The 55,602-nt window shown below is 37.7% G+C and carries 55 protein-coding genes (1 of these 55 running past the window's edge); 28 read left to right on the top strand and 27 right to left on the bottom strand.

The genetic code is table 11. From position 1 onward, the window contains the following. Positions 1-12: 12 nt before the first annotated feature. Positions 13-1,377, bottom strand: a complete 1,365-nt coding sequence (ffh, locus tag LUD75_RS10570; RefSeq protein ID WP_232705630.1) for a signal recognition particle protein — start codon at positions 1,375-1,377, stop codon at positions 13-15. 902 nt (positions 1,378-2,279) lie between these two features. On the opposite strand from ffh, the gene LUD75_RS10565 reads away from it, so the two are divergent. From LUD75_RS10565 to LUD75_RS10520, 10 genes are all read left to right on the top strand, one after another. Next, positions 2,280-2,531: an AtpZ/AtpI family protein gene (locus tag LUD75_RS10565; protein ID WP_232705629.1), complete on the top strand. Its 252-nt coding sequence runs from the start codon at positions 2,280-2,282 to the stop codon at positions 2,529-2,531. Continuing rightward, on the top strand, positions 2,515-2,886 hold the full coding sequence (locus LUD75_RS10560; RefSeq protein ID WP_232705628.1) for a hypothetical protein: 372 nt from the start codon (positions 2,515-2,517) through the stop codon (positions 2,884-2,886). The genes LUD75_RS10565 and LUD75_RS10560 overlap by 17 nt, the downstream gene beginning before the upstream one ends. Positions 2,887-2,946: 60 nt before the next feature. Beyond that, entirely contained in the window at positions 2,947-4,062 is a 1,116-nt protein-coding gene (atpB, locus tag LUD75_RS10555) for a F0F1 ATP synthase subunit A (RefSeq protein WP_232705627.1), read from the top strand. Between the two features lie 38 nt (positions 4,063-4,100). Further along, the gene (atpE, locus tag LUD75_RS10550; RefSeq protein WP_027384648.1) at positions 4,101-4,292 is read left to right on the top strand and encodes an ATP synthase F0 subunit C; all 192 of its coding nucleotides are present in this window, start codon (positions 4,101-4,103) and stop codon (positions 4,290-4,292) included. An 83-nt stretch (positions 4,293-4,375) separates the two neighbouring features. Then, entirely contained in the window at positions 4,376-4,876 is a 501-nt protein-coding gene (locus LUD75_RS10545; RefSeq protein WP_185094383.1) for a F0F1 ATP synthase subunit B, read from the top strand. Positions 4,877-4,881: 5 nt separating this feature from the next. Beyond that, on the top strand, positions 4,882-5,418 hold the full coding sequence (gene atpH, locus LUD75_RS10540; protein ID WP_034975837.1) for an ATP synthase F1 subunit delta: 537 nt from the start codon (positions 4,882-4,884) through the stop codon (positions 5,416-5,418). 17 nt (positions 5,419-5,435) lie between these two features. After that, a complete protein-coding gene (gene atpA / locus LUD75_RS10535) occupies positions 5,436-7,013 on the top strand; it encodes a F0F1 ATP synthase subunit alpha (protein WP_034965218.1) in 1,578 nt (525 codons plus the stop codon). An 88-nt stretch (positions 7,014-7,101) separates the two neighbouring features. Next, positions 7,102-7,974, top strand: a complete 873-nt coding sequence (atpG, locus tag LUD75_RS10530) for an ATP synthase F1 subunit gamma (RefSeq protein ID WP_232705626.1) — start codon at positions 7,102-7,104, stop codon at positions 7,972-7,974. 417 nt (positions 7,975-8,391) lie between these two features. Next, positions 8,392-9,747 (top strand): hemolysin family protein, encoded by a 1,356-nt coding sequence (locus tag LUD75_RS10525; protein ID WP_232705625.1) that lies wholly within the window; start codon positions 8,392-8,394, stop codon positions 9,745-9,747. A gap of 15 nt (positions 9,748-9,762) precedes the next feature. Further along, entirely contained in the window at positions 9,763-10,065 is a 303-nt protein-coding gene (locus LUD75_RS10520; RefSeq protein WP_232705624.1) for an ATP-dependent Clp protease adaptor ClpS, read from the top strand. 3 nt (positions 10,066-10,068) lie between these two features. On the opposite strand, the gene LUD75_RS10515 is transcribed toward LUD75_RS10520, so the two are convergent. Genes LUD75_RS10515 through dinB form a run of 3 tightly spaced genes read right to left on the bottom strand, consistent with a single transcriptional unit; the run spans position 10,069 to position 14,871 of the window. Then, on the bottom strand, positions 10,069-10,593 hold the full coding sequence (locus LUD75_RS10515; RefSeq protein ID WP_232705623.1) for a hypothetical protein: 525 nt from the start codon (positions 10,591-10,593) through the stop codon (positions 10,069-10,071). Between the two features lie 39 nt (positions 10,594-10,632). Continuing rightward, the gene (gene dnaE / locus LUD75_RS10510; protein WP_232705622.1) at positions 10,633-13,701 is read right to left on the bottom strand and encodes a DNA polymerase III subunit alpha; all 3,069 of its coding nucleotides are present in this window, start codon (positions 13,699-13,701) and stop codon (positions 10,633-10,635) included. Positions 13,702-13,722: 21 nt separating this feature from the next. Beyond that, a complete protein-coding gene (gene dinB, locus LUD75_RS10505) occupies positions 13,723-14,871 on the bottom strand; it encodes a DNA polymerase IV (RefSeq protein WP_232705621.1) in 1,149 nt (382 codons plus the stop codon). 61 nt (positions 14,872-14,932) lie between these two features. On the opposite strand from dinB, the gene LUD75_RS10500 reads away from it, so the two are divergent. The 3 genes from LUD75_RS10500 (at position 14,933) to LUD75_RS10490 (ending at position 18,314) form a co-directional block, all read left to right on the top strand. After that, the gene (locus LUD75_RS10500; protein ID WP_034965205.1) at positions 14,933-15,709 is read left to right on the top strand and encodes a helix-turn-helix domain-containing protein; all 777 of its coding nucleotides are present in this window, start codon (positions 14,933-14,935) and stop codon (positions 15,707-15,709) included. Between the two features lie 9 nt (positions 15,710-15,718). After that, a complete protein-coding gene (locus LUD75_RS10495) occupies positions 15,719-16,342 on the top strand; it encodes an alpha-ketoglutarate-dependent dioxygenase AlkB (RefSeq protein ID WP_232705620.1) in 624 nt (207 codons plus the stop codon). A 130-nt stretch (positions 16,343-16,472) separates the two neighbouring features. Beyond that, positions 16,473-18,314 carry a T9SS type A sorting domain-containing protein gene (locus LUD75_RS10490; RefSeq protein WP_232705619.1) on the top strand — a complete coding sequence of 614 codons (1,842 nt, stop codon included), beginning with the start codon at positions 16,473-16,475 and terminating at the stop codon, positions 18,312-18,314. Between the two features lie 116 nt (positions 18,315-18,430). On the opposite strand, the gene LUD75_RS10485 is transcribed toward LUD75_RS10490, so the two are convergent. From LUD75_RS10485 to LUD75_RS10450, 8 genes are all read right to left on the bottom strand, one after another. Then, positions 18,431-19,708 carry a M20/M25/M40 family metallo-hydrolase gene (locus LUD75_RS10485; RefSeq protein WP_232705618.1) on the bottom strand — a complete coding sequence of 426 codons (1,278 nt, stop codon included), beginning with the start codon at positions 19,706-19,708 and terminating at the stop codon, positions 18,431-18,433. Positions 19,709-19,799: 91 nt separating this feature from the next. Further along, positions 19,800-20,984: a M28 family peptidase gene (locus tag LUD75_RS10480; RefSeq protein ID WP_232705617.1), complete on the bottom strand. Its 1,185-nt coding sequence runs from the start codon at positions 20,982-20,984 to the stop codon at positions 19,800-19,802. 78 nt (positions 20,985-21,062) lie between these two features. Continuing rightward, entirely contained in the window at positions 21,063-21,407 is a 345-nt protein-coding gene (gene rplT / locus LUD75_RS10475) for a 50S ribosomal protein L20 (RefSeq protein WP_232705616.1), read from the bottom strand. Positions 21,408-21,525: 118 nt separating this feature from the next. Then, entirely contained in the window at positions 21,526-21,723 is a 198-nt protein-coding gene (gene rpmI, locus LUD75_RS10470; RefSeq protein ID WP_028122444.1) for a 50S ribosomal protein L35, read from the bottom strand. A 197-nt stretch (positions 21,724-21,920) separates the two neighbouring features. Next, positions 21,921-22,451, bottom strand: a complete 531-nt coding sequence (gene infC / locus LUD75_RS10465; protein ID WP_051259629.1) for a translation initiation factor IF-3 — start codon at positions 22,449-22,451, stop codon at positions 21,921-21,923. A 69-nt stretch (positions 22,452-22,520) separates the two neighbouring features. Then, a complete protein-coding gene (thrS, locus tag LUD75_RS10460; RefSeq protein WP_232705615.1) occupies positions 22,521-24,464 on the bottom strand; it encodes a threonine--tRNA ligase in 1,944 nt (647 codons plus the stop codon). A gap of 165 nt (positions 24,465-24,629) precedes the next feature. Beyond that, positions 24,630-25,631 carry a DUF2268 domain-containing putative Zn-dependent protease gene (locus LUD75_RS10455; protein WP_232705614.1) on the bottom strand — a complete coding sequence of 334 codons (1,002 nt, stop codon included), beginning with the start codon at positions 25,629-25,631 and terminating at the stop codon, positions 24,630-24,632. A gap of 16 nt (positions 25,632-25,647) precedes the next feature. After that, complete coding sequence (locus tag LUD75_RS10450; RefSeq protein ID WP_232705613.1) at positions 25,648-27,183, bottom strand: hypothetical protein; 1,536 nt, start codon at positions 27,181-27,183, stop codon at positions 25,648-25,650. 149 nt (positions 27,184-27,332) lie between these two features. Between LUD75_RS10450 and LUD75_RS10445 the strand changes: the two genes are divergently transcribed. From LUD75_RS10445 to leuB, 4 genes are all read left to right on the top strand, one after another. Beyond that, a complete protein-coding gene (locus LUD75_RS10445; protein ID WP_232705612.1) occupies positions 27,333-28,496 on the top strand; it encodes a 2-isopropylmalate synthase in 1,164 nt (387 codons plus the stop codon). A gap of 3 nt (positions 28,497-28,499) precedes the next feature. Further along, positions 28,500-29,885, top strand: coding sequence for a 3-isopropylmalate dehydratase large subunit (leuC, locus tag LUD75_RS10440; RefSeq protein ID WP_232705611.1), 1,386 nt, complete (start codon positions 28,500-28,502; stop codon positions 29,883-29,885). A gap of 191 nt (positions 29,886-30,076) precedes the next feature. After that, positions 30,077-30,682 (top strand): 3-isopropylmalate dehydratase small subunit, encoded by a 606-nt coding sequence (gene leuD / locus LUD75_RS10435; RefSeq protein ID WP_232705610.1) that lies wholly within the window; start codon positions 30,077-30,079, stop codon positions 30,680-30,682. Next, positions 30,666-31,787, top strand: coding sequence for a 3-isopropylmalate dehydrogenase (gene leuB, locus LUD75_RS10430; protein WP_232705609.1), 1,122 nt, complete (start codon positions 30,666-30,668; stop codon positions 31,785-31,787). Before leuD ends, leuB begins: the two co-directional genes overlap by 17 nt. A 66-nt stretch (positions 31,788-31,853) precedes the next feature. On the opposite strand, the gene LUD75_RS10425 is transcribed toward leuB, so the two are convergent. The 9 genes from LUD75_RS10425 to LUD75_RS10385 form a co-directional block, all read right to left on the bottom strand. Next, positions 31,854-32,360 (bottom strand): hypothetical protein, encoded by a 507-nt coding sequence (locus LUD75_RS10425; RefSeq protein WP_232705608.1) that lies wholly within the window; start codon positions 32,358-32,360, stop codon positions 31,854-31,856. A gap of 398 nt (positions 32,361-32,758) precedes the next feature. Beyond that, a complete protein-coding gene (locus LUD75_RS10420) occupies positions 32,759-33,256 on the bottom strand; it encodes a hypothetical protein (protein ID WP_034975797.1) in 498 nt (165 codons plus the stop codon). Between the two features lie 155 nt (positions 33,257-33,411). Further along, a complete protein-coding gene (locus LUD75_RS10415; RefSeq protein ID WP_232705607.1) occupies positions 33,412-33,591 on the bottom strand; it encodes a hypothetical protein in 180 nt (59 codons plus the stop codon). Between the two features lie 11 nt (positions 33,592-33,602). Further along, positions 33,603-34,214: a DUF4230 domain-containing protein gene (locus LUD75_RS10410; RefSeq protein ID WP_232705606.1), complete on the bottom strand. Its 612-nt coding sequence runs from the start codon at positions 34,212-34,214 to the stop codon at positions 33,603-33,605. Positions 34,215-34,370: 156 nt separating this feature from the next. Next, complete coding sequence (locus LUD75_RS10405) at positions 34,371-34,913, bottom strand: thioredoxin family protein (RefSeq protein WP_232705605.1); 543 nt, start codon at positions 34,911-34,913, stop codon at positions 34,371-34,373. A 10-nt stretch (positions 34,914-34,923) separates the two neighbouring features. Beyond that, entirely contained in the window at positions 34,924-35,388 is a 465-nt protein-coding gene (locus tag LUD75_RS10400) for a nucleoside triphosphate pyrophosphohydrolase family protein (RefSeq protein ID WP_232705604.1), read from the bottom strand. A gap of 215 nt (positions 35,389-35,603) precedes the next feature. Further along, complete coding sequence (locus LUD75_RS10395) at positions 35,604-35,996, bottom strand: DUF1801 domain-containing protein (RefSeq protein WP_232705603.1); 393 nt, start codon at positions 35,994-35,996, stop codon at positions 35,604-35,606. A gap of 12 nt (positions 35,997-36,008) precedes the next feature. Continuing rightward, the gene (locus LUD75_RS10390) at positions 36,009-36,506 is read right to left on the bottom strand and encodes a DinB family protein (protein ID WP_232705602.1); all 498 of its coding nucleotides are present in this window, start codon (positions 36,504-36,506) and stop codon (positions 36,009-36,011) included. Between the two features lie 77 nt (positions 36,507-36,583). Next, positions 36,584-37,708 carry an acyl-CoA dehydrogenase family protein gene (locus tag LUD75_RS10385; protein ID WP_317207316.1) on the bottom strand — a complete coding sequence of 375 codons (1,125 nt, stop codon included), beginning with the start codon at positions 37,706-37,708 and terminating at the stop codon, positions 36,584-36,586. A gap of 134 nt (positions 37,709-37,842) precedes the next feature. Here LUD75_RS10385 and LUD75_RS10380 point away from each other — a divergent pair, with 134 nt between their 5' ends. From LUD75_RS10380 to LUD75_RS10360, 5 genes are all read left to right on the top strand, one after another. Continuing rightward, on the top strand, positions 37,843-38,355 hold the full coding sequence (locus tag LUD75_RS10380; RefSeq protein ID WP_232705600.1) for a ribonuclease domain-containing protein: 513 nt from the start codon (positions 37,843-37,845) through the stop codon (positions 38,353-38,355). A 9-nt stretch (positions 38,356-38,364) separates the two neighbouring features. Further along, positions 38,365-38,976 carry a Zn-dependent protease gene (locus LUD75_RS10375; RefSeq protein WP_232705599.1) on the top strand — a complete coding sequence of 204 codons (612 nt, stop codon included), beginning with the start codon at positions 38,365-38,367 and terminating at the stop codon, positions 38,974-38,976. A 2-nt stretch (positions 38,977-38,978) separates the two neighbouring features. Beyond that, a complete protein-coding gene (locus LUD75_RS10370; protein ID WP_232705598.1) occupies positions 38,979-39,290 on the top strand; it encodes a barstar family protein in 312 nt (103 codons plus the stop codon). Beyond that, positions 39,280-39,732 (top strand): GNAT family N-acetyltransferase, encoded by a 453-nt coding sequence (locus tag LUD75_RS10365; RefSeq protein ID WP_232705597.1) that lies wholly within the window; start codon positions 39,280-39,282, stop codon positions 39,730-39,732. The genes LUD75_RS10370 and LUD75_RS10365 overlap by 11 nt, the downstream gene beginning before the upstream one ends. Positions 39,733-39,818: 86 nt before the next feature. After that, positions 39,819-40,322, top strand: coding sequence for a DinB family protein (locus LUD75_RS10360; RefSeq protein WP_232705596.1), 504 nt, complete (start codon positions 39,819-39,821; stop codon positions 40,320-40,322). A gap of 80 nt (positions 40,323-40,402) precedes the next feature. Here LUD75_RS10360 and lnt read toward each other — a convergent pair whose 3' ends face one another. The 5 genes from lnt to LUD75_RS10335 form a co-directional block, all read right to left on the bottom strand. After that, positions 40,403-42,076, bottom strand: coding sequence for an apolipoprotein N-acyltransferase (gene lnt, locus LUD75_RS10355; protein WP_232705595.1), 1,674 nt, complete (start codon positions 42,074-42,076; stop codon positions 40,403-40,405). A 4-nt stretch (positions 42,077-42,080) separates the two neighbouring features. Next, entirely contained in the window at positions 42,081-42,671 is a 591-nt protein-coding gene (locus LUD75_RS10350) for a hypothetical protein (RefSeq protein WP_232705594.1), read from the bottom strand. Between the two features lie 9 nt (positions 42,672-42,680). Next, positions 42,681-44,339, bottom strand: a complete 1,659-nt coding sequence (gldG, locus tag LUD75_RS10345) for a gliding motility-associated ABC transporter substrate-binding protein GldG (protein ID WP_232705593.1) — start codon at positions 44,337-44,339, stop codon at positions 42,681-42,683. A 180-nt stretch (positions 44,340-44,519) separates the two neighbouring features. After that, positions 44,520-45,248 carry an ABC transporter permease gene (locus LUD75_RS10340; RefSeq protein WP_232705592.1) on the bottom strand — a complete coding sequence of 243 codons (729 nt, stop codon included), beginning with the start codon at positions 45,246-45,248 and terminating at the stop codon, positions 44,520-44,522. 33 nt (positions 45,249-45,281) lie between these two features. Further along, the gene (locus LUD75_RS10335) at positions 45,282-45,836 is read right to left on the bottom strand and encodes a CopD family protein (RefSeq protein ID WP_232705591.1); all 555 of its coding nucleotides are present in this window, start codon (positions 45,834-45,836) and stop codon (positions 45,282-45,284) included. Between the two features lie 148 nt (positions 45,837-45,984). Between LUD75_RS10335 and LUD75_RS10330 the strand changes: the two genes are divergently transcribed. The 3 genes from LUD75_RS10330 (at position 45,985) to LUD75_RS10320 (ending at position 52,898) form a co-directional block, all read left to right on the top strand. After that, positions 45,985-48,171 carry a M12 family metallo-peptidase gene (locus tag LUD75_RS10330; RefSeq protein WP_232705590.1) on the top strand — a complete coding sequence of 729 codons (2,187 nt, stop codon included), beginning with the start codon at positions 45,985-45,987 and terminating at the stop codon, positions 48,169-48,171. A gap of 201 nt (positions 48,172-48,372) precedes the next feature. Continuing rightward, entirely contained in the window at positions 48,373-50,526 is a 2,154-nt protein-coding gene (locus LUD75_RS10325) for a M12 family metallo-peptidase (RefSeq protein ID WP_232705589.1), read from the top strand. Between the two features lie 224 nt (positions 50,527-50,750). Next, positions 50,751-52,898: a M12 family metallo-peptidase gene (locus LUD75_RS10320; RefSeq protein WP_232705588.1), complete on the top strand. Its 2,148-nt coding sequence runs from the start codon at positions 50,751-50,753 to the stop codon at positions 52,896-52,898. A gap of 48 nt (positions 52,899-52,946) precedes the next feature. Here the strand turns inward: LUD75_RS10320 and LUD75_RS10315 are convergent, their stop codons facing one another. Then, positions 52,947-53,774: an SAM-dependent chlorinase/fluorinase gene (locus LUD75_RS10315; protein ID WP_232705587.1), complete on the bottom strand. Its 828-nt coding sequence runs from the start codon at positions 53,772-53,774 to the stop codon at positions 52,947-52,949. Positions 53,775-53,875: 101 nt separating this feature from the next. On the opposite strand from LUD75_RS10315, the gene LUD75_RS10310 reads away from it, so the two are divergent. The 3 genes from LUD75_RS10310 to LUD75_RS10300 form a co-directional block, all read left to right on the top strand. After that, positions 53,876-54,823, top strand: coding sequence for a PhoH family protein (locus LUD75_RS10310; protein WP_034975753.1), 948 nt, complete (start codon positions 53,876-53,878; stop codon positions 54,821-54,823). Between the two features lie 53 nt (positions 54,824-54,876). Then, entirely contained in the window at positions 54,877-55,401 is a 525-nt protein-coding gene (locus LUD75_RS10305) for a hypothetical protein (protein ID WP_232705586.1), read from the top strand. Between the two features lie 172 nt (positions 55,402-55,573). Continuing rightward, positions 55,574-55,602, top strand: partial view of a transketolase gene (locus tag LUD75_RS10300; RefSeq protein WP_232705585.1) — the 5' end (the start) only. It continues 823 nt past the right edge of the window; 29 of the gene's 852 nt are visible here — the first part of the coding sequence; the start codon lies at positions 55,574-55,576; the stop codon falls past the right edge of the window.

Raw genomic sequence — 55,602 nt, 5'->3', positions numbered from 1 at the left:
AGTTTATAAAATTTATTTCCCAAACAACCCACCGCCCATTCCTGGCATATTCGGCATTTTGCTCATCATCTGCATCATTTGTTTACCTTGAGGGCCTTGCATCATTTTCATCATTTTTCCCATTTGGTCAAACTGTTTCATTAATGCGTTTACGTCTTCGATTTTTCTTCCGGCACCTTTAGCAATTCTCTGTTTTCTGGATACATTAATAATAGAAGGTCTTCTTCTCTCGTCTGGCGTCATAGAATGGATAATGGCTTCGATATGTTTGAAAGCGTCGTCATTAATGTCCACATCTTTGATTGCTTTCCCAACACCTGGAATCATTCCCATCAGGTCCTTCATATTACCCATCTTTTTGATCTGATTGATCTGCTTCAAGAAATCATCAAAACCAAATTCATTCTTAGCAATCTTCTTATGAAGTTTTTTCGCTTCCTCTTCATCAAATTGCTCCTGAGCTCTTTCCACCAAGGAAACAACATCTCCCATTCCAAGGATTCTGTCCGCCATTCTTTCCGGGTAGAAAAGATCCAAAGCTTCCATTTTTTCTCCCGTCGAGATGAATTTGATTGGCTTCTCCACAACAGAACGGATTGTCAAAGCTGCTCCACCTCGCGTATCACCATCCAATTTCGTAAGGACAACACCGTCAAAGTTTAGCGTATCGTTAAAAGCTTTCGCCGTATTCACCGCATCCTGACCTGTCATAGAATCTACAACAAACAAGGTTTCATTCGGCTGGATTGTGCTATGAACAGACTTGATCTCGATCATCATCTGCTCGTCAATTGCCAAACGTCCCGCCGTATCCACGATCACCGTATCAAAACCATTTGATTTTGCATAGTTGATGGCGTTGGATGCGATAGAAGTTGGATTTTTATTTTCAAGTTCTGTGTAAACTTCAACATTGATCTGTCCACCAAGAACTTTCAACTGGTCGATTGCCGCAGGTCTGTAAACGTCACAAGCTACCAAAAGTGGTTTTTTGCTACGTTTTTGTTTCAGGTAATTCGCCAATTTTCCAGAGAACGTCGTTTTCCCAGAACCCTGAAGTCCAGCAATTAAAATAACGCTTGGTTTCCCGGAAAGGTTGATGCCTTCCTGGCTTCCACCCATCAATTCCACCAATTCGTCGTGAACGATCTTCGTCATCAATTGTCCCGGCGTAAGAGACGTCAGAACGTTTTGTCCCAGCGCTTTGTCTTGCACGCGTTTCGTCAGGTCCTTTGCAACTTTGTAGTTCACATCGGCATCTACGAGTGCACGTCGGATTTCTTTTACAGTTTCTGCAACGTTGATCTCAGAGATCTTTCCGCGGCCGGAAATATTATGAAGCGCCTTATCTAGCTTATCTTGTAAACTGTTGAACATAACTTTGTGTAATATATTAAGGTTGCAAAAATAAGAAAATTTAAGCAAAGGAAATAGTTTCAGTCATCACTTATCGATCATCATTTATCATTTATTTTATTTGACTCCGTCGAACCTGAAGGTTTGGGCAGCTATATCCGTCTTCCGCTCCCTCCCGATTTTACATCGGGATCCGTTCAAGCCGGGCTGCAGATTCATTATAAAGCAGCTCTTGCCTACTATGAGTAAAATTTAAAACAATTTTTAAGTTCAGTCGGGTTAAGAATTTAATAACATATACAAAGCAGTAGAACTGCGACCTGTAGGATCAATCGATAATTGTAATTGTGGTAAAGAATTTAATAATATGTACAAAGCCGTAGAACTGCGACCGGTAGGATCAATCGATAATTGTAATTGTGGTAAAGAATTTAATAATATGTACAAAGCCGTAGAACTGCGACCTGTCGGTAGGGATCAATCGATGATTTTAATTTGAGGTAAAGAATTTAATAATTTGTACAAAGCCGTAGAACGGCGACCTATCGGTAGACATCGATTGATCAATGCAATTTGAGCTCCAGAGGAGCGACCTTTAGACAGATTCATTTTTAATTAAGAAATTATAATAGTATTTCTTCAGAATGTTTTAATCAACTCAAAATATATTTACACACAGATATTCATCAAAATATATTTTTGACTTTCCTAATGCTTTTAACAGGTCGCTCCTCCGGAGCTTTGTTTGTCGTGGTCATTGGTTTCTACTAACAGGTCACCGCTCTGCGGTTTGTAATTTTTACGATAATAATCTTAACCCGATTTAGATAAATTAATCCCCGTTTCAAAACGTCGGATCATAAACTTCCATCTTCCGACATCCGACTTCAAACTTTAATACTTACTTTTGCAAAAATCAAATTTTGGAAGACAAACAAAACAATCCTTCGAGTGCATTGCGGAAATATGGGAAATATTCTTCCGTGGTTTTCCAGATGCTGTTCATCATCGGGATTTCATTTTGGGGCGGACATCAGTTGGATCTGTATTTCGAAACTGGCTCCAATGTTTTGGTTCTGGTCATCGGACTTAGCGGACTTTGTCTTTCATTATACACCACATTGAAAAGACTCGAAATTTTAAATAAAGAAGAAGAAAATGCAAAACAAAAGTAACATCGTCATCAGTGTCTTATTTTTCTTGACATTTATCATTCACTTCTCGATTTGGAAGTTCGTTTTCCATCTGGATGAAGTCACAATTATCAAGTTTTATCTCTTCCTAAGTGTCATTTTTATGATGATGATAACACTACTTTTGATCATCAACAGAACCTTCCCGCAGTTCGTCGGAATGTCTGTCATAGGACTGATCTTGGTGAAATTTGGATTGATGTATCTGATCAAGAATAAGCTTCATTTTGAGGCAATTCCAAATTTCAAATTCCATTTTATCATTCCATATTTTGTTCTCACTGCGCTGCTTACCTATTATGCAATACAGTTAATTAATTATGACAAAAAACAGTAAATTAATTCTTCAAAAGAGAAAAAATAGTCTATTTTTGCAAAACGAAAAAAAAATCTATCGATGCTAAAGAAAACAGCAATTTTATTTTACAGTTTATTCACGTTTGCAACGGCTTTCGCTCAACACGAAACTGTTGAAAACCAACACGGTAAACCTGTAACTGAAACGCCTGCACTTTCTGAAAAAGATGAGAGAGCAAATGTAGTTAAAGAATTTGTGGATCATCACATTTTGGATGCTCACGACGTTGCATTGATGGTAAAAGATGGTCACCACATCGGTTTTCCATTGCCGGTAATTATTTATGACGAAGGTTTTCATACGTTCATGAGTAATACAGAAGGCGTAGATGGTCACGAGTTTATCCACGGTTCTCCGGTAGAAAGTGATGGTAAATTCTACACGCTTCACCACGAAAAAATCTACAGAACAGACTCAAAAGGAACTTTGACTTTAGATAAAGATCATCACCCAACTGAAAAAAGAGTTTTAGATTTATCTATCACAAAAAGTGTTTTGGTGATTTTCTTGGTAGCAGTTTTAATGCTGATTATCTTCGGAGGAATGGCAAGGTCTTATAAAAAATCTTTGGTGCCTTCAGGAGCTGCGAAATTCCTTGAGCCACTTATCATTTTTATTAGAGACGATATTGCTATTCCAAACATTGGACATAAGTACAAGAGATTTATGGGTTATTTATTAACTGTATTTTTCTTCATCCTATTCTTGAACGTTTTAGGTCTAATGCCTTTCGGAATCAATGTAACTGGTAACATTGCGATTACATTCTTCCTGGCAATCCTGACTTACTTGATCACAACTTTCTCAGGATCGAAAGATTACTGGAAACATATCTTCTGGATGCCGGGCGTTCCTGTACCAATGAAGTTTATTATGATGCCAATCGAATTGTTGGGGACTTTGACAAAACCATTTGCATTGATGATTCGTCTTTTCGCCAATATGACAGCAGGTCACATCGTTGTAATGACGTTGATCGGATCTATTTATATTTTCGAGAACTGGATCGCAGGTGTTGCATTCCCGTTCCTGACATTGGTTATTTATTTACTGGAAGTATTAGTGGCGTTTTTGCAGGCTTATATTTTCACGATGCTTTCCGCTTTGTTTATCGGAATGGCAGTGGAGGAGCACGATCACGATCACGCTCATTAATTAAATTAGAATAAAACAATTTTTAAATTATATACATTATGGAAATTCCTAGAATTATTGGTGCAGGTCTTATTGTACTAGGTGTAGGTATCGGTCTTGGAAAAATTGGTGCTGCTGCTCTTGAAGCGATCGCTAGACAACCAGAGCAATCTGGAAAGATCCAAACTGCTATGCTTATTGCTGCTGCACTTGTAGAAGGTGTTGCTTTCGCTGCGTTGTTCGCATCATAAGCCAAAAAACAAACATTGTTACAGCGGTTGGCTGTAGCAATGTTTTATATTTAAAAATTTTCAAAAAAAATTAATCTAACGATATAATGGAATTACTTCATCAGTTTTCATCAGGATTGTTTATCATCCAGTCCATCATTTTTTTAGCTTTGCTTTTCTTATTAGGGAAGTTTGCCTGGAAACCAATTCTTAAATCAATAGACGAGAGAGAAACATCTATCATCGATGCTCTTAATCAAGCTAAATTGGCTAAACAAGAAATGGCTCAGCTGAAAGAAGATAACGAAAGAATCCTTCGTGAGGCTAGAGCTGAGAGAGATGGTATCTTGAAAGAAGCTAGAGATATGAAAGATAAAATCGTAAATCAAGCTAAAGACAGCGCTAAAGTTGAAGGCGAAAAAATGATCGAAGCTGCTAGACAATCTATCCAGACTGAGAAAAATGCTGCAATGGCAGATATCAAAACTCAAATTGGAACTTTGTCTGTAAGCATCGCTGAAAATATCCTTAAAGAGAAATTGGACAACGATGGCGCTCAAAACGCTTTGGTGGAAAATATTCTTAACAAATCTAACCTTAACTAATAAAGATGTTAACATCTAAAGTAGCTAAAAGATACGCTCAAGGTCTATTGGACTTCACGCAGGAGTCTGGTAACACAGATGCTGTTTTCGGTGAGATGAAGGATATTGTGAAAATAATGTCTTCTTCCAAAGAACTGAATCAGTTTGTGAATACGCCGATCATTGATGCAAAAAAGAAAGAAGCGATCGCTTTGGAGATCTTCAAAGATTTCTCTCCGGTTTCGAAGAACATCATCAGATTGGTCATCAAACAAGGCAGAGAATCTCAGCTTAGAAATATCGCTCAGGAATTCATCAATAAAGTTGAAGACATCAAAGGTACACAACGTATCTCTTTGGTAACGGCTTCTCCTTTGTCGCAAGAAAATATTCAGAAGATCATTACGGATTCCAAAATGGTCAATGTTTCCAACTATGATTTGGAAACGATTGTAAAACCAGAGATCTTGGGAGGTTATATCCTAAGAGTGGGAGATCAGCAGATCGATGCATCAGTAAGAACAAAACTGGGCAATATCAAAAAAGAATTTCAACTTAATTAAGAAAAAACAACCATATAATGGCAGAAATAAATCCGGCAGAAGTATCAGCGATACTGAAGCAGCAATTAGCAAATTTCGATACTCAATCTAACGTAGAAGAAGTTGGAACTGTATTAACCATCGGTGATGGTATTGCCCGTGTTTACGGTTTGGAAAATGTGCAGTACGGAGAATTGGTAAGATTCCAAGCTGGTGTAGAAGGTATCGTACTTAACCTTGAAGAAGATAACGTTGGGGTTGCACTTCTTGGTGAGTCCAAATTGGTAAAAGAAGGTGATACTGTAAAAAGAACAAACAGAATCTCTTCTATCAAAGTTGGTGAAGGAATGCTTGGTAGAGTTGTAGATACTCTAGGTAATCCTATCGATGGTAAAGGACCGATCCAAGGAGAACTTTACGAAATGCCATTGGAAAGAAAAGCGCCGGGAGTTATCTTCCGTCAGCCGGTAACAGAGCCACTTCAAACTGGTATCGTTGCTATCGACTCTATGATCCCTGTAGGAAGAGGACAAAGAGAGTTGATCATTGGTGATAGACAAACTGGTAAGACAGTTGTGGCTATCGATACCATTATCAATCAAAAAGAATTTTATGATGCTGGGCAACCAGTATATTGTATATATGTTGCAATTGGGCAAAAAGCTTCAACTGTAGCACAGATCGTTAAGACATTAGAGGACAAAGGTGCCTTGGCTTACACGGTGATCGTTGCGGCTAACGCTTCTGATCCGGTTCCAATGCAGGTTTATTCTGCAATGGCAGGTGCATCTATCGGTGAGTATTTCAGAGATACTGGTCGTGCAGCTTTGATCGTTTATGATGATCTTTCAAAACAGGCGGTTGCTTACCGTGAGCTTTCTCTACTATTGAGAAGACCACCGGGACGTGAGGCTTATCCAGGTGACGTTTTCTACCTTCACTCCAGACTATTGGAAAGAGCGGCAAAAGTAATTGCTGATGATACGATCGCTTCTCAAATGAACGATTTGCCAGAATCTCTAAGACCGATCGTAAAAGGTGGTGGATCTTTGACAGCACTTCCAATTATCGAAACTCAGGCTGGTGACGTTTCTGCATATATCCCAACAAACGTAATCTCTATTACAGATGGTCAGATCTTCTTGGAGACAGACCTTTTCAACTCAGGAGTTCGTCCGGCGATCAACGTTGGGATCTCTGTATCCAGAGTTGGTGGTAATGCACAGATCAAATCAATGAAAAAAGTTTCTGGTACATTAAAACTTGACCAGGCTCAATACAAAGAATTGGAAGCGTTTGCAAAATTCGGTTCTGATTTGGATGCTGCTACAATGGCGGTGATCTCAAAAGGAGAAAGAAACGTGGAGCTTTTGAAGCAACCGGTGAACTCTCCACTTCCGGTAGAAAACCAAGTAGCGATGATCTACGCAGGAACTGAGAATCTATTGAGAAACATCCCTATCAAGAAGGTGAAAGAATTCCAGGTAGAATATGTGGATTTCTTGAAAAACAAACATCCAGAAGTAATGGCAGCTCTTAAATCCGGAAAAATTGATGATCAATTGACTGGCGTTTTGAAGCAAGTAGCGACAGAACTTTCTGCGAAATACAACTAAAATTGGTTGTCGGTTGCTAGTTGTCAGTTGATGGACATTTCCTTGGACTGACAACTATCAACTATCAACTATCAACCAAATTATAAGAATGGCAAACTTAAAAGAAATACGAGGCAGGATTACATCTATATCTTCTACGATGCAGATCACAAGCGCTATGAAAATGGTTTCCGCTGCGAAACTGAAGAAAGCGCAAGATGCAATCGTGATGCTAAGACCTTATTCTGAAAAACTTCAGGAGATCATACAGAATGTAAGTGCGGCGTCTGATGCAGAGAACATCTCGGAATTTGCATTGGAAAGAGAAGTGAAAAAAGTGCTTTTCATCACCGTGACTTCCAACAGAGGTTTGGCTGGAGCTTTCAACTCATCTGTGATCAAAGAACTTAACATCCAGTTTTCTGCAAACGAAAACAGGGAGATAGAAGTTTTGACAGTAGGTAAAAAAGCCTTCGATGCGGTGAGAAAAAACAAAACAGTTTACGAAAACCACAGTTCACTTTTCGACAATCTTTCTTTCGATCACGTTTCAAATATGACGGAGAAGGTAATGTCAGACTTCAAAGCGGGTAAATTTGATAAAGTCTATGTTGTTTACAACAAGTTTATCAACGCAGCAACGCAGGAGGTAGTGACAGAGCAGGTTTTGCCAATTTCATCAGCAACAGAAGAGAAAGCTGGTTCAGCAGATATCAATGTAGATTATATTTTCGAACCGGGCAGAAAAGAGATCCTTGACGTTTTGATCCCAAAATCCATCAAGACTCAGATCTTCAAAGCCATTCTGGATTCCGTAGCATCAGAACACGGTGCAAGGATGACAGCAATGCACAAGGCGACCGACAATGCAGACGCGCTTAGAAGTGATTTAAAAATCTTCTACAACAAAGCAAGACAGGCAGCCATCACCAACGAAATATTGGAAATTGTTTCCGGAGCAGAAGCGCTCAAGAACAGTTAATAAAGATAAAGTTAAAGTTAGTAGTTAGTTATAAAAAGCATTGAGGGTCAAACTTCAGTGCTTTTTATTATTTAGGACAGTTTGTACCAATTGAATTATTTTATTTGGGAAGCTATTTAGACATTCGTCGAAACCTATTTATTGTTTTTTATGGCAGCTTTTCCGCCTTCCGTTCCCGCTTTTTTTGCCCACGCTTTTCCAACTCCAAAAAAGAGCTCCACTCAAGTCGGGCTGCAGCTTCAACATAAAACACACTTCAACATAAAAACACATTGTTGTTCTTAAAAATTCCCCTCCCTTGGAGGGGATTCAAAAATTCGAAAAATTTTTGACGGGGTGGTTTATCACACTTCTAACATCTAATTACCAAGTTAAAAAAAATATCTATCTTTGCACAGATTGTATATACAACATTAAATGGATTCTGATAGTTTAATCAAACTTCTCATAGCATTATTTTTAGTTCTTCTAAATGGCTTTTTCGTAGCCGCCGAATTTTCAATAGTAAAAGTACGTTATTCCCAAATTCAGGTGAAAGCCGCTGAGGGAAATGCAGTTGCCAAACAAGCCGAGAACATCATCAAGAATCTTGATGCCTATCTCTCAGCAACACAGCTGGGGATCACACTCGCTTCGCTTGCATTGGGTTGGGTAGGAGAGAGCGCACTGCATCATATTATAGAAGCCACATTCCATTCTTTGAATATAGAATTGGCGGCGGCAACGGTAACCACTATCTCTGTCGTTTGTAGTTTCTTATTGATCACGATCATGCACATCGTCTTCGGAGAATTGGTTCCTAAATCAATTGCCATCAGAAAGTCAGAAGCGACTACGCTTTTCATCGCTTATCCATTGCACGTTTTTTATAATGTCTTTCGTCCATTTATCTGGTTGATGAATTCATTATCCAATGCGTTCCTGAAATTAATAAAAATATTTCCAGCTTCGGAACACGATATTCACTCAACCGAGGAATTGCAGTTGTTGGTAAAACAATCGGCAGACAGCGGCGAAATTGAAGAAGAAAACTACGAGATCATCAAAAATGCATTCGATTTTACAGATCACAATGCAAAACAGATCATGATCACGAGACAGAATATCTCGTCCATCGATATCAATGAAGATCCAGAAGATATCATTAATGAAATTATGGATAGCGGATACTCGAGAATTCCGGTTTACGAAGGCTCTATCGATAATATTATTGGGATTTTCTACACGAAGGAAATTATCAGAGAATATATTAAAAGCAAAGGACACGTCACTCACGAAAGTTTGAGGGGCTTTATGAGAGAAGCATTCTTTGTGGTCGGCAGCAAAAAAATATCAGACCTTCTGAAAGTTTTCCAATTAAAGAAACAGCATTTGGCAATCGTGATCGATGAGTTTGGTGGAACAGAAGGAATCATTACACTAGAAGATATTCTGGAAGAATTGGTTGGAGAGATCCAGGATGAGGAAGACGAGGAAGAAAAGATCGTAGACAAAGTGGGCGAAAATATCTATTGGGTAAAAGCAACGCAACCATTGGACGAGATCAATGAGCAGCTTCCGAAGAATATTCCGCCATCTGAAGAAGGGGAATACAATACGCTTGCAGGCTTTATCTTGAACGAATTACAGGATATTCCGGAAGAAAATCAGGAATTTGATTATGGATATTACCACTTCAAAATCCTGAAGATGCAGAACAAAAGTGTGGAATTGGTTGAGCTTTTATATAACAAACCATTTTTGGAAGATATAACAGACGAGATCACTGAATAATTAAATTTTATTAAGATGAAAATCTATAATAATAAATCTTATGACGAGCCAAAACGCCAGTACGAAGAAGAAGTAGCGGTTTTGGAGATGGAAGATGAAGTCTATAAGATCGTCCTCTACAACGACGACGTCAACACCTTTGATTTCGTGATTGAATGTTTGATCGATATCTGTGAACACACTTTGGAACAGGCAGAGCAATGTACAATGCTCGTTCATTACAAAGGAAAATGCACCGTGAAAACAGGCGCTTTGGAAAAATTGAAACCAATGCATCAGGCATTATTAGATAAAGGTCTTAGTTCTGAGATTGTCTAAATTTTATTTTTTCTCAATATCCGAAAAATCAGTTTCGAGATAAAAGTTACTGAACTCGTAGCCAGGTGTCATCGTATTCAAATTGGCAGAGACCAGCTTCCCACTGAATTTGACTTCACTATTTTTTTCAATTTTATTTAGTTTTTTGAACAGTTCACTTTGCTTCGAAATGGGTTTTACCTGTGCAAAAGAAAAGTAATCCTGATCGCCTTTGTCATAGGTATTTTCTATTCCGATTCGCATTATGACCGTATCTTTTGAATAAGCTTCGTTTTCATCCAGATCCAGCATTGTTATTTTTCCACTCCAGTTTTCTGCGGTCTTGATAGAATCTATTTTCTTGAAATATTTCTCTTTGATACTTTGTATTTTCTGTGGCGAATCAACGCTTGATTTGGCCTCTTTGTTACAAAGTTTTGTGAATGCAATTAATTGGTTTTGAAGTTCAGAATTGTCCTCCGATTTCTCACACGAGAGGCATAATGATATCAAAAAACAGAAAGCAATTAGCCAAAGATTTCTTTTCATAGATGAAGTTTATCGTTGGGATGCAAATTTTATGCTATTTTAATTAAACTTCTGCCTCGGCAAATTAATCTCGTGTGCCTGTGGATAAGGTTTTCGGGACGTCATACTGACATCTTCTCTGATTTGCTTGTGGACATCGTACTGCTTTTCTTTGTCATAAGCATAACGCGGGTCAGGAATCATCGGCATCTTCGCCATCTTATAAATTGTAATGGTCGGGAAGTGATAATCCACTTCCACCGTTCCCAACAAAAGATAACAACCACCACCCTGAAATTGATATTTTTCCAGACTGTCCGGAAAATGGGCGGTATCAAAATAATCACCATTGATGTCAACCCAAGTTCCGAAAAACATCGCACCCTTTTTCGTTGGAACGTGTTTTCTGGAAATCAGATATGCCAGCATTTTCACTTGACTTTTATGAAACTTCAGTAAGTCTTTTACAAAAACATTACCTCTGAATTTGGTTTGTAACAAGTCAAATGGACTGCAAGAAACAGGAAATCCGATAATTTCAACTTCATCAAAAGCATCTTCAAACTGTTCTCGTTTCATTTCAGGAAGTTTAAAGTCATTGGCCGGTTCATCGAAAAGAGCGATATTTCTGTTCTCAATTTTATAATTGATTAATAGTAATCTTGCTTCCACTAAAAGTTCGTTTTTAGGCTTTCCCGTAAATCTGAAAGCACCGATGAAAATCAAGATTTGAATGGTTTCAATCCCAATGGGAATGCGTTTGATGAAGTTTTCCAGAGATTTGTAATCGCCGTTTTTCTCCCGTTCTTCGGAAATGATTTGAGCCACTTTTGTCTCAAGCGATTGCAAAACCATAAAGCCCAAATAGATTTCTTTTCCTTTCAAAATCGTTTGATATTCGCTGTTGTTCACACAAGGATTTTGGACATCAGCGCCAGACATTCTCGCTTCGTGGATGTAAACTTCCGTCCGATAGAAACCACCTTGATTATTGATGACCGAAACCATAAATTCCAACGGATAATAAACCTTCAAATACAAACTCTGGTAACTTTCCACCGCATAAGAAGCCGAGTGTGCCTTACAAAAAGAATAGCCTGCAAAAGATTGAATTTGCCGGAAAGCTTCCGTCGTCATTTGCTCGGAATGTCCTTCTCTTTTACAGGATTCAAAAAAGTTGACTTTAACTTCATTTAATTTCTGAATTGAACGTTCCTTTCCACTCATCGCTCGTCTCAAAATGTCACCATCCGCGTGAGAAAGTCCCCCAAAATATTGGGCAATTTTAATCACATCCTCCTGATAGACCATAATGCCGTAAGTTTCTTTAAGGTTTTCCTCAAACACCGGATGAAAATATTCGAACTGATTCGGATGATTGTGCCGGAAAATATATTCCCGCATCATTCCACTTTGCGCAACTCCAGGACGAATGATGGAGGAAGCGGCCACCAAAGTTCTGTAATTGTCACATTTCAAACGTCTCAGCAGTCCACGCATTGCCGGACTTTCGATATAAAAACAACCGATTGTTTTGCCAATGGCTAAATATTCATTGCAAACAGATTCGTCCTTAGAAATAGAAGTGTCCCGAATGTCAATCTCAATGCCTCTGTTCTTTTTGATTAATTCTACGGTCTCATTGATGGTTCCAAGTCCTCGCTGAGAAAGGATATCAAACTTTTCCAGACCAATGTCTTCCGCAACATTCATATCAAACTGAGCGATTGGAAATCCTTTTGGAGGCATTTCCAAAGCCGTGTAAGTTGTGATGGGTTCTTCAGAAATCAAAATTCCGCAAGCGTGCATACTCCGCTGATTCGGAAATTTTTCCATTAATTGTCCATATTCTTGAACCAACTTTACAATCGAGTTTTGGTCGTGGTTTTCCATCGATTTGCCAGCCAAATTGTCAAGCTCCTCTTTGGGCAACCCAAACGCTTTCCCCACTTCCCGAAAAATCGATTTATATTTGAATTCTACATTGGTTCCGCAGAAAGCAACGCGGTCTTTTCCGTAGGTGTCAAAAATATATTGGATAATCGCATCTCTGTTTTGCCAGCTCCAATCAATATCAAAATCGGGTGGCGAAGTTCGGTTCAGATTTAGAAATCTTTCAAAATACAGGTCGAGTTCTATCGGACAGATGTCGGTAATGCCAAGGCAATAACTGACGATGGAATTGGCGCCACTTCCTCGCCCTACGTGCATAAAACCCATTCGATTGCTGTACTGAATGATGTCCCAAGTAATCAGAAAATACGCCGAAAATTTAAGTTCACCAATCACTTTGAGTTCTTTTTCAACTCTTTGCCTTGCAACTTCATCATTTGCGCCATATCGTTTTTCCAATCCCGAATAGGCAAGCTCGCTCAACAATTTCATATCCTCCTCCAGAGATTCTTTAAAATATTTTTTATTCTTATTTTCAGTGCTTCGCGGTTCTTTATATATAAATTCAAAACTACATTCAGCGAGAATTTTTTTGGTGTTGTTAATGATTTTAGGATAATGTTCGAATGATTTTATTAAATCAATTTCAGGTTTGAAGTGTTCCGATTTTCTGCAAATGTCATCTTCAGAAAGTTTTGAAATCAAAGTGTTTCCGTCAATCGCTCTCAGGATTCTATGAAGATTATATTCCTTTTTTGTGCTGAAAGTGACAGGCTGAAGAACAACCATTTTGTTGATTTTATCTTTAAATTCTGGCCGAATCAAAAGATTCAATTCTTCTTCACGGATTCCGATGAATTCATTCTCTTTTAGAGTTTCAGGAATATTTTGAATTGGATAAATGACAAATACTTGATTGTAATTCGGTGCCGTTTCAGAAAGTTCAACGCCGTTGCAATTATGTTCCGTCAGAATTTTATTCACTTCTCCAATTCCGCTGAATTCCTTCGCAATAGCAATATATAAGAGTTTGTTTTCTTTTCTCACTTCAATACCAGCAATCGGTTTGATTCCAGCATTTTCACATTCTTTTTTGAAATCATAAATCGCGGTCACGGTATTAATATCGGTCAAAACCAATGTTTTGATTCCAAGTTCGAAAGCTTGCTCTACCAGATTTTGAACCGATAAAGTGCCGTAACGAAGGCTGTGATAAGAATGACAGTTGAGATACATTTTAATTAAAATTTTAAAAAATTATTTGCCGAAATCATAACCGGAAGCTCGTCCAAGCGCGTCTTTTCCGAATCGGTTTTTTAGATAATCCATCGTTTGATAAAGGCTCATTTGTTCCTCGGTATCTTCAAAAAGATTCATCTGATGATTGCCGTGAACCAAATCTGTGAAGCGCAAACCAACGAGTCTGATTCGCATTCTCCTCGTATAAACTTTGTTGAAAAGTTCCAGCGCCACTCTGGATAATGTGTGGTCGGCAGACGTGTAAGCGATTTTGTGTTGCTTGGTTTCTGTATCGAAATTGGAATATCGGATTTTGATAACGACCGTGGAAGTCAGCCATTTTTCTTGTCTCAATTGGTAGGCTAATTTTTCCGCCATTCCGGAAATCAGCCTTTTTATTTCCAAAACATCAATGGAATCCGTCACAAAAGTCCGTTCTGAGGAAATCGATTTCTTTTCGGAATAGGGAACGACAGGATTTTCATCAATGCCATTCGCTTTTTTCCAAAGTTCTTTTCCATTCGCGCCAATCATTTGTTGAAGGACCAAAACGGGCATTTCGGAAAGCGTGTGAATCGTTCGTACACCAATTCTCGAAAGAAGTTGAAATGTTTTATCGCCAACCATCGGAATTTTTTTAACAGATAAAGGATTTAAAAAAGGCTGAATTTCTGTTTCTCTGATTTGAAATTTTCCTTCAGGTTTTGATTCTCCGGTTCCGATTTTTGAAACGGTTTTGTTATTAGATAAAGCAAAACTTATCGGAAGTCCAGTTTCATTTTTTACAGCTGATGCGATTTCTTTAGTCCATTGATAACAGCCAAAAAATTTGTCCATTCCGGTCAGGTCGAGATAAAATTCATCGATGCTCGCTTTTTCCATCAATGGCACTTTATCCTGAATCACTTCCGTGACCAAATGAGACATTTTAGAAAAATTCTCATAATCGCCTTTGACTACTTTTGCATCTGGGCAAAGTCTGAGTGCCATTCTAATCGGCATCGCAGAACGCACCCCAAATTTTCGCGCTTCATACGAGCAAGAAGCCACCACGCCACGGTCGCCACCACCGATTATCAGAGGAATTCCGTTGAGTTCTGAGTGGTTCAGTCTTTCGCAGGACACAAAAAAAGTATCCAAATCCATATGTACAATTGCTCGATTCACGTGACAAAATTAGTTACATTTTAAAACAAAATGATTATATTTGTTGTTACAAATTATAACAATGTCTATTTTTTCAGATAACATCAGGTTTTTAAGAGCAAAGAAAATGACGACTCAACAAGAGTTGGCAGATACTTTAATTATCACAAGATCGAGGTACGTTTCTTACGAAGATGGCCGTTCCGAACCGCCGTATGACGTGCTCATCACGATGTCAAAGTTCTTTCACATCAGCATCGATTTGCTTTTGACGGTGGACATTCGGAAATATCCTTTGGAGGAGATGATGAATCTGCCAGACAACAGAATCGTACTGCCAATCATCGTAGATAATTTGGGAAACAACAGCATCGAAATCATTCCTCAAAAGGCGTCGATGGGATATTTGTCAGGTTACAGCGACCCGGAATATATTGAAAGTCTTCAGAGGATTTCATTGCCATTTTTGACGAATGGAAAATATAGGGCTTTCCCTGCGCAAGGCGATTCTATGCCTCCTTTCAAAGATGGTTCGTTTATCATCGGGAAATATGTGGAAGATATTGAGGATTTGAAAATCAATAAAAGTTACATTTTCGTGACTTTGAACGACGGGATTTCCTATAAACGATTCAAAGGTCAGAAGAAAAAAGCCATCGAGGTTTCGGCGGACAATTCTTTTTACAAGCCTTATGAGATTCCGTTGAGCGAGATTGTGGAAATCTGGCAATATGCGTCGGGGATTTTTCCTGAGGATTTTGAGCCCGATAATTTTGATAATTATAATTTGAAAGATATGTTTTTGGAAATCCGAAAAGATATCAAAGCGTTGGACAACAAGGTTTCGAATTCCAAATAAATTTTAAAAATGTACAGTACAGATATGCAACTCAGTTTGTTTGATGCAGGCGAATATTACCAATTTCCGACTGAGTTATTGGATTATACCGAACATTTTTTGTCTGAGGAAAGAGCAACGGAAATTGAAAAGATACTCATAGAAACGGTTCCGTGGAAACAGCGAACGCAAAAAATGTTTGACAGAGAAATTTTGACACCACGCCTGACTGCTTGGTACGGCGACGATGAAAAATCTTATCATCTGGGAGGCAATGAATTCAGTGTGAATGCGTGGACGCCGGAACTTTTGGGATTAAAATATAAAATCCAGAAACTGACGGGTCATCAATTCAATTCTGTTTTGCTCAATTTTTACAGAGACGGTAACGATTCTGTGGCTTGGCATCGCGATAAGGAAAGCGAATTGGGAAATCGCCCTGTGATTGCTTCGGTAAGTTTCGGGCAAGTGAGGAATTTTGATTTTCGAAAGAAGGACAATCATCAGAACAAATATACTTTGCCCCTTCAGCACGGCTCGTTGCTCATTATGAAAGGCGATTTGCAGACCAATTGGGAGCATAGGATTGCTAAATCTGCAAGATTAATGAAACCTCGCATCAATCTTACTTTTCGTAATATTCGGGAATTGTGAATCTTAGAAAATTAATGTATAATCTAAATTAATTTTTATTAATAGTTAATAAATTGGGTGTTTTTATAATTTTAAGGTTGATAATTCCGTAAAAAATTATTAATTTGCAAGACAATTTAAAAAAATACTTATGAATTTAAAAATCAACTTTTTGGTTGCGAGTTTTGCATTGACATTTTCTACAATGTATGGACAAACCAACGCTCTTGAGTCCAAAGCACAGGATTGGATCTCTAAAAATTCAAACAAAATTGGGACAACTTCTCAGGATCATTTTGAATTTAAATCCTCCAGAAAAAGTTTGTCCGGCGAAACACTGAGATTTCAGCAGGAAATTAATGGCGTTCCGGTTTATGAAGGCGATATTGCGGTGCATTTTAATAAACAGGGCGAAGTAACATTTGGTACAGAAGTTCCTGTTTCCAAAAAATTAAAACAAGTCAATACAACACCTACATACAGCAAAACCGATGCTTTTGATAAAGCTAAAGTGGCGGCTAAGATTGCAGGCGAAATTACCTATCAGGAAAATAATCTTTATGTTTTTGTGACAGAGGATAACCAGACCAAACTGGTTCACAGAGTCATCATTAATGCTTATGATACACCGGGAGACTGGGAAATTATGGTAGATGCTCATTCCGGAGAAGTCCTCAGAGTATTGGATATTGCCAATTATCATAAAGACAAACCAAAGAAAAAAAACAAAGAAAAACCAACTGTTGAGATGAAAGCGGCCGGAACTGCTTACATCTTTAATCCCGATCCGTTGTCTGTAGCTCACGTAGCCTATGGCGGAGATTATGTGGATAATAATGATGCTACCAATGCCAGTTTGGATGCTGCAAGAAGTTTGGTGGCATTACCAGATATCACGCTTACAAATGGAACCTACAGCTTGAAAAGCAAATATGTACAGGTTGCAGATTTTGAATCGCCTGCAACAGGTTTGTTTTCACAAGCTTCCCCAAATTTCCTTTTCAACAGAAATGAGCAAGGCTTTGAAGCAGTCAATGCATTTTATCATTTGGATAGGAGTATGGCTTACATCAATGAAACTTTAGGAATTGACTGTAAATCAACTTTGAATGGCGGTGTTCTGCTTTTCGATCCACACGGATTAGCGGGAGACGACAATTCTCACTTCATTCCCAGTTCTCAGCGATTAGCTTTTGGAGAAGGTTGTGTGGATGATGCGGAAGATGCAGATGTAGTGCTGCACGAATTTGGACACGCTGTCCACTATTGGATTACGGGGAACAAATCTTCTTCTGCGCAGGGCTTGGGAGAAGGATCCGGAGATTATTGGGCGATGTCTTACAGCAGAAGCCTCAACCAATGGGCAAGTAATGAACCGCAATACAACTGGATGTTCAGCTGGGATGGGCACAATGAATGCTGGGCAGGACGTGTTACCAATTATGCTACGAAATATACCTCAAGCATCAGTAATACAGCAAATATCCATAGAGACGGACAGATCTGGGCTACTTCACTAATGAGGATTTATAACAGAATTGGAAAAGAGAAAACGGACCGAATCTTCCTGGAAGGACTAAGTATGACCAATTCCTCTTCCAATCAGCAGACGGCTGCTGTTGCGGTAAGACAATCTGCTATTGATATGGTGGGAACTTACGGATTTACCTGTGCAGATGTTGCGGTAATTACCGAAGAACTGACAACTTCTGGTTACACACTTCCAACCTATCAATGTGCTGATTTGGCGGTAGCGGACATTAATAAAAATCAGGTTTCCGTCTATCCAAATCCTGCAACTGAGAATTTAACAGTTTCTATGGATTTCAGAAAAACAGAAACAGCAGAGATTTATACTTTGGAAGGACGTAAAGTTTCTGAATCTAATATTAATGCGAACAACAACGTGATCAATGTTTCCAAACTTGGTAAAGGTGTTTATCTTTTAAGAATAAAAGGAACTGATGTTGTTCAGAAATTTATCAAAAATTAATTTTTTTTAATTCAATTTTCGAAGCTTAAAAAAGCAAAATAAAAACAGCAGCTTACATAATTGTAGCTGCTGTTTTTTATTAAAGATAAATCTAAAAGAAAATCGATTGAATTTTTTTAGAATTTTACATTCATTATTTTTTCTTCGCCGTTGCGCTTTACAGTTACCGGATGTTCTTCGCCGGCTTTTATTTTGGAAAGACAATCCATGTAAGAATAGACTTCTCTGACTTCGCATTTTCCGATTTTTGTAAGGATGTCACCTTGCTGGATTCCTGCATTGGCAGCCGGTCTGCCATCCATTACGCCATCTATTCCCATTCCATCTTTGCTGTCGGCGTAGTTGGGCATTATTCCAAGCGTTACTTTATATTTCGGAACTTCTTTTGTTGCTGCTGCTTTAGTTTTCACAAACGGAATTTCTCTTTCGTTTCCTAAGGCATTAGCAAGGTTGAAAACATAATTCGTAATCACTTTCTCTCCCGGATAGTTAATCTTGTCTGCATCATCAGTCGGCTTGTGATAATCCGTGTGGGTTCCGGTAAACAGGAAAAGCACCGGAATATCTTTCAGGTAAAAAGAAGTGTGATCGCTTGGTCCGATACCCGATTCGTCCAAAGCCAGATTAATACCTTCAGGCTTGTATTTTTTCACCAATTCAGGCAAGATAGGAGAGGTGCCAACGCCGCCAACATTCAGATTGTTGTCTTTGCTAAGTCTTCCCACCATATCCATATTAATCATAAAAATGGTATTCGGATATTGGGTTTTGACAGTTTCTGCCATTTTTTTAGAACCCATCAACCCGTCTTCTTCGCCGGAGAACAAAGCAAAAATATAATTGACTTTCTCTTTGATTTTATTTTGAGAAAACATTCTTGCCAGCTCCAGAACAGCAGCAGATCCAGAAGCGTTGTCATCGGCGCCATTGTGGATTTGTCCTTCGGAATTTGCTGATGTGGAATTGTGATGTTCATTAAGACCCAAATGGTCGTAGTGCGCACCAATAACGATTGTTCGTTCTGCTTCGTTGTTTAAAACTGCGATGACATTTTTGCCTTTGACTGGTGTTGAAGTCTTGTCATCGTGAGGATTTAACTTGATATTATATTCAAAATTCTGAATGAAATTCTCTCCTTCATAAGGCTTCAATCCTAATTTTTTGAATTCTGATGAAAGATAGTCAGCAGCTTTTGCTTCGCCTTCTGAGCCTGTCAATCGACCTTGCAATTCGTCAGATGCTAAATAAGTGATGTGTTTTTTCAAGTTATTTTCATTCGCCTGTTCCGAGCCAACAATATTTTGAACTGTTTTTTCCTGCGAAAAGTATAGGGCTGAAATGCCAAGCAATGAAAATATTGATAGTTTTTTGAAGTAAGTTTTTGATAAAAACATTAGTCTAATTTTTATTAAGAACAAATCTAAGCATAAAAAAATAAGCCTTAAATAATAAGGCTTATGATTTTTGTTATAATAAGATTTCAATTTATTCGATAATAATTTTCTTAGAGATTTTCTCATTCTCCATCTGTACCGTTCCCATATAAATACCTGGTTTCAAATGCGAAATGTCAATCTGGTTTGAATTGGTTTTATTAATCAAAATCTGACTGCCGCTCATATCTGTGATTTCAAATGTAAAAGCTTTTGATGGATCAGCTATTTTCAGATTCAAAATGTTCTTTGCCGGATTCGGGTAGAATTCCACAGATTCCAAAATTTTTGAAGTCGAAATATCTTCTACAGCCAAAGTGGTGGTAGAAGCAACTGCGAAATGCTGGATGGCTCCGACCGCAGCTTTGCCAACATTGTAAACATAAACAGGATCCATATTCACATAAAGATCATTTGCCGTATGAACAAAAGGGTTATTGTAGCCGCCTTCATATTCCCAAAATCCGGTGATAATTTCCCCGTTTTGCTGGAAGGGAACGTAATCTGTACTTTCTGCGGGATCAAAATCTACCCCAAGCGGAGAATACAAAGTGGTGCAGTTTGCCAGTTCCTGAACTACCAACGCAGCCGCAGCATTATTGCTGTTAGGTGCACTTTGATCTTTGTCACAATAGATTTTAGTATTGGATTTGGTTGCCAATCCGCCTACCTGATCCAGATTTACAACCACTTTGATATCCATTTTTGGGCTTGTCCCATTGACGATTTGAGAAACATATCTTGAGCTTCCCAAAAGTCCTTGCTCTTCTCCGGAAAAATGAATGAACTTGATTGAGTAATCCGTTGGAACATCTTTCAAAATTCTGGCTAATTCCAATATGATTGATGTTCCGCTGCCGTTGTCATTGGTTCCGGGACCATTGATAGAATCAAAATGTCCGCAGACAATCACAAATTTATTAGGATAAAGTGTTCCGGTTTTTGTTACGATCAAGTTTTTGGAAGAAACACCATTTGCTGTCCAGGAATGTTCCTGAAAATTTGCAGTGGCATAGCCAAAAGAAGTGTATTTGTTTTTGATCCAGTTAAAAGCATTCGTGTTCTGTGTTGTCCCCGTTCTTTTGATACCCAAAGCTTCAAACTCCTGAAGATAAGTTTTGACGTTGGCCTGAGAAACCTTATTAGCTCTGTCCTGATATGCCTGAATGAAAGTCTGAGCTTTTGTAAAATGAGAAATAGCAAGAAGAAAGAAAACCTGAATAGATCTTTTGAACATTATTGAATTATTTTTAGCAAAAATAAAAAAAATCCTGAGAATTTCTCAGGATTTTATATTGATAACAAAGATTTGTAATTATTTTACTAAGTCTACAACAGCTTTGAAAGCTTCTGGATGATTCATTGCAAGATCTGCAAGAACTTTTCTGTTTAGCTCGATGTTGTTTTTCTTAAGACCTCCGATTAACTGAGAATAAGTAAGTCCGTGCTCTCTAGCTCCTGCATTGATACGCATTACCCAAAGGCTTCTGAAACTTCTTTTCTTCTCTTTTCTACCACGGTAAGCATAAGACATTGCTTTTTCTACCGCATTTTTTGCTACAGTCCAAACGTTCTTTCTTCTACCGAAAAAACCTTTAGCCTTTTTTAAAACTTTTTTTCTACGCGCTCTGGACGCTACAGAATTTACTGATCTTGGCATAATTTAAATTGTTTTTTTGAAAAGGGCGGAACTAATTGAATAGAACTCTTAGGGGCACCGTTTCAGGGTTAATTGTTGAATTGTTTAATTCCTATAAACCGAATTAGATTTATAAAAACTATCTTAACGCTAATTGACGTAGTACGCTTTTCTTGTCCACTTCTGCAACGTAAGAAGTTTGCGTCAGATTTCTCTTTTGCTTAGTTTCTTTTTTAGTCAAGATGTGGCTTTTGAAAGCACCTTTTCTTTTGATCTTTCCGGTTCCGGTAAGAGCAAAACGCTTTTTAGCACCTGATTTCGTTTTTAATTTTGGCATTGTTTTGCTTTTTATGTTTTGTTATCAATATCTGTTTTTATTATTAATGAATATCTCCACGAATAATAGTTTGCAAAATTACAAAAAAATTCTGAAACTGTAGTTGTAAAATCCGCGTTTGATTTTATTAATTCAAAATACAAAAAACCTCAAAAGCAAATTTGAGGTTTTAATATATCAATTGAATGGTATCAATATTACTTAGCAGGCTTCTTAGGGCTCATCATCATAATCATTCTTTTCCCTTCAAGCTTAGGAAGCTGATCCACTTTCCCAACGTGCTCCAGATCCTGTGCAAGTTTTAAAAGAAGAATTTCCCCTTGGTCTTTGAAGATAATCGAACGCCCTTTGAAGAAAACATAAGTTTTCAGTTTTGAACCTTCTTCCAAAAACTTTTCAGCGTGCTTTTTCTTGAAGTCATAATCGTGGTCATCGGTCTGAGGACCAAATCTGATTTCTTTTACAACTACTTTTACTTGCTTTGCTTTTAGCTCTTTGGTCTTTTTCTTTTGCTCGTACAAGAATTTTTTATAATCTAGAATACGAGAAATGTAAGGCTCAGCTTTATCAGAAATCACAACAAGATCCAATTCTTGTTCTCTTGCAATTTCTAAAGCTTTTGATAAAGGGTAAACTCCCGGCTCTACGTTGTCACCAACAAGACGTACCTCGTTTGCACGAATTTTACCGTTAATTTGATGGAGGTCTTCTTGGACTGGACGTCTCATCGGGCCTCTGCTGTTGTTTCTTTTTAGTGCTATGGTTTTAAATTTTAAAATTAATAATTTGTTGTCAGCTTATTGGTTTGCTCCCAATTCAAATGCCGGTTTTGCCTGCTCTTTGAAATAAGAGATGAAGTCTTCTACTTTCATTTCTCCCAAATCGCCTTCGCCTCTTCTTCTTACAGAAATTGTGCCGTTGTTTTCTTCGTTCTCACCTACAATAAGCATAAATGGTAACTTTTTCAATTCGGCATCACGGATTTTCTTACCTGTTTTTTCGTTTCTGTCGTCTATCAATCCGCAAATATCGTGAATTTCCAATGATTCTGAAACTTTTTTTGCATAATCTGAATATTTTTCACTGATTGGCAAAATAGTAAACTGTTCCGGACTCAACCAAAGTGGGAAATCGCCCGCTGTATTTTCAATCAATATCGCAATGAAACGTTCCATAGAACCAAACGGCGCTCTGTGAATCATCACTGGTCTGTGCTTCTCGTTGTCGCTTCCGTTGTACCAAAGGTCAAATCTTTCCGGTAAATTGTAATCTACCTGAATTGTTCCCAACTGCCAGCTTCTTCCCAACGCATCTTTTACCATAAAGTCGAGCTTCGGACCATAGAAAGCGGCTTCGCCATATTCAGTTACGGTTTTAAGACCTTTTGCTTTTGCAGCAGTTACAATGGCGTTTTCTGCTTTTTCCCAATTCTCATCGGAACCGATGTATTTTTCTCTGTTTTCTTTGTCTCTTAATGATATCTGCGCTGTAAAATCAGCAAATCCAAGCGAACCGAAAACATAAAGTACAAGGTCAATCACTTTTTCGAATTCCTGTAACAATTGGTCTGGCGTACAGAAAAGGTGCGCATCATCCTGAGTAAATCCACGAACTCTCGTCAAGCCGTGTAATTCTCCAGACTGCTCATATCTGTAAACTGTCCCGAATTCTGCATAACGCTTCGGCAAATCTTTGTAAGACCATTGTTGCGCTTTGTAAATCTCGCAGTGGTGCGGACAGTTCATTGGTTTTAATAAAAATTCTTCCCCTTCATTTGGTGTTTTGATAGGCTGGAAACTGTCCTCGCCATATTTCTCCCAGTGTCCGGAAGTGATATATAATTCTTTAGCTCCAATATGCGGAGAAATTACGAATTCATAACCTTGTTTTTTCTGAGCTTTGGAAAGGAATTCTTCTAATTTTTTTCTAAGCGCAGCGCCTTTTGGCAACCAAAGTGGAAGTCCTGCACCTACTTTTTCGGAGAATGCAAAAATCCCCAATTCTTTACCCAGTTTTCTGTGGTCTCTTCTTTTTGCTTCTTCAAGTCTTTCAAGATATTCTGTCAGCTCTTTTTGTTTTGGGAAAGAAACGCCGTAAACTCTGGTCAGCTGTGGATTTTTCTCATCACCTCTCCAATATGCTCCGGCTGCGTTCAATATTTTTACAGCTTTTACGATTCCTGTTGATGGGATGTGACCACCTCTACAAAGGTCTGTAAAGTTGTCGTGCGTTACGAAAGTGATTTCACCATCAGGCAGATTTTCAATCAATTCTGTTTTGAAAGGATTGTCTGCATATTCCTTCAATGCATCAGCTTTGGAAACTTCGCGAAGGTTGAAAGTCGAATTTTTCTTAGCATTTTCTAAGATTTTCTTTTCCAGTTTTTCGAAGTCTTTTTCAGACAAAGGCTCTCCGCCGAAATCTACATCATAGTAGAATCCATTAGCTATTGCAGGCCCGATTGTCAACTTGGCTTCTGGATAAAATTCCATAATAGCCTGAGCCAGCAAGTGGGCAGAAGAATGCCAGAATGCTTTTTTACCCATATCGTCATTCCACGTCAGTAGTTGCACTGTAGAATCCTCCGTTATCGTGGTGTCTACTTCTGTCTGTTTTCCGTTTACGACGGCAGAAATGGTGTTTCTTGCCAAACCGTCACTGATACTTTGTGCAACTTGTAGTGGAGTAACTGCTCCTTCATATTCTCTGATGCTGCCATCAGGAAGAGTAATTTTTAGCATTATGACTGAAATTTTTAGGATGCAAAAATAGTGATTTTTTAAAGAACAATTATGGGTTAACGAAAAATTATATCGTGAAGATTTTTATTATTAAGGAGTTAACTAATAATTTTGTGAAAAATTGAAAAATTGCTTTCTTTCCATCTTTTAAAGCTTTGGAAATACTTATAATTTATCAATATATTGTTCGTAGTCACTTTTTTCCAAAACCTCTTTAGCGGTTAATTTGTAAATGTCTTTCCAAGAATTTTTCCCGTATTTTTCTACGTATTTTGATACAATTCTAAATCCTAACCAGTAATTTAAAGTTTTAGGAGCTTCAGGAAAAAGTTTATGTCTGTCATTTCGCAATAAAGGATTATTACCTGATAAATCTGAAAAATAAGATTTTGTCTTTTTGAAAATTTCTTTTTCATTTTTTATAAACCAATCCCAATCTTGTTTTGACATATTTTCAACAGCTTCATATTCAGTAATGTTCTTGTCAAAAAAAATATAAGTGAAATAACAAGCAAATCCTTCATCAATTGTTTGGCTTAGCGCAGAATTTTTATCAACGTCATTGTTTCTGAACTTCTCATAAACCAAATGATTTAATTCGTGGGGCAAACCCTTTTGTAATGTATAACTGATGTTTATCGATTTATTGTTTAATTCTAACGCAAATTGTTGCGAATCACATCCACCAAAACCAATTCCGGATATTGGCGTAAAAAGAAGACTGATTTTTGCGTTTGGTTGATAGGGAACCAGGCGACTGAATCTTTCAAGATTCGATTTGATTAATTTGTCAATATTTATCTCAGTAATAGTCTTTGTTTTATCAATAAAATCAATTTTATCTTTGTCGAAAAGTGTTCTGTTCCATTTTACCATTCCTTGTTCATTATTGAAACGGGTTGCATTTTCATCTCCAAAAATCTGAGCATAGCAACTATCCCATAGTTTTCGATGTGGCAAATAGACATTTTTTACAACTATTGTGGAATCAAACGCATCGTTCTTATGTGCTAAAATTTGAGATTTGAATAAATTATGGATGGTAATGTTCTGGATTTTTATGCTGTCGGAAATTTTTGCAATCTTTTCAAAGTCGAAATCATTGTTTTTCCTCACTGAGCAAGAAGATAAAATCAGTATTACTAGAAGCAGAGTTATGTTTTTCATTTAATTTTAATCGTAATTATTTTAGCTTAACTTTCTCTTTTATAATCTCGATGACGTCCACATTTCTGACTTTCGATTTTACCCAGCCGTGGATGTCGATATAGACGAGCGTTCTTTTGTCGTATCGATTTTTTTCTGATTCCTGAAGATGTTTTTCGAATTCCCTGAAAGTCAAAAGTTGCGCATTCGAATTTTGGTCATTGATTTTCTTAAAGAAATCTACAATTCTGAAATGTAAATCGCCTGGATTTTTCATCTTTTTCACAAACTTGATTGTGCTCTTCACGAAGTCATCATAATCGTCATCAAAACCAGCTTCAAACTTCGCCATCAAAATTAAAATCCTTGTGTGGAAAAGCAAATCTTCCTGAATATTTCCTTTTGAATTAATGATTTTCAAACCGTATTTGATTGTATTTTGATATTGTTTACTGCCAAAATACATCGATGCGATTTTCAAAAAAAGAATGAGAAAATGATGTTCATCTATCTTGTCCCGATGTTTTTCCATCTTCAGTTCCAGTTCAGGAATCATCTTTGTGCCACCGAAAAAATCTCCTTTGATAAAATATAGATTCATTTTGGTGTTATAATAATTAAGGAAAATCAACGACTGCGAATTCTCATTATGAATGAAAGTGTCCGATTTTACAACACGACTGAATTTTTCAAAACTTTCTTCAATCCTTTTAATATTGCCATACAGAAACAAAATTTTGAACAGATAAGTATTTCCTTTGATGTACCAAACCGGATGATTTTTTATCATTTCCGGATTGTCGTGGAACAATTCTACCCATTGATAGGCGTATTTCAAAGTGTATTTGTAATCCTGCAAAAGCTGATTTTTCCAAACGTGCGCTTTGAAATACCAAAGTTTCTCTGTGAAATTAAGTTTGTTAAGGTCAATTTTTTTGACTTTTTTATCGAATAAATCCAAGATTTTCTCACGGTCTTCGTCATTTTTGATGTAGCCGTGCGTCAACATTTCGCTGTATAATTTCAAGGATAAATTGGAAAGTTGAGTGGCGTAACTGTTTTGTTTATTAATTTCGGCGGATTGCAGAATCAATTCATCCGCTCGTCCATCGATACTTCTTGTAATGAATTGAGATTCAATGACTTTTTCAAGTTCGATGATTTCGGAGGCGATACTTTTTTCATCTAAGTCCAATGCGGATTGTTTGGCTTTGTCAAGGATTTTCAAAGCTTGTTTGTAAAGACCTTTTTGATAAAGAATGGTCGCAAAATCAAGCTGTTCGCGTAATTGGATTCTGCTGTTTTGAAGACTCGGATTCAGTCTCAGGCTTACCAGAATTTGTTTATACAGATGCGCTTTCAGATTTGAAAGTTGCTGTTTCGATGATATTTTTTTATCAATAATAACTTCCTCATTATACTCTTTCATTTTGTCCAATTCAGAAAAAAGTAACAGAAATTTTGCATCGACATTAATTCCAAGTCGGTTCACATACAACTTAAACTGACGCTTTTCCGAGGTCGAAAGTGACTTGATGAGCACAAATAAAAAATCTTTCTGTAATTCTGACATTGTAAATTTAAAATATATAAATAATTGATAATTAATCTGTTGTTAATTATTTTAAAGGAATTGAATATTGTATTTTTTGGAAAGTCTCAATCAGATATCATAAATCAAATTCTACTTTTGAATATCAAAATTAGGTAAAAAACTTTATTATGAATCCGGAAAAAATTGAAATTTTTGATACGACGTTGAGAGATGGTGAGCAGGTTCCCGGATGTAAACTCAATACAGAACAAAAAATAATAATCGCCGAGAAACTCGATTTTCTTGGCGTTGATATTATCGAAGCTGGCTTCCCCATTTCCAGTCCCGGCGATTTCCAATCCGTTCAGGAGATTTCGAAAATCGTAAAATATGCGAAAGTTTGCGGATTGACGAGAGCCAACAAAAAAGATATAGAAGTCGCGGCGGAAGCTTTGAAATATGCAAAAAGACCAAGAATCCACACCGGAATAGGAACTTCGGATTCTCACATCAGATTCAAATTCAATTCTACACGAGAGCAAGTTTTGGAACGAGCGATTGAAGCGGTGAAATATGCAAAGAATTTTGTAGATGATGTGGAGTTTTATGCAGAAGATGCAGGAAGAACTGATAATGATTTCCTGGCAAAAGTTTGTGAGGAAGTCATCAAAGCCGGCGCAACTGTGCTTAATATTCCTGATACGACGGGTTATTGCCTGCCGGAAGAATACGGCCGAAAAATCAAATACCTGAGAGAAAATGTAAAAGATATTGACAAAGCAATCTTGTCTTGCCACTGTCACAACGACCTTGGAATGGCAACCGCAAATTCAATCTCAGGAATCATCAACGGCGCCAGACAAATCGAATGTACGATTAACGGACTTGGCGAACGTGCGGGAAATACGGCTTTGGAAGAAGTCGTGATGATTATAAAACAACATTCTGACCTTAATTTCTTCACCGATATCAATTCCAAAATGCTGAACGAAATGAGTTATCTGGTTTCTGAAATGATGGGAATGCCGGTTCAGCCAAACAAAGCAATCGTTGGTGCAAACGCATTTGCGCACAGTTCCGGAATTCATCAGGATGGCGTTATCAAAAACAGAGAAACCTACGAAATCATCGACCCGCGAGAAGTCGGCATCAATGAATCTTCAATCGTTTTGACCGCAAGAAGCGGGCGTTCTGCTTTGGCTTATCGTTTCAAAAATATCGGTTTTGATGTGACAAAAGTGGAGTTGGACTTTTTGTATCAGGAATTCTTGAAAATCGCCGACACCAAAAAAGAAGTTAATAATGATGATTTAAGCTTTATGATGAAATCATTTAATCAAAAAATTGGATAGAAAATGAACCAAAGCAAAACACTATTTGACAAAGTTTGGGATGCACACGTTGTAGAAACCGTTCCGGATGGACCTCAGGTGATTTATATCGACAAACATTTGATTCACGAAGTGACGAGTCCACAGGCTTTTGCGGAATTGGAAGCAAGAGGTTTGGAAGTTTTTCGGCCGAATCAGATTGTGGCGACTGCAGACCACAACGTTCCGACTTTGGGACAGGAATTGCCAATCAGGGACGAATTATCGAGAACGCAGGTTCAGCAACTGACAGAGAATTGCGAAAAAAATAACATCGAGTTGTACGGACTTGGTCATCAATATCAGGGAATCGTTCACATCATCGCACCGGAGTTGGGAATTACACAACCGGGAATGAGCATTGTTTGTGGCGACAGTCATACTTCAACACACGGCGCTTTTGGAGCAATTGCTTTTGGAATCGGGACAAGTCAGGTGGCGCAGGTTTTTGCAAGTCAATGTTTGTTGATGAACAAACCAAAATCGATGCGGGTTTCCGTGAATGGAAAACTGAATAAAGATGTTCAGCCGAAGGACGTGATTCTTTATATTATTTCAAAAGTCGGCACAGATTCCGGAACTGGATATTTCTGCGAATATGCAGGAAATGTCTTCGAAGAAATGTCGATGGAAGGCAGAATGACCGTTTGCAATATGAGCATCGAAATGGGAGCACGAGGCGGAATGATTGCGCCAGACGAAACTACTTTCGACTATGTAAAAGACAAAACCTTCGCACCAAAAGGAGAAGAATGGACAGAAAAAGTCGAGTATTGGAAAACTTTAAAATCCGATTCTGAAGCGGTTTTTGATAAGGAATTTGAATTCTCAGCAGAAGATATCCAACCAATGATAACTTACGGAACCAATCCAGGAATGGGAATTTCCATAGATTCTAAAATTCCGACTGCTCAAAATGAATCCGAAGAAAAAGCTCTTAAATATATGGGACTTGATGCGGGACAATCAACGTCAGACATCAAAGTAAATTATGTGTTCATCGGAAGTTGTACCAATGCAAGGATTGAGGATTTCCGTTCTGCTGCAACTTATGTCAAAGGAAAGCAAAAAGCTGAAAACATTGTGGCTTGGCTGGTTCCAGGTTCACAAAAAGTAGCGAAACAGATTTATGATGAAGGTTTGGATAAAGTCTTTAATGATGCAGGTTTCCAAATCCGTCAGCCTGGATGCTCCGCTTGTCTGGCAATGAATGACGATAAAATCCCAGAAGGTGAATATTGTGTTTCCACTTCCAACAGAAACTTCGAAGGCCGACAAGGTCAAGGCGCAAGAACACTTTTGGCAAGTCCGCTAACTGCCGCAAAAGTGGCGGTGGAGGGTAGAATTCCGGCTTTTGAAAATCTGAATTAATTAAACACTTGAATTTAGAGCCTGTTTAAATTTCATTGAAATTGTTTCCCCAGCCCTAAAGGGAGCAATTTTAATGAAATTTTGAAAGCATTTTTCCTCCCTTTAGGGTTTGGGTAAAGAGAAATTCTTTATAAATTTTAAAACAGACCCTTAAACTTTGAATATTAAATCTTGAACATCGAATTGAACGTATGCAAAAATTAGTTTTGATAAAATCTCAGGCCGTTCCGTTGCCGAGCGAAAATATAGATACCGACCAGATTATTCCCGCTCGTTTCCTCAAAAGCATTAGCAAAGAAGGTTTCGGGGAAAATCTTTTCAGAGATTGGCGGTATAATGTCCACACGAATGAACCAAATCCTGACTTCGTTCTCAATAATCCTAAATATTCCGGCGAAATTCTGGTTGCAGGAAATAACTTCGGATGTGGAAGCAGCAGAGAGCACGCGGCTTGGTCGTTAACGGATTATGGTTTTAAGGTCGTTGTGTCAAGTTATTTTGCTGATATTTTTAAAGGCAATGCACTTAATAATGGATTGCTTCCAGTGAAAGTTTCTGAGGATTATCTTAAAGATTTAATGGAAACCATTACGCAAAATCCTTCAACTCAAATTACGGTTGATGTAGAGAAACAGACAATTTCTTTTAATGATAAAACAGAAAGTTTCGAGTTGGATTCTTACAAAAAAATATGCCTGATAAACGGCTACGACGATATTGATTTTTTAACGAGCAAAAAAGAAGCGATTCAGAAATTTGAACAAAAAACACAGAAAGTATATGAGCAAGAATTATAAAATAGCAGTTTTGCCAGGCGATGGCATCGGTCCGGAAGTGACCAACGAAAGTGTGAAAGTCTTGAAGGTAATTGGCGAAGCTTACCAATATAATTTCCAATTCGATTATGGCGTGATGGGAGCGGAAGCGATTTATCAAACAGGAAATCCTTTACCAGACGAAACTTTGGAATTATGCAAAAATTCTGATGCTGTTTTGTTCGGTGCAATCGGGGACCCGGCTTTTGATAACAATCCGGATGCGAAAGTGCGTCCAGAACAAGGTTTGTTGAAATTGAGAAAAGAATTGGGATTATTCGCCAACATCAGACCAATCAAAACTTACGCATCATTAATCAAAAAAAGTCCTTTGAAAAGAGAAATCGTTGAAGGAACGGATATTCAAATCTATCGCGAGTTGATTAGCGGAATTTACTTTGGAGAAAAATTCACTGAGGAAAATGGAGATTACGCTTACGATGTATGCAAATATTCCAAAGAAGAAATTACAGGAATTGCTCACTTAGCTTTTCAGGATGCTCAGAAAAGAAAGAAAAAACTGACCTTGATTGACAAAGCCAACGTTCTCGACACATCCAGACTTTGGAGAAAAATCGTGCAAGAAATTGCTTTGGAATATCCAGATGTGAAAGTGGATTTTATGTTTGTTGATAACGCTGCAATGCAGATGATTCTGAATCCAAAACAATTCGATGTGATTTTGACAGAAAATATGTTTGGAGATATTATTTCTGATGAAGCCAGCGTCATTGGTGGTTCAATAGGTTTGCTGCCTTCCGCGTCAATTGGAAATCACAACGCACTTTTCGAACCTATTCACGGGTCTTATCCTCAAGCGAAAGGAAAAGGAATTGCCAATCCAATTGCTTCCATCCTGAGTGCCGCAATGATGCTCGACCATTTGGAACTGACACAAGCCGCAAATAAACTGAGAGAAAGCGTGGAAAATGCCATCGAAAGCAGATATGTGACAATTGACCTAAATCCAGATATCAATTACTCGACCAGTGAAGTAGGAGATTTCATCGCTGATTACATTCGTTTTTCGGAAAGGTCGTACTACAACCACGAGAATGTCCAGTTAGGGAAATCCACGATTGTCTAAAAAAAAATGAGAGCCGAAATTAATTCGGCTCTCATTCAGTAAAATATAAAATTAAAATTCATTCAGTTAGTCTTTTCTGCCCTGGGAATCCATCTCGTCTGACATTCCTTTTTCCGGTCTGTAGGCTGTTCCGCGGTCATCTGTGAAGTACAAATCGTTTTTCGCTTTTGCAATGATTCTTGCTCTTGTAGATTCCGGGATTGGATATTCGTTGTGTCTGTCCGGATATTTTTCTGCAAGATATCCTCTCGTTTTTTCTTCCACATCTATCGCGCCGTTTTCGTCCAGGATTTTCTTAGCAGCGTTTGCATCATCCTCTGTTTCAGCGTAAACGGTGATTCTATTGCTGTCGATACTCGCATATTCGTAGCGGTCTGTTTCTACAACATCTCTGTCAAACAGCCAGTCAAAAAAACTTGCTTTTCTGTCCGTATCTACGGTTTCAACTTTGTCCAGAGCTTCAATTTCTGCGTTCGCCAGGGAATATTCGTACAAGCCTGCTTCTTCCAGTTTGGTGATGACATCTCTGCTTTCTGCTTCGTTTGGGAAAATCCCGATAATCGTGTAAGACATAATAATATTTTTTTGGTGGTTAAACTTATTTCTCTTACCCAAACAAAAATGATGACACAATCCACTGTCGGACAAAATTTTAACAGTATTTAAGATTTGGGCGCCTTTATCCGCCTTCCGTTCCCTCCCGATTTAAATCGGGATCCGCTCAAGTCGGGGCGCGCTTCGCCAGATAGAACGTTTGGGCATAGAAAAAAACCTTCCAGTTCATCCGAAAGGTTTCCATAGTTTGATTTATTTAAAAAAAAGTTGCTATAACACCGAGGTTACGCAGCCCGGGCTGAACGGATCCCGATGTAAAATCGGGAGGGAGTGGAGGACGGAATAGCTGCCCAAATAATTACTAACTAACTAACTAACTAACTAACTAACTAACTAACTAACTAACTAACTGCTAACTATTTGAATTTTGTGATTCCCAACCCGTCAATCTCATCCGCAATTCTTTTCTCGTGGTGGTGATGTGGTTTTCGGTCGTTGGTAAAAAATAGATTGTTTCGTGCTTTCGCGATGATTTTCGCATTTCGGCTTTCGGAAATCACATATTCGTGATTCGGAAAATTTTCAGTCATATGGTCCTGAGCTTTCTCCTCTACATTCACGGCGCCATTGTTGTCCAGGATGTCCTTTACGATGTGCGCGTCCTGCTCGGTCTGCAGATGGACGGTAATCGTGTTGTGGTCGATACTTGCGTATTCGAAACGGGCTTTGTCGATGTGATTGTCATCAAATAACCAGTTCCAAAAACCATTTTTCTTCTCAATGTCCACATTTTGCACAGTCTCGTGATGAGAATGAGAAAGATTGTAGTCATTGTAACCAGCGTTTTCCAATTTTAAAAGGACCTTGTCAGCCTCTAGCTGAGTGGGAAAAAGCCCTACAACAATATAAGACATAGCTGTAATGTTTTGATGAGACGAAATAAAAAGAACACTTCTGAACCAGATTTTCTGTCATCTGATTTCTAATATTAAATCTATGTTAATTTTACCAAATAAACAAGCCTTTCAAATTTATTTTGAAAGGCTTGTTGAATTTTTCGCAAAGAAAACTATTTTTCTGTGTTGTCTGTTTTTCCGTCCTTGTTGACCTTGGAACCTTTTTCGACATCTTCTTTATCAATGTCAGGCGGGTTTTGGTTGTCAGATGATGCTGGAATATCTCGGAAATCCTCGGTCTGTTTTTTCTGTTCGGACGAGTTGTTGCTTTCTTGTTTTTTATCTGGTTCCATAACGATTGATTTTATAATTCTGTGACGGGAAAAGTATTGGTCTTATCCTCGATGGAATAATGCAATGCCTTTGCCAAAACGAATATATCGTTCAGATTATCTTTCAATTGTTTTTTGCTTTGCTCCTTCAGATTGTTCTGGTTCACGCTTTTTGCCATATTTTTCTTGGCAGATTCCATCACACCGTTGATGTCTTTCTGCGTGAATCTGTTAATCGCGTAATCATCCATAAAATGAATTTTCACATCCGGGAAAATCTTGATTTCCGGCTGGGGAATTTCTTGTAAAATCAATTTTTTATTCACCGTGTCCACATCGATTTTCATTTGTTTCAAATCGTAGGAAACCTGTGCTTTCGCAGTGGTGTAAAGTACCATTTCTCTGGGCAGAATATCAAATCCTGCAATGCTTGCCGCCGAACTTTTGTGTGTTTGGAAACTCGAAAAATCCTGTTCCAAAACCACCATTTTATTCATCTTCTGGATTTGATTGGTGATGAGGTAATAATCTTGATTGATGAGCGCCGCATCTTCTTTCTTGTTGCAACTTCTCCACGATAGAAATAAAAAAACCGTAAGAATGATTCCGAAAATAAAAGAAAGGATGCCTGTGTATTTTGTCATTGATTTTGAATTTATGAGCAATATTTAATTACTTAAAAAAATAAACCACATAGGCACATAGAAAAAAGGAAATACAAAAAGGAAAAATAGAATTTTTGAGTTTTCCTATTTAATCTTACAACTATGTGTCTATGTGGTTGAAAAATATTTTGTCTTTTATTTAAATAAACTCGTATTATCTTTTTTCAAAATATTAAGCAAATCTTTCTCCAAAAATCCTGTTTCGGGCATTTCTGTGATTCTTCCGATTTCTTTTCCGTACTTTTTCACGATGATTGTCGGCACTCTCGTGATGTTGTACAGGCCTTCTTCGCCAGCCGGAGATTCCTTTTTGCGGTTCACGGCGATGATTTGCATTTTGTCGGTATTGTATTTCAAAGTTTCCAGAATTTTTATCAACCTCGGAAATTCTCTGTGGCTGTCTTCGCACCAACTTCCGACAAAAACAACCAAACTATAAGAATTGAGTTTTTCTTTTCTTAATTCGGTTAAGCTTGTTTGGTCAATTTGATATCGGTTGTATTCCTCATCAAACCAGGTTTTGTAAGGTTCTTTTCGGAATTGGTCAAGCCTCTGCGTTCCCAAAAGCATTTTGCCATCGTTCTTGGATTCTACTTCTCTGTTTACGATTACTCGTTGCGCGCAAGAATTAAGTGCAATGAGAGCAATGATTCCTAATAAAATTGAAAATTTTTTCATCGTCGGTTTTTTATTTTAAAAGTGAAGCCAAGTCGGCTGCAGAATAATATTTGTTCTTCAAAACCTTGTTGTCTGCAACGCGGTGAACATTGAATTTGTCTCCAGATTTTTCGTAGTAAGCATCGGTTCCTTTAGCTTTGTAAAATTCTACTGTTTCCTGCGCCTGAATTTCGTTATCACAAGCTTTCGACATATTGGAACGCTGAACTTCATTGAACAATTCCACGAATTTATCGCCCAATCCAAACTCCAAAACAGCACCACTCAAAACATACTGAAGGTCGCAAAGTGCATCGGCAACTTCTACCAAATCGTTGTCTTCAATCGCTTTTTTCAACTCGTCCAATTCTTCCTGTAGAAGACTCACTCTCAGCTCAGCACGTTCTTTTGAAGGAATCTGAGGTGTGTCTAGAATTGGGGCGTTGAAGGTTTTGTGAAATTCGGCAACTTGGTTCAGGCTGTCTATCTTTTCCATATATTTTCTAAAATTTTAACAAATATAAAAAATGCCATCCTTAAAGACAGCATTTATAAAATTAAAATGTTTTTTGAATAGTAAATTGTAGTTTTCAAAAAGTCAGAATCAAGTTGAAAAAAAAGGCTTCGACTCCGCTCAGCCTGACATCGCTTATGATTATAAGATTTAATAAAAAGTTGTCATCCTGAGCGGAGTCGAAGGATTTACTAAAATTATTTCAACCTTTCCAAAACACCTTTCCTTTTCACAATATTCTTATAATCCCATTGAATTTCTTTTGATTTATCCAGCCAACGTTTCAAATCGTCATTGTCGATTTCATTCACACCATTATAAAAAATAGAAGCATCCTGAAATTTTTCGCCTTCCACATTCAGTTTTTCTTCATTGAAAGATTTTCCGCTCCAGAACATCAATCGAATTCCTCGCTTCTGTTTGCTGTAGCCAACAATCGGATTTCCATCTAGAAACCAAACCGGATGTGAATGCCAGATTTTGTTTTCGGCTTCGGGAAGATGTTTTCCAATTTCCTCGGAAAGAAGGATTGCTATTTTCTCGTCTTCAGACTCTAATTTCTGATTGTAGGAAGTGATGTCGGGATTCATTAATTAAAATATTTAAAACTTATCATCCGCAGTAGGACCGTAAAAACCTGGAACTTTGTTGCCTGTCGCACGAAGATAAACAATCAATTCGCCACGATGATGATATAGATGATTGAAGAGCGTTGTTCTGATAATGTTGTACTTTGGTGTCGGTGGAATCAGGACTTTTTCCTTCATCGTCATTGTCCAAGGTGTGTTCAGTTTATTTTCGTCGAGCTTTTCGAAAGCTTCTTTGGCCAGAGCAAAATTCTCTTCAAATTTTTTCAGAATATTTTCTGAAGCCGAGTGATTTTCTCTTTCGTATTTGAATTCGGATAACTCAAATGCATCGGACAAAAGGACTTCGGGATACCAGGCGTAGATGGTTGCAACGTGCGAAGCCAGCTCGGCAGTGGACCAAGTTTTTTCTGAAGATTTCCAGCCAAGCGCAGAATCCGGAATCGCTTCCAGGACTTTGCGTGTGTTTTCGGCTTCCTGCAGAAATTCGGAGATTAACAATTCTTTAATCATAGCATTAAATTTAAAAACCCTTTCAAAGTTAAAAAATTTTGAAAGGGTTTGATATTTAAAATGTAAAATTTTGATTCTTAAGATGTAATGTCTCTTCCAATGACCAGTCTCTGGATTTCAGAAGTTCCTTCGCCAATCGTACACAATTTAGAATCTCTGTAGAATTTTTCCACAGGAAAATCTTTCGTGTAACCATAGCCACCAAAAATCTGAACCGCATTATTGGAAATTCTAACGCAAGCTTCAGAAGCATATAATTTTGCCATTGCACCTTCACGTGTCATTTTTGCTTTTGCATTTTTAAGGTCAGAAGCTCTTCTGATTAGCAATTCTGAAGCGTCAATTTCCGTCGCCATATCGGCCAACATAAAGTTAACCGCCTGAAAACTTGAAATCGATTTTCCGAACTGGTGTCTTTCCTGAGCATATTTCAAAGCCGCTTTGTAAGCACCTCTTGCAATTCCCAAACTCAAGGCTGCGATAGAAATACGACCTCCGTCCAGGATCTTCATCGCTTGTTTGAAACCGCTTCCAACTTCGCCCAATCGGTGAGAATCCGGCACGCGAACGTTGTCGAAAATCAATTCTGCTGTTTCCGAGGCACGCATTCCTAATTTATTTTCTTTTCTACCGGAAGTGAAACCTGCCATTCCTTTTTCCAAAACAAAAGCTGTGGAATTATTTTTTGCACCAATTTCTCCAGTTCTTGTCATCACTACCGCAATATCGCCGGAAATAGCGTGCGTGATGAAGTTTTTTGCACCGTTGATAACCCATTCGTCGCCGTCTTTGACCGCTGTTGTGGACATTCCGCCAGAGTCAGAACCTGTGTTATGCTCCGTCAATCCCCAAGCGCCGATTACTTTCCCGGACGCCAAGTTTGGCAACCATTTTCTTCTTTGCTCTTCGTTCCCGAATTCGTAAATGTGATTCGTACAAAGAGAATTGTGCGCCGCAACGGATAATCCAATCGATGGGTCAATTTGAGAAATCTCGTCCAAAATGGTCACATATTCCTGATAACCAAGACCAGAACCACCATATTCCTCAGGAATTACGATTCCCATAAATCCTAATTCACCCAATTGGTGGAAGAGTTCTACAGGGAAAGTTTGGCTCTCGTCCCAATCCATAATGTTGGGGCGAATATTTTTTTCAGCAAAATCTTTTGCCGTTTCAGCTATCATTTTTAGGTTGTCCATAGTGGCAGTATCCATACTTTTATCTTTGTCGCCAAATATAGAAAAATTAGGATAAGGATAAATTATTTTTAAAATTTGTTTTTTATGCTTTAAGAATCGAGGTTTTCATTATTTTAGCCTAGAATTTTTTCACAATGAATCCGAAACTAAAAACCCTTTTATTCTTTCTCGTCGGTGCTTTTGCCGGAATCTCGGTAATGTTTCTCATCACAAATTACAAAATCGAGAAGCGAAATAAATATCTGACGGAAACAGAAAGTCGAAAGTCAGAAGTTGCCAAATCTGAAAACCAAACTCACAGAGAATCAAATTCAGAAAATTCTATAGAAGAATTGACGGACGAAACTGTAGTTATTTCTTACGTGAAATCCAATCACAAATTGCCTGATTATTACCTCACAAAATCTGAAGCTAAAAATCAAGGCTGGATTGCATCAAAAGGAAATCTTTGTGATGTTCTGCCAGGAAAAGCAATCGGTGGTGACAAATTCAGCAACCGTGAAAAACAACTTTCGAAAGGCGAACAATATTTTGAAGCTGATGTGAATTACAATTGCGGAAACCGCGGTGCAGACCGAATTGTCTTTACTGAAGATGGTGATGTTTGGCTGACGAAAAATCATTATAAAAGTTTTGATAAGCAATAAATTTTTTGAATGAAAGTCTTTTTATTAAACTCATTTTTCGCTATCCTTTTTTTAGTTTCTTATAAGGAAAATAAAGAATCTAAGGTTGTTGAAACTTCGGAGAAAGTCGTTTTACAGCTTCAGCCTTTTAAAGATATGAAGATTGATGACTTAGGAAATATCGCTTCACAAATTCAGAAAATCTATCCGAATGTTGAAATTTTAGCGGCAATTGATTTTCCTGAAAATTCTTTTTATCAACCTAGAAATAGATACAGAGCGGATTCAATCATCAAATTTTTGAGTTCAAAGACAAAAAATAATTTTATAAAAGTTGGTTTAACCACAAAAGATATTAGCGCAACCAAAGGAAATGTGAAGGATTTTGGAATAATGGGATTGGGTTACCGTCCTGGAAAAGCCTGTGTTGCATCTTCCTTCAGACTCGATGCATCAAAAAGAAAAGAGCAATTTTACAAAATAATCATTCACGAAATCGGTCATACACAAGGTTTGAAGCATTGTCCGGAAAAAACCTGCTTTATGCGGGATGCGGAAGGTGGAAATCCTACAGATGAAGAGACAGATTTTTGTAATAACTGCAAAAAATATTTAAAAACAAAACATTGGAAATTTACTTAGAAATGAAAGAAATACTGATCGATTTTTCAAACATCGGCGACTACGAAGATTTTTACACGGAATTGAAGTCCAAATTGGAATTACCTGGATATTTCGGAGACAATCTGGATGCTCTTTCGGACGTGATTTCGGGCGGTTTGGAATTGCCGCTTCACATCGAATTTGTGAATATGAGCGTGGACCAATTGGAAACTTTTGAAGACCTTTTGACAACTTTGGAAGATGTGGAGGAGGAAGTGGAAGATTTCACGTTCACTTATTATCTTGAGCAATACGAAGATGACGATGAAAATTTAGATGAAAATGAAGAATAATACAAGAAAAGCAACCATCGACGACCTTTCCCAACTGGCTCAGTTGTTTGATGAATACAGAATGTTTTATCACAAAACCTCTGATATTTCCGGCGCAGAACAGTTTATATCCGAAAGATTGGAAAGTGAAGATTCTGAGATTTTTGTGGTGGAAGAAGAAGGAAAGTTAGGCGGTTTTGTCCAACTTTATCCTTTGTTTTCATCGACAAGAATGAAGCGTTATTGGCTTTTGAATGACCTTTACGTGAATCCTGAATTTCGGGGAAAAGCTTACTCCAAAGCGTTGATTGAGGAAGCGAAAGAACTTTGCAGAACATCCAATTCGTGCGGAATGTACCTCGAAACCGGAAAGGAGAATATGATTGGAAATCAGTTATATCCAAGTGCAGGTTTCAAAAAATACGATGAGGTGAATTTCTATGAGTGGGAAGTGGAATCATAAAGATAAACGATGAATGATAATTGATTAATGATTTTCATTGCGTGCCCAAAAACTTTAAATCTTGAATCTTAAACTTTGAATTAATTATGACTGATTTCGAAAAATATATCCAGCGTTATCTTGACCTTGTTCCATCAGAAAATTGGATTGAAGAACTGCAAATTTCCGGGAAGCAAACTTTGGATATTTATGTAAAACTTTCCGAAGAACAAGGAAATTTCGCTTATGCTGAAGGAAAATGGACTCTGAAAACGCTTTTGCAACATTTGATTGATACCGAAAAAGTCTTTGCTTATCGCGCTTTGAGATTTTCCAGAAATGACCAATCTTTGGTTTCAGGTTTTGATGAAGAAGCTTGGGCGGATAATTCTTACGCTGAATCACGAACTTTGAAAAGCTTGATTAAGGAATTTAAACTGACCAGAAAATTATCAATCAAATTCTTTAAAACGCTTCCGGTTGAAGCTTTAAGTTTAATCGGAATCGTGAATGGAAATGAGATAAAAGTGGAGACGATTGGGAAATTGACCGTTGGTCACAATCTTCATCATTTGAATGTTATTAAGGAAAGATATTTGCCCAACACCTAATCTAACAATTTAAAAGTTTACCAATTTAACAATTCTCCCATTGGTAAATTGGTAGTTTGTTAAATTGGTACACTTGATATTTATTTCTTCCTCGTCAAATACTTCCTCCCAGGGATAAACAACAGCAACGCTCCAATCACAAACATCGATAATCTGGAAAGAAAATCGCCACTTTTGGTATAGAAAGTTTCGTGATCAATCAGATTCAGTTTTGCCATCAAAGCACCTTTTGCACCATAAGGCAAATCGTCTACAATATCGCCTCGGGAATTGATGTGCGCGCTGGTTCCGCTGTTTGCTGCTCTTGCGATTTCCCGTCTGGTTTCTATTGCGCGGAGTTTTGCATAAGCCAATAATTGTTTGTGTCCTTGGGAATAGCCCCACCAAGAATCATTCGTCACAATCGTTAGGAGATTGGCGCCTTTTTTCACATAATCAGTCACGTATTCACCATAGACACTTTCGTAGCAAATGATGGGTGCGATGACGGATTTGTTATAAGGATTGGCAAACACTTTTCGTTCTTTGGAAATGCCGAGAGAACGAGTCGTTCCGCCTAAATCCAGCATCACATTACCCAAAATTGGTTTAAAGAAATTGATGTAAGGAAAAATCTCAACGCCGGGAACCAACATCGCTTTGTGATAAACTTCCGGTTGCTGATTCGGAATGATTTGTATCGCCGAATTATATTCATCCACCCAAATGCCTTGTCTTTCAAGATAACTTGCCGTGACAGGTTTTTCCTCATCATCCTTATAAACGTAATAGCTGGAAATTCCGCCTGCAAAAACTGATTTCGGATGTTGCGTAAGGAATGTTTTTATATTATTAATGAGCAAACTGTTGTTAAATCCGCGCTCGCTGATGGAACCTGGTCCAGGCAAAGAAGTTTCTGGAGCAAGGTAAAGGTCGATGTCTTGCGGTGCTATTTTCGCATCTTCTGGTGGATTTGGGTCCACAAATTTTGAATTTTCGATGGCTATTTTTAAAAGGTCGCTTTCAATGGTCAAACTGTCTTTGTGATATTTCTCATTGTAAGGGTCCAAAGCAGGTTGGAGCATTGTCACATTCAAAGTGCCGACCGTTTTTGGTGAGTAATTGTAATATTTAATTAAAGAAATCAACATCGGTACAACAATGAAACCTGCCAGCATCGATACATTTTTGATAAGTGGTTTTCTCTTGCGTCCAGCTTCCCAAATTCTAAAAGTATAAAATGCCAAGACATTACAAATCAATATCCAAAAACTACCGCCAGTTGTGCCCAAAGTGTCGTACCATTGGATGAATTGGTGATAATCTGCGAAGACATTTCCAAGATTCAGCCAAGGCCAGGTGAATTCCCAAACCAAGTGCAACTTCTCAAATGCCATCCAAATCACCACAAAAAACACCAATCCGAAATAGGTTCCCTGACTTCTTTTGTAAAGTCTGTAGAAGTGAAAAATGATCGACATAAAAAAAGCGTTCGTCAAAATCGGAAACAAAACGGCCAAAAGAGAATTGCTCCCATCAGGAAGTTTGGAATTGTAGAGCCAACCCGTCGTAACAGCGTTCCAAATGACAAATGTAAGATAGGACAAACCAAATATTGCCAAACTTTTCCGTTTGATATCACTGAATTTCGCAATGTTGTGTTCCATCATCAAAAGTGGAACGAAAGCGAAAAATATAAAAAACGGAATCCCGTAAGTCGGCCAGGAAATGGCGAGCAAAACGCCGGATATTAAAGCTAATAGAAGGTTTTTCATTTTCTTAATTGAATTTGACAGTTACCAGAAAATAATGAGGAATTTTAAATTTTTCTCCAAGTTTTTCCGGCGCAGTATCAGATTGGGCAACTTCGCAATATGAGCCAGAACCATCTTCGTGGATCGTTGGTGTAATGATCGCAAAAATATAATTCTTTTTATTGATGTCCAATGTCAGTTCATCTGCGCTTCCGAAGAAATTTTTCACGGCATAATCGTCTTCATTATTAGATAGTTTGAAGTAAGATTTTTTACTCATAAAACCATTTCCGAAAATCTGAGTTTTGAGTTTTCCATCAGCTAATTTGAATGCAAATTTCAGAGTTAATTTATCCTTTTCAATTTTGAAATAATCATCATCAAAAAGCGTAGATGTTTTGAGTAATTTTCCGTTTTTGAATTCTTCCAAAGCAATTACATAAGATTTGCCTTTTAATGTTTCTGACTGAAAATTAAATGTGTCAAAAAAAATATTTTCAAAATTAATTAAGTCCTGAATATCTCGATTTTCACTTCCATAATTAGATGTGACTTTAACATTTTGAGCAAAAGCGAAACTGGAAATTAATGATAGAGAGTATATTAGTTTTTTCATAATTTATAATTAAGAAAATCTTTTCTTCCTGATAAAATAAAATCCAGCACCCAAAACTCCCAAAATCCCCAATGGTAAAAGCAAGTTTATCCATTGCCATTTCGAACGTTCTTCGTCCACACGTTCTCTATCCAGCAAGCGGATTTCGATGGTTCTGTTGCGGAGTTCCATCATATTGCTGTCGTCCAAAAGATAATCCAGGGCATTTCTGAGGAATTGCGCATTTCCATAATGTTCCTTGGTAAGCAAATCTTCGCCCAAAGGCAGCGGTTTTCCTTTCCAGATTTGATTTCTTGCAATATCACCGTCAGCGATTACGAGCATTTTGTTTTCTGTACTATGAGCTTTGAAGCCAGGATAGGCATTTTTCTCACTTCTCGTCGCATAAGCTGAAGTGAATTTCCCTTCCAAAGCCACAGCGAAAATCTTCGGCGGCGTAGGACGTTCCATTTCGCCAATGCTGTCTGCGCGAACGATCTCGGACAAGGCCACATAATTAGGAACCGTTTTGCTGATGGTTCTTTCGCTCGATTCGAACAGAACTTTGGTCTTGATATTTGGTCTTCCCAAGGTATCAATAGAAGTCGGGAATTCGAATTTTACAGGATTGATATTTTTAGTTATCGGGTTCTTGGTTTCCGCAATTCCCAATGGGAAATAAGGCCAAAGAAAACTGCTGTATTGCGGATTGCCAGCCACTTCGCCAGAAACAATCCTGATCAGTGCAGACTTTTTCATATCCTTCGTCAAAGCAGGATTGATTCTTAGTCCATAATTAAACATGAAATCCGTCAGATTGAGATCCAATGGATAAGCCATAATTTTCTTTGCTTGGAAAAGCGTATCCATTTCGGCATTCACAGCATCGATCATCCAGAGGGTTTTTCCGCCATTCATAATGTATTGGTCAAGAATGACTTTCTCTCCATCGGTAAAGGCTTTTCTTGGCTTTGCGATGACAAGCGCATCCATTTGCTTGAGCTTTGGAACATCGGCCAAAGACAATTCGGTTTTGTTTTCCGGAATCACTGGACCAACATTGTAATTTTCCATCGCCACATCCATAAATCCACGGAATTCATCCGGTCCCAACTCCTGTTGATTAACCAAGAATCCAACATTCTTGGCTCTTTCTTCGGATAAACTTTTTATGGTCGATGCAAAATTATATTCAAGGCTTTCTATGGATTTGCTAAGTTGAGTACTTGCATCAATTCCGGATTGCTGAATGATCAATGGAACCGAAGTTCCGAAACCGTTATATTTGATCGCAGCGTAAGGAAACATCACGATTTCCGAAACTTTTCCATCCTTCATATCTGGTAGAATCGACGGCTGCATTCCCATTCCGGCAAGCGTGTCCTGCGGAATTTTCTCTGCAATCGGATCACGGAATTTGTAATCGATTTTTGAATTGATCTTTCGGAACTCGTCCAGCATAAACTTGGTCTCGTTCTGAAGCTGCTTGAAGGAAGCCGGGAAATCGCCATCCAGATAAACTTCGATCGTCATCGGTTTGTTCACGCTTTCCAAAACTTTGATGGTAGAATCCGAAAGCGTATATCGTTTTTCCGCCGTCAGATCGAAACGTTTATAAACCAATCCGCTCATCCCGATGATGAGAAGAACAGTGATAATGATAAGGGTGATTTTATTTTTTTTATTCATCTTAATTAGTTGACAGTTGTTAGTTGTCTGTTGATGGATTTTCTTTTTTTTATGATTTGGGCAGCTTTATCCGCCTTCCGTTCCCTCCCGATTTTACATCGGGATCTACTCAAGCCGGGCTGCAGATTCAACGTTCCAATTGAAAGTCTTTTCTCTTTATTCTTTTTTCTTGTCTCTTCCTTATTTCTTTTTCCAGACAAACCAACTCGCCAATCCCAATCCCAGGAATATCACGAATAGAAAGTAAAAAACATCTCTCGTATCAATTTGTCCTCTGGTGAACGCTAAAAAGTGTTGGTAGAATCCAATATTCTGCAAAATATAATCTGCACTTCCCAACAATTTGTAACTCGCCAATTGCTCGATCCCGAAGTACGAAATAAAACAAATGAAAACGCCCAAAAGATAAGCCGTGATTTGATTGGGTGAAATTGATGAAGCCAAGATCCCGACTGCGGAAAATGCAGCAATCAAAATGATCAAGCCAATGTAACTTCCGAAAGTCATACTGCCGTCAATATTGCCTTCCGGAACGCCCAAAACGTAAACTGTATAATAATAAACCAATGAAGGCAGCAAACACAAAATCCCGACCAGCCAAACAGAAAGGAATTTTCCACCAACGATTTCCGTGACCTTCACAGGTTGAGAAAAAAGCCAAAACAAGGTTCCAGATTGTTGCTCCTCAGCCAAAGTTCTCATACTGATTGCCGGAATAATGAACATAAAAAGCCAAGGTGAAAGCACGAAAAAACTTTGCAGCGTTGCGCTTCCGATATCGAAAATATTAAAATCATTCTCGAAGAAGAAAAGGAAAAGTGCAGAGATCACACTGAAGGCAGCGATGATGATCCACGCGCTCCAGTTTCCGAAAAAATTCCAAAGTTCTTTTTTGAATATTGCAATCATAAATGAGTTTGAGAGTATTAGAGTTTGAGGGTATTAGTTTTGTTTTTTCTTATTTCTATTCACGATTTTCACAATTGAACTTATCAAAATCACGATTCCGAAAAATCCTAGAAGCAGCTGCCACCAATATTCTATAACGTAATATTTGAGGATTACTGTAAAAACTACGGCAAATAAAATGAAGGTGGCAATCTCATTACACTGTCTGAGTTTGATATTGCTTGTTGGCAAAATACTGCCATTCAGTCTTTTAAGTTCTTTTACTTTTTTCCAGCACCAGAAATGGTAAGTTCCCAACCCAACCAAGAACGTAAGTTTCAAATGAAACCAAGGCGTTTTCATTAGTCCAGAATTCAGAAAAATCATTGTCAGTCCGGAAACTAACATCAAAATTCCAGCAGGAACGGTAATGATATTCCAAAGTCGGACGGCCATAAAAATGTATTGATTTCTCAGAATCTGCTGTTTGACTTCATCAAATTCATCCGTGTCCTTATAATAAACAAAAAGTCTTACCAAATAGAAAATCCCGGCAAAGTAACTTACCATAAAAATAATGTGAATCGCTTTGATAACGGAATACAGCATCAAGAAAATTTTTGCAAAGATACTTTTTATTGACAGAAGATAAAACAGGGAATTGAATGATCATGTTTTGAATTATTAATACTTAAAAAGCATTTATATAATTGATATTACGATAATAATTTTTATTTTTAGAAAAAATAATAACAACATGAAGACAAAACTTCACCTTCTTTTTGCCATTTTTCTTGGTTTGTTAGGTTTCGCTCAAACGCTGAGACCCATTGCCAAAGAAGTAAATGATTATCATTCTCAGAAAGTCACTTTCCAATCGCTAAGTTTATTTACTTTAGATGAAAGCAGTGGAAAACAAGCCTCTTACCAACTAGCTGCGAGAGACGCCAGGGTTTTGAAATTGAATACTGAAAAACTTTCAAATATTTTAAAGCAAAGACCAGAAGCACTCGAAATGACTTTTCCGTTTGAAGACAGGGAATTAACTGTCGAATTGGTAAAAGTGGATATTTATTCGCCGGAATTTAAAGTTGAAACCAATAAAAAGAAAGTTGACAATTATAAAAAAGGCGTGTTCTACAGAGGAATTATCAAGGGCGATAATAAGTCGGTAGTAGCTTTTAGTTTCTTTGATAATGATGTGATCGGCGTTGCGTCTGCTCATAATATTGGAAATGTAACTTTAGGAAAAGCTAAAAATTCGGAAGATTTTGTGGTTTATAACGATCAGAAACTGACGGGAATCAATCCTTTCATTTGTGGAGTCGATGAATTAATGGAAAATGAAAAACAGAAAATAAGTTTTGATCCCAAAAATTCAAAAGCACCAGAAGTAACCAATAATTGTGTGCGCATCTATTATGAAATTTGTAATAAGCCGTTTATAGAAAATGGCTCCAGCGTTGCAAATACTGTAAACTGGATATCTGCGGTACATAACAATATCAATACACTTTACGTGAATGATGGTGTTAAAATGTCTCTGAAAAAAGTTTTTATCTGGGAAACTGCAGATCCATATACCGGTACTTATGATGAAAATCTTTATATGTTCAGTATTAATAGACAATTTTTTGATGGCGATCTTGCTCATTTGATCAATTATCCATCTACCACAAGTGTAGCATACCTAAATTCTTTGTGTGGAAATTACCGATATGCATATTCCGGAATCAATATCACTTATGAAAATATTCCTACTTACTCCTGGACTATTATGGCAATGACTCACGAGATGGGACATTCGCTGGGTTCGCCTCATACACACTCTTGTGCCTGGAACGGAAACAATACACCTATAGATTGGTGTGGACCTACTGCAAGACCAGCTATTATTGTTAGTGAAGGCTTAACATGTACATCTGATGTCCTTCCCACAAATGGAGGAACTATTATGAGTTATTGCCACCTAATGCCCGAGATCGGTATTAATTTTTCAAATGGTTTTGGAGAACAGCCATCAGCACGGATAAGAACAACTGTTGATTCCAAGTCTTGCCTTGTACAAGACTGTACAAATGCTTGTACTTCTGGTTCAACTGTTTTTTCTTTAGGTGATACTACTAAAAATTCTATATCTGTCAATGTTAATACAGCGTTATCTGTTACGGATGCTCAGTGGAGCTACAGGGTTCTGTCGGTCAGCGGAGAACTATTGCAATCTGGTAATGAAGCTGCTAGCAATTCTTTTGTGATCACTGGTCTTTTGCCTGGAACTTTTTATAAAATAGAGGTTGGTACTGCATGTTCCGGTAGTTATCAGATGTCGCAAATTGTTTTAACTGATGATGACTGGTGCGGAAAAATCATAACGGATTCCGGGGGCGCAATTGCTAATTACTCGGATAACGAATTCTGGACAAAAACTTTCTATCCGGATTCGCCAAATCAGAAAGTAAAAATCACGATTCAGGAGTTTAATCTTCAGCAAAGCAAAGATTTCCTGACTGTAAGGAATGGGCCTAATGCAGATTCTCCGGTTTTTCCTGGTGGGAATAATATGACAGGAACATTTATAAGAGGTCCTTTTGAATCTACTCATTCAACGGGAGCAATCACTCTGGTTTTCAGGTCAGATGCAACCATTAATACTGCAGGTTTCAAAGCCTTGTTGAGCTGCACAACATTAGGTATCGATGATGTTGCGGGTTCCAGAGATTTTTCATTGTCTCCAAATCCTGTTAAAAATCAGTTTGTTCTCAATGGTATTGCAAAAGTTGTTTCTGTCAAAGTTTTAGATCTTTCCGGAAAGCTGGTCAAGGAATTTGACAAAGCTTCGGTTTTGGAAAACATTTACGATGTTTCTAAATTGAAATCCGGTAATTATTTGATAATGATCAAAACAGATAAAGATACATTTAGCAAAAAACTTATTAAAGAATAATAATTTATCATCAGTTGTTGATAGTCCAAATTAATTTTTGGACTATTTTTTTTGCTCGTAATCCCAAATTAAAGATGGCTTTTATTCAGTGATAGGTTTTTCTGAATTTAAGTATTGTCATTAAATAGTTAAAATTCAAATATTAAAATAGAATTCCAATTTAAAATGCTTATTTTGTACTAAATAAATAAAATTAAAAGTATGAAGAAAAGATTACAATCGTTTGTGTTCTTGATTTTAGGTGTTTTGGGGTTTGCTCAAACACTTAGACCAATAGCTAAAGAAGTTAATGATTATCAGGCGCAGAAAGTAGCATTCAAGTCGCTAAGTCTGTTTAGTTTGGATAACAGTGGTGGGAAACAAGCCTCTTACCAACAGGCCGCAAGAGATGCAAGAGTTTTGAAACTGGACAGCAAAAAACTTTCCGGAATTTTGGCAGAAAGACCCGAAGCTGTGGAAATGACTTTCCCGTTTGAAGACAGAGAACTGACTGTTGAAATGGTAAAAGTGGACATCTATTCCAATGATTTCAAAGTTGAAACCAATAAAAAAGTAGTAACGGATTACAAGAAGGGTGTTTTCTATCGCGGAATCATTAAGGGTGATAACAGATCCGTGGTTGCTTTTAGTTTCTTTGATAATGATGTTGTGGGCGTTGCATCTGCTCCGAATATCGGAAATGTAACTTTAGGAAAAGCCATTAATTCAGAAGATTTTGTGGTTTATAATGATCAGAAACTGACTGGCAAAAATCCATTCATTTGTGCTGCAGATGAGATGATGGAAAACGAAAAACAGAAAATCAATTACAAACCCTCTTCCAAAGCGCCTTTAGTGACGAATTCTTGTGTAAGAGTTTATTATGAAATTTGCAACAAACCTTTCCAGCAGAATGGATCTACTGTTGCAGCGACTACAAACTGGATCTCGGCAGTTCATAACAATATCAATACTTTATATGTGAATGATGGCGTGAAAATGTCACTAAAAACTATTTTTATCTGGGAAACTGCAGATCCGTATACAGGAACTTACAGCCAAAATCTTGCAGCTTTCAGAACAAACAGACCAACTTTCGACGGCGATCTGGCGCATTTGGTTAATTATCCTTCGACGACAAGTGTTGCATATCTGAACTCGCTTTGTTCAACTAACAAATATGCCTATTCCGGTATCAATATGACGTATAGCAATGTTCCAACATATTCCTGGACTATTATGGCAATGACCCACGAGATGGGACACGCATTAGGTTCTCCTCACACCCATGCTTGTGCCTGGAATGGAGATTCTACACCAATTGACGGCTGTGGCGCATTAGCTGGTTATCCGGAAACAGGTTGTGATCTTGTAGGTCCAATTCCTAGCGCTGGAGGAACAATAATGAGTTATTGCCACTTGAATTCAGTTGGAATTAATATGTCCTTAGGTTTCGGAGAACAGCCTGGCGCGCTAATCAGACAGACTGTGGATTCAAAAGCTTGTCTTGGAACAGATTGTGTGACTGCTTGTACTATTACAGTTAGTACGCTGGCGGTAAGCAACATTACTAAAACTGGTCTTACGGCAACAATTACGGATAATGTTTCTTCTCAATGGAAATACAGAGTAATCAAAATGGACGGAACCGTTGTAAAGTCTGGCAATACAAGTACAAAAACGGTAAATATTACCGGATTGTCTCCAAACACATTCTATAAAGTAGAAGTTGGAACTGATTGTTCAAGTGCTTACCAACGCAGTCAAATTATTTTGACAGAAGATGACTGGTGTGGAAAAACCATTACAGATTCTGGCGGAGCGAATGCAAATTATACAGATGGCGAAAGCTGGACCAAAACTTTTTATCCAGATAATGCCAATCAAAAAGTGAAGATTACTTTCCAGGAATTTGACTTGGAAGAAGGCTATGACTTCTTGACAGTTAGAAACGGACTTGTTAATTCTCCTGCTTTCTCAGGTGCTAGCAATATGTCAGGAACTTCACTTCCTTCTTCATTCCAGTCAACTCATGCAACTGGGGCAATTACAGTTACTTTTTCATCAGATCAAGGTGTGACTGCAAAAGGTTTTAAAGCAAATCTTAGCTGCGCTGTTTTAGCTGTGGATGACGTGAAGAATTCTAAAGATTTATTACTGTCTCCAAACCCTGTTAAGAGTAATTTTAGGATTGAAGGAATCAATAAGATAGAGTCGGTAAAAGTTTTTGATAATTCCGGTAAATTAATTAGAGAGTTTGATGCAGCGGCAATTTCTAAAAACGATTACAATGTTTCGAAACTGAAAATTGGTAATTACGTCATCGTTATCAAAACACTAACAGAAACGTTGAGTAGGAAACTGATTAAAGAATAATAATTAATTATTAATTAAAATAGCCAGATTTAGTTTTCTGGCTATTTTTTTTTGAATAAATATATAATAATTGCAACTAATTGATAATAATTTTCACTAATGAGAATATAAAAGTCGATTTGACAATAATATTTTAATTAAATTATTAGAGTTAAAATTTACAATTTGAAGTGAATTTTGGAAAAAAAACGCTTTTTTTGTATCATAAATTTAATGTTATAATTATGAAGAGAATTTTACAGCTATTATTTTCAGTCTCAATGATGATTTTTGGATTTGCGCAGAATCTGAAACCGATAGCTCAAAAAGTAGCAGATCAAAAAGTAAAAAACAGAAGCTTTGTAAAGTTTAGCCCCTTTACGAAAGATGTAGACTCCAAAAATGCGAACATTTATAAAAATGAAGCATCGGATGTAACGGTGATGCAGTTGAAGTCTGCGGAACTGCAAAAGATTGTGGATGAAAAACCACAGGCAATGGAACTTACCTTTCCTTTCGAAAACCGTGAGGTGACAGTGGAATTGGTTAAAAATAATATTCTTACAAATGATTTCCAGGTAGAAACGGATAAGGGCATCAAGGCTTATACGCCAGGTGTCTACTACCAAGGGATTATTAAAGGCGATAACAGTTCTATCGTTGCTTTCAGTTTCTTTGATAATGATATTGTTGGCGTTGCTTCTACTAATGAATTCGGAAATATTGTTTTAGGAAAAACAAAAGATTCTCAGAATTTCGTTTCTTACAGCGATTACAAATTGAAATCTAAAAATCCTTTCTCATGTAGTGCAGACCAACTTCCGGAAAATACAGCAAAGAAAATTTCTTTTGATCCCTACAAACAGAAGTCTAATAAATTGACTGCGAACTGTGTAAGAATTTATTTTGAGATTGGTTATGGACCATACACTCAGAATGGGTCAAATGTTACTACCGTTAATAACTGGGTAACTGCTTTATTCAATAATATCAAAACATTATATGATAATGAGAATGTAAATATTGCAATGAGCTCCACATTTACCTGGACTACAACTGATCCTTATTCCGGACAGCCTGGTACCATTCTTAATCAGTTTAGAACTACAAGAACCACTTTTAACGGAGATCTTGCACAATTAATCAGAAATCCAGCTACTACAAGTGTTGCTTATGTGGACGCATTGTGTGGAACTTATAAATATTCTTACTGTGGCGTTAATAACCAGAATGTCGCTGTTCCAACTTATTCCTGGAACATCGAAGCGATGACTCACGAGCTTGGTCATAATCTAGGTTCACCTCACACCCACGCTTGCGCTTGGAATGGTAATAATACAGCAATAGACGGTTGCGGACCGGCGTCTGGAAATGATGAAGGATGTGATGGGCCTCTTCCGACAACTACCAAAGGAACCATTATGAGTTACTGCCATTTGGTAGGTTCTGTAGGAATTAGTTTTGCAAACGGGTTCGGACAGCAGCCGGGAGATCTTATCAGACAGACAATTGATTCCAAAGCTTGTATGAGCGGCGATTGTTCTAAATCTTGCGATGTGACATTGACAAATATGACGGTGACTAATGTATCCGAAAGTACGGCTACCGTTACCATTGCAGATAATACATCTACTTCCTGGAAATACAGAGTTTCTACAATGGACGGAACTATCGTAAAATCTGGGACAACCAATACAAAAGTGTTTGATATTACAGGATTGTCATCAAACATATTTTATAAAGTAGAAGTCGGAACAGATTGTTCCCCACTGTATCAGAGATCTTTGGTTATCCTGACTGGTGACAACTGGTGTGGCAAAACCGTGACTGATACGGGTGGAGAAAATGCTAACTATTCAAATAATGAGACCTGGACAAAGACGTTCTATCCAAACGATCCTTCTCAAAAACTCAAAATTACATTCTCACAATTTGACCTGAATGAAGCGGATTATATCACAATGAGAAATGGGACTTCAACTTCTCCTGTATTTTCTGGTGCAGCGAAATTGACAGGAAATACCATTCCAGCAGCTTACGAATCTACTCACGAAAGTGGTGCAATTACAATTACTTTCAGATCTTTTACTGGCCAGACCAGACCAGGTTTCAAAGCTAATTTCAGCTGCACATTTATGGCTGTGGATGATGTGAAGAATTCTAAAGATATTTCACTGTCTCCAAATCCGGTTAAGAATCAATTTACTTTGAAAGGAATTTCAAAAATTAATTCAGTTGAGGTTTATGACATCTCCGGGAAATTGGTAAAACAGTTTGATGCCGAAAGTGTATCTAAAAATACATTCGATGTTTCCAGACTTAAAGCCGGAAATTATGTTGTGAAAATCAAAACGGCTAACGATACTTTCAGCAAGAATTTGATCAAACAATAAAAATATTAAATCAATAATGATAAAAACCGACAGCAATGTCGGTTTTTTTTATTCAAATTCTACATAGATTTTTTCTCCCGTGCTCATCCCGAAAAGAGAAGAGGCGCCATTCGAAACGTTGCCTTTGTAAATTGTAATTTCCAAAAGATCCGCATCGTTGAAGATAACCGATGATTTCCCGTGAGATTCCTGCTCACGATCCCAGTCTGTAACCAGATCCGTATATTGATCTGATACTTTTGAAGACACAATATTCCGGAATTTAACCGTAAATTTTCCCGAGATCAAAGCATATTTTTCAAAAAACTTCCTGCTGATATTAGAGACCACATTCCCGAAATTATCAATATACATCACTTCGCCAACGATCATTTTTTCGGCTTCGTTGTAAATGGCTCTTGGGAAAGAAACATCCTTGATGGATTTAATTTTTCTTCCTATCACTTCCGGCAGTCCGCCCTTATAAAGATGCATCGCGGCAGGAACGAAGATTTCCGTTGCCGGGAAAATCACTTTGTCATCGAAACGGTTATTAAGAGTAATCTCATAAATTGCTTCCGGTTTTATATCGAAAAACATCAGATTTGTGATCCCGTTATCGGCCGAAATGAAATAATGTCCATCTACCTTGGCAATGATATTTTTCCTCGATTTGTGATAAAAACTATCCACAGCAATAATGTGAATACTGCCTTCCGGGAAAAATTTATAAGCATTGCGAACAATGTACGCCGTTTGTAATAGGTTGTAAGCCGTAATATTATGCGTGATGTCAACCACTTTCACTTCTTCGCTCCAGCTTAGGATTTTACCTTTCATACTTGCGACGCGGTGGTCCACAAGTCCGTAATCTGAAGTGAGCGTAATGACTGACATATTTATGTATTTATTGCAAATTTAATATAATTCAATTTTTAAAGACTAATATCGTATCAAATCTATTCATATATTTGTTAGACTAACCACTAATATTATTTATGTTCGAAATAAATTATGAACTTGAAGGCATAAACACCAAAACGTTTTATGGTGTTCAGAATCAAAATTTCAATCTGATAAAATCCAGTTTTCCAACACTTAAGATCACAGGCAGAGACAATTTTGTTTTTGCAATGGGGAACCGCGAAACTTTGGATTTGCTGAAGAAAAAACTGGATGATGTTTCGGATTATATTTCCAAGCACAATTCCCTTGAGGTAAAACAACTGGAATCTCTTCTCAAACTGAAGGACGATTCTGAAAAGCAATTGGTTTTCGATCAGGATATCATTGTAAAAGGCGTCAACGGAAAAGTCATCAAAGCGAAAACGACCAATCTTAAAAAACTAGTCAAAGTTTCTGAGAAGAAAGATATGGTCTTTGCGATTGGTCCGGCGGGAACAGGGAAAACTTACACCAGTGTTGCATTAGCTGTAAGAGCACTCCGTGATAAAGAAGTGAAAAGAATTATTTTGACAAGACCGGCGGTTGAAGCGGGAGAAAGTCTCGGTTTCCTTCCCGGCGATCTGAAGGAAAAATTAGATCCATATATGCAGCCTCTTTATGATGCTTTGAGAGATATGATTCCACACGAAAAGCTGGAAGGTTATATGGAAAAAAGAATTATCGAAGTCGCACCTTTGGCATTTATGAGAGGTAGAACCCTGGACGAAGCTTTTGTAATTTTGGATGAAGCCCAAAACACGACTCATTCCCAAATGAAAATGTTCCTGACCAGAATGGGAATGAATGCCAAATTCATCATCACAGGCGACCCAAGTCAAATCGATTTACCGAAAAATCAGCAATCAGGACTCAAGGAATCGATGACTATTTTGAAGGATGTAGAGGAAATTGGTTTCGTTCATTTGACAGAAGAAGATGTTGTGAGACACCCTGTAGTAAAGAAAATTATTATGGCATACAACAGCATAGAGAGAAAATAAAATTTATTTTGGTATAGAACTTGTAAAGGTGAACCTGAATAAATTTTTAAACTATGAAAAAGATATTTGTAGCTGCAGCTATTGCAGTTTTTGGGTTTACCCAAGCACAGGAAGGTTTTAAATTAGGTGCTCACATTGGTGCGCCAACCACTGGAAACTCTGACTTTACATTAGGTCTTGATGCTGCCTACAGGTGGAATCTTGCTAAGAATTTTGATTTAGGTATCGCCACTGGATATTCTCATTACGTAGCAAAAAGTTACAGATATGGGAACGCATCTTACAAAGGTGATGATTTCGGATTTATTCCGGTTGCCGTTTCAGGTAAGTATTCATTTAATGGAGCTCCTATAGCAGTTGGTTTAGACTTAGGTTACGGAATCTCAACCAATGACAATGTGAACGGAGGTTTGTATGCTCTTCCAAAGTTTATGTACAATATGCCTGTTGGTGAACTTTATGTAGGTTACCAAAGTATCTCTGGAAAATATGACAGAAGATACTATGATGATCATCCGGGTATTGGAAAAGAAACTGTAGGAGCCGTAATTGTAGGTTTCAACTTTAATTTGAAATAATTTCTTTAAGAATAAAAAATAAACTCCGGTGGAAACGCTGGAGTTTTTTTGTTTTGATATTTTTAATGATAAAAACTGTTAATTATTCATAAGTCGGATTGATTATGTAGATCTCAGCTTGGATTTACATATTAAAAATTCGTATTTTCGCAAGCAAAGTAAATCTTAAACAATGAGCAAATCTATTGAAGAGTTGAAAAG

Origin of the sequence: Epilithonimonas sp. JDS, assembly GCF_021261315.1 — a bacterium.
Taxonomy (GTDB): domain Bacteria; phylum Bacteroidota; class Bacteroidia; order Flavobacteriales; family Weeksellaceae; genus Epilithonimonas.
The sequence above is the reverse complement of the archived record's forward strand: the minus strand, read 5'-3'. Positions and strand labels throughout refer to the sequence as shown.

Excerpts from the sequence above, each read along its gene's own strand:
- LUD75_RS10445 (WP_232705612.1), top strand. The coding sequence starts at position 27,333 with ATGAATCCGGAAAAAATTGAAATTTTTGATACGACGTTGAGAGATGGT.
- LUD75_RS10395 (WP_232705603.1), bottom strand. The coding sequence starts at position 35,996 with ATGAATCCCGACATCACTTCCTACAATCAGAAATTAGAGTCTGAAGAC.
- LUD75_RS10340 (WP_232705592.1), bottom strand. The coding sequence starts at position 45,248 with ATGATTGCAATATTCAAAAAAGAACTTTGGAATTTTTTCGGAAACTGG.
- LUD75_RS10360 (WP_232705596.1), top strand. The coding sequence starts at position 39,819 with ATGACTGATTTCGAAAAATATATCCAGCGTTATCTTGACCTTGTTCCA.
- ffh (WP_232705630.1), bottom strand. The coding sequence starts at position 1,377 with ATGTTCAACAGTTTACAAGATAAGCTAGATAAGGCGCTTCATAATATT.
- LUD75_RS10480 (WP_232705617.1), bottom strand. The coding sequence starts at position 20,984 with ATGTTCAAAAGATCTATTCAGGTTTTCTTTCTTCTTGCTATTTCTCAT.
- LUD75_RS10420 (WP_034975797.1), bottom strand. The coding sequence starts at position 33,256 with ATGTCTTATATTGTTGTAGGGCTTTTTCCCACTCAGCTAGAGGCTGAC.
- LUD75_RS10370 (WP_232705598.1), top strand. The coding sequence starts at position 38,979 with ATGAAAGAAATACTGATCGATTTTTCAAACATCGGCGACTACGAAGAT.
- LUD75_RS10560 (WP_232705628.1), top strand. The coding sequence starts at position 2,515 with ATGCAAAACAAAAGTAACATCGTCATCAGTGTCTTATTTTTCTTGACA.
- LUD75_RS10490 (WP_232705619.1), top strand. The coding sequence starts at position 16,473 with ATGAATTTAAAAATCAACTTTTTGGTTGCGAGTTTTGCATTGACATTT.
- LUD75_RS10450 (WP_232705613.1), bottom strand. The coding sequence starts at position 27,183 with ATGTCAGAATTACAGAAAGATTTTTTATTTGTGCTCATCAAGTCACTT.
- leuB (WP_232705609.1), top strand. The coding sequence starts at position 30,666 with ATGAGCAAGAATTATAAAATAGCAGTTTTGCCAGGCGATGGCATCGGT.
- LUD75_RS10485 (WP_232705618.1), bottom strand. The coding sequence starts at position 19,708 with ATGTTTTTATCAAAAACTTACTTCAAAAAACTATCAATATTTTCATTG.
- LUD75_RS10375 (WP_232705599.1), top strand. The coding sequence starts at position 38,365 with ATGAAAGTCTTTTTATTAAACTCATTTTTCGCTATCCTTTTTTTAGTT.
- LUD75_RS10335 (WP_232705591.1), bottom strand. The coding sequence starts at position 45,836 with ATGCTGTATTCCGTTATCAAAGCGATTCACATTATTTTTATGGTAAGT.
- LUD75_RS10350 (WP_232705594.1), bottom strand. The coding sequence starts at position 42,671 with ATGAAAAAACTAATATACTCTCTATCATTAATTTCCAGTTTCGCTTTT.
- LUD75_RS10515 (WP_232705623.1), bottom strand. The coding sequence starts at position 10,593 with ATGAAAAGAAATCTTTGGCTAATTGCTTTCTGTTTTTTGATATCATTA.
- LUD75_RS10310 (WP_034975753.1), top strand. The coding sequence starts at position 53,876 with ATGTTCGAAATAAATTATGAACTTGAAGGCATAAACACCAAAACGTTT.
- LUD75_RS10455 (WP_232705614.1), bottom strand. The coding sequence starts at position 25,631 with ATGAAAAACATAACTCTGCTTCTAGTAATACTGATTTTATCTTCTTGC.
- LUD75_RS10405 (WP_232705605.1), bottom strand. The coding sequence starts at position 34,913 with ATGAAAAAATTTTCAATTTTATTAGGAATCATTGCTCTCATTGCACTT.
- atpH (WP_034975837.1), top strand. The coding sequence starts at position 4,882 with ATGTTAACATCTAAAGTAGCTAAAAGATACGCTCAAGGTCTATTGGAC.
- rplT (WP_232705616.1), bottom strand. The coding sequence starts at position 21,407 with ATGCCAAGATCAGTAAATTCTGTAGCGTCCAGAGCGCGTAGAAAAAAA.
- gldG (WP_232705593.1), bottom strand. The coding sequence starts at position 44,339 with ATGAATAAAAAAAATAAAATCACCCTTATCATTATCACTGTTCTTCTC.
- atpB (WP_232705627.1), top strand. The coding sequence starts at position 2,947 with ATGCTAAAGAAAACAGCAATTTTATTTTACAGTTTATTCACGTTTGCA.
- LUD75_RS10380 (WP_232705600.1), top strand. The coding sequence starts at position 37,843 with ATGAATCCGAAACTAAAAACCCTTTTATTCTTTCTCGTCGGTGCTTTT.
- LUD75_RS10425 (WP_232705608.1), bottom strand. The coding sequence starts at position 32,360 with ATGTCTTACACGATTATCGGGATTTTCCCAAACGAAGCAGAAAGCAGA.
- LUD75_RS10365 (WP_232705597.1), top strand. The coding sequence starts at position 39,280 with ATGAAGAATAATACAAGAAAAGCAACCATCGACGACCTTTCCCAACTG.
- leuC (WP_232705611.1), top strand. The coding sequence starts at position 28,500 with ATGAACCAAAGCAAAACACTATTTGACAAAGTTTGGGATGCACACGTT.
- LUD75_RS10315 (WP_232705587.1), bottom strand. The coding sequence starts at position 53,774 with ATGTCAGTCATTACGCTCACTTCAGATTACGGACTTGTGGACCACCGC.
- LUD75_RS10325 (WP_232705589.1), top strand. The coding sequence starts at position 48,373 with ATGAAGAAAAGATTACAATCGTTTGTGTTCTTGATTTTAGGTGTTTTG.
- atpE (WP_027384648.1), top strand. The coding sequence starts at position 4,101 with ATGGAAATTCCTAGAATTATTGGTGCAGGTCTTATTGTACTAGGTGTA.
- rpmI (WP_028122444.1), bottom strand. The coding sequence starts at position 21,723 with ATGCCAAAATTAAAAACGAAATCAGGTGCTAAAAAGCGTTTTGCTCTT.
- LUD75_RS10410 (WP_232705606.1), bottom strand. The coding sequence starts at position 34,214 with ATGACAAAATACACAGGCATCCTTTCTTTTATTTTCGGAATCATTCTT.
- LUD75_RS10500 (WP_034965205.1), top strand. The coding sequence starts at position 14,933 with ATGTCTATTTTTTCAGATAACATCAGGTTTTTAAGAGCAAAGAAAATG.
- thrS (WP_232705615.1), bottom strand. The coding sequence starts at position 24,464 with ATGCTAAAAATTACTCTTCCTGATGGCAGCATCAGAGAATATGAAGGA.
- LUD75_RS10495 (WP_232705620.1), top strand. The coding sequence starts at position 15,719 with ATGTACAGTACAGATATGCAACTCAGTTTGTTTGATGCAGGCGAATAT.
- LUD75_RS10320 (WP_232705588.1), top strand. The coding sequence starts at position 50,751 with ATGAAGAGAATTTTACAGCTATTATTTTCAGTCTCAATGATGATTTTT.
- LUD75_RS10385 (WP_317207316.1), bottom strand. The coding sequence starts at position 37,708 with ATGGACAACCTAAAAATGATAGCTGAAACGGCAAAAGATTTTGCTGAA.
- infC (WP_051259629.1), bottom strand. The coding sequence starts at position 22,451 with ATGAGACGTCCAGTCCAAGAAGACCTCCATCAAATTAACGGTAAAATT.
- LUD75_RS10525 (WP_232705625.1), top strand. The coding sequence starts at position 8,392 with ATGGATTCTGATAGTTTAATCAAACTTCTCATAGCATTATTTTTAGTT.
- LUD75_RS10390 (WP_232705602.1), bottom strand. The coding sequence starts at position 36,506 with ATGATTAAAGAATTGTTAATCTCCGAATTTCTGCAGGAAGCCGAAAAC.
- dnaE (WP_232705622.1), bottom strand. The coding sequence starts at position 13,701 with ATGTATCTCAACTGTCATTCTTATCACAGCCTTCGTTACGGCACTTTA.
- lnt (WP_232705595.1), bottom strand. The coding sequence starts at position 42,076 with ATGAAAAACCTTCTATTAGCTTTAATATCCGGCGTTTTGCTCGCCATT.
- leuD (WP_232705610.1), top strand. The coding sequence starts at position 30,077 with ATGCAAAAATTAGTTTTGATAAAATCTCAGGCCGTTCCGTTGCCGAGC.
- atpG (WP_232705626.1), top strand. The coding sequence starts at position 7,102 with ATGGCAAACTTAAAAGAAATACGAGGCAGGATTACATCTATATCTTCT.
- LUD75_RS10520 (WP_232705624.1), top strand. The coding sequence starts at position 9,763 with ATGAAAATCTATAATAATAAATCTTATGACGAGCCAAAACGCCAGTAC.
- LUD75_RS10305 (WP_232705586.1), top strand. The coding sequence starts at position 54,877 with ATGAAAAAGATATTTGTAGCTGCAGCTATTGCAGTTTTTGGGTTTACC.
- LUD75_RS10415 (WP_232705607.1), bottom strand. The coding sequence starts at position 33,591 with ATGGAACCAGATAAAAAACAAGAAAGCAACAACTCGTCCGAACAGAAA.
- atpA (WP_034965218.1), top strand. The coding sequence starts at position 5,436 with ATGGCAGAAATAAATCCGGCAGAAGTATCAGCGATACTGAAGCAGCAA.
- LUD75_RS10330 (WP_232705590.1), top strand. The coding sequence starts at position 45,985 with ATGAAGACAAAACTTCACCTTCTTTTTGCCATTTTTCTTGGTTTGTTA.
- LUD75_RS10400 (WP_232705604.1), bottom strand. The coding sequence starts at position 35,388 with ATGGAAAAGATAGACAGCCTGAACCAAGTTGCCGAATTTCACAAAACC.